The sequence below is a fragment of the Amphritea sp. GJ51-11 genome (assembly GCF_055808735.1).
Genome location: NZ_CM147881.1, coordinates 10,001 through 67,671 on the forward strand (window position 1 = coordinate 10,001; position 57,671 = coordinate 67,671).

General features: G+C 49.7%; 50 protein-coding genes, 2 tRNA genes, 2 rRNA genes and 2 pseudogenes (2 of these 56 running past the window's edge). 34 read left to right on the plus strand and 22 right to left on the minus strand.

The genetic code is table 11. From position 1 onward, the window contains the following. Both AC0L4K_RS00035 and rrf read left to right on the plus strand, forming a co-directional pair. Window positions 1-1,414: ribosomal RNA gene (locus AC0L4K_RS00035) — 23S ribosomal RNA — on the plus strand (it extends 1,479 nt beyond the left edge of the window). Between the two features lie 163 nt (window positions 1,415-1,577). Beyond that, a 5S ribosomal RNA gene (rrf, locus tag AC0L4K_RS00040) occupies window positions 1,578-1,693 on the plus strand. Between the two features lie 133 nt (window positions 1,694-1,826). Here the strand turns inward: rrf and AC0L4K_RS00045 are convergent. Both AC0L4K_RS00045 and AC0L4K_RS00050 read right to left on the minus strand, forming a co-directional pair. Further along, window positions 1,827-3,698, minus strand: coding sequence for an alkaline phosphatase D family protein (locus tag AC0L4K_RS00045; RefSeq protein WP_473267801.1), 1,872 nt, complete (start codon window positions 3,696-3,698; stop codon window positions 1,827-1,829). Window positions 3,699-3,757: 59 nt separating this feature from the next. Further along, complete coding sequence (locus AC0L4K_RS00050; protein ID WP_473267802.1) at window positions 3,758-5,737, minus strand: methyl-accepting chemotaxis protein; 1,980 nt, start codon at window positions 5,735-5,737, stop codon at window positions 3,758-3,760. Between the two features lie 275 nt (window positions 5,738-6,012). Here AC0L4K_RS00050 and carA point away from each other — a divergent pair, with 275 nt between their 5' ends. The 3 genes from carA (at window position 6,013) to greA (ending at window position 10,929) form a co-directional block, all read left to right on the plus strand. Then, window positions 6,013-7,146, plus strand: a complete 1,134-nt coding sequence (gene carA, locus AC0L4K_RS00055; protein WP_473267803.1) for a glutamine-hydrolyzing carbamoyl-phosphate synthase small subunit — start codon at window positions 6,013-6,015, stop codon at window positions 7,144-7,146. An 88-nt stretch (window positions 7,147-7,234) separates the two neighbouring features. Continuing rightward, window positions 7,235-10,441 carry a carbamoyl-phosphate synthase large subunit gene (gene carB, locus AC0L4K_RS00060; RefSeq protein ID WP_417227475.1) on the plus strand — a complete coding sequence of 1,069 codons (3,207 nt, stop codon included), beginning with the start codon at window positions 7,235-7,237 and terminating at the stop codon, window positions 10,439-10,441. Between the two features lie 11 nt (window positions 10,442-10,452). Beyond that, window positions 10,453-10,929, plus strand: a complete 477-nt coding sequence (gene greA, locus AC0L4K_RS00065) for a transcription elongation factor GreA (protein WP_417227473.1) — start codon at window positions 10,453-10,455, stop codon at window positions 10,927-10,929. Window positions 10,930-10,991: 62 nt separating this feature from the next. Here the strand turns inward: greA and AC0L4K_RS00070 are convergent, their stop codons facing one another. After that, window positions 10,992-11,294: a YhbY family RNA-binding protein gene (locus tag AC0L4K_RS00070; protein WP_473267804.1), complete on the minus strand. Its 303-nt coding sequence runs from the start codon at window positions 11,292-11,294 to the stop codon at window positions 10,992-10,994. 109 nt (window positions 11,295-11,403) lie between these two features. Between AC0L4K_RS00070 and rlmE the strand changes: the two genes are divergently transcribed. The 16 genes from rlmE to AC0L4K_RS00150 all read left to right on the plus strand — a co-directional run bounded on the left by rlmE (window position 11,404) and on the right by AC0L4K_RS00150 (window position 27,615). Further along, window positions 11,404-12,036, plus strand: a complete 633-nt coding sequence (gene rlmE / locus AC0L4K_RS00075) for a 23S rRNA (uridine(2552)-2'-O)-methyltransferase RlmE (protein WP_473267805.1) — start codon at window positions 11,404-11,406, stop codon at window positions 12,034-12,036. An 89-nt stretch (window positions 12,037-12,125) separates the two neighbouring features. Then, window positions 12,126-14,087, plus strand: coding sequence for an ATP-dependent zinc metalloprotease FtsH (gene ftsH, locus AC0L4K_RS00080; protein ID WP_473269183.1), 1,962 nt, complete (start codon window positions 12,126-12,128; stop codon window positions 14,085-14,087). 72 nt (window positions 14,088-14,159) lie between these two features. After that, window positions 14,160-15,032 carry a dihydropteroate synthase gene (gene folP, locus AC0L4K_RS00085; protein ID WP_473267806.1) on the plus strand — a complete coding sequence of 291 codons (873 nt, stop codon included), beginning with the start codon at window positions 14,160-14,162 and terminating at the stop codon, window positions 15,030-15,032. Further along, the gene (glmM, locus tag AC0L4K_RS00090) at window positions 15,025-16,359 is read left to right on the plus strand and encodes a phosphoglucosamine mutase (protein WP_473267807.1); all 1,335 of its coding nucleotides are present in this window, start codon (window positions 15,025-15,027) and stop codon (window positions 16,357-16,359) included. The genes folP and glmM overlap by 8 nt, the downstream gene beginning before the upstream one ends. An 87-nt stretch (window positions 16,360-16,446) precedes the next feature. Then, window positions 16,447-17,211, plus strand: a complete 765-nt coding sequence (tpiA, locus tag AC0L4K_RS00095; RefSeq protein ID WP_473267808.1) for a triose-phosphate isomerase — start codon at window positions 16,447-16,449, stop codon at window positions 17,209-17,211. Between the two features lie 12 nt (window positions 17,212-17,223). Continuing rightward, window positions 17,224-17,589, plus strand: a complete 366-nt coding sequence (gene secG, locus AC0L4K_RS00100; protein ID WP_417227461.1) for a preprotein translocase subunit SecG — start codon at window positions 17,224-17,226, stop codon at window positions 17,587-17,589. Window positions 17,590-17,601: 12 nt separating this feature from the next. Continuing rightward, window positions 17,602-17,688, plus strand: a tRNA-Leu gene (locus AC0L4K_RS00105). A gap of 342 nt (window positions 17,689-18,030) precedes the next feature. Then, window positions 18,031-18,107 (plus strand) — tRNA-Met (locus tag AC0L4K_RS00110). 288 nt (window positions 18,108-18,395) lie between these two features. Then, window positions 18,396-18,851, plus strand: coding sequence for a ribosome maturation factor RimP (rimP, locus tag AC0L4K_RS00115; RefSeq protein WP_417227459.1), 456 nt, complete (start codon window positions 18,396-18,398; stop codon window positions 18,849-18,851). A gap of 36 nt (window positions 18,852-18,887) precedes the next feature. Continuing rightward, window positions 18,888-20,378, plus strand: a complete 1,491-nt coding sequence (gene nusA, locus AC0L4K_RS00120; RefSeq protein ID WP_417227458.1) for a transcription termination factor NusA — start codon at window positions 18,888-18,890, stop codon at window positions 20,376-20,378. Window positions 20,379-20,401: 23 nt separating this feature from the next. Beyond that, window positions 20,402-22,975, plus strand: a complete 2,574-nt coding sequence (gene infB, locus AC0L4K_RS00125; RefSeq protein WP_417227456.1) for a translation initiation factor IF-2 — start codon at window positions 20,402-20,404, stop codon at window positions 22,973-22,975. Between the two features lie 20 nt (window positions 22,976-22,995). Further along, window positions 22,996-23,391, plus strand: coding sequence for a 30S ribosome-binding factor RbfA (gene rbfA / locus AC0L4K_RS00130; protein ID WP_417227454.1), 396 nt, complete (start codon window positions 22,996-22,998; stop codon window positions 23,389-23,391). Between the two features lie 3 nt (window positions 23,392-23,394). Further along, a complete protein-coding gene (gene truB, locus AC0L4K_RS00135) occupies window positions 23,395-24,351 on the plus strand; it encodes a tRNA pseudouridine(55) synthase TruB (RefSeq protein WP_473267810.1) in 957 nt (318 codons plus the stop codon). A 131-nt stretch (window positions 24,352-24,482) separates the two neighbouring features. Further along, window positions 24,483-24,752: a 30S ribosomal protein S15 gene (gene rpsO / locus AC0L4K_RS00140; protein WP_126159729.1), complete on the plus strand. Its 270-nt coding sequence runs from the start codon at window positions 24,483-24,485 to the stop codon at window positions 24,750-24,752. A gap of 218 nt (window positions 24,753-24,970) precedes the next feature. Then, window positions 24,971-27,073 (plus strand): polyribonucleotide nucleotidyltransferase, encoded by a 2,103-nt coding sequence (pnp, locus tag AC0L4K_RS00145; RefSeq protein WP_473267811.1) that lies wholly within the window; start codon window positions 24,971-24,973, stop codon window positions 27,071-27,073. A 95-nt stretch (window positions 27,074-27,168) separates the two neighbouring features. After that, window positions 27,169-27,615 carry a CreA family protein gene (locus tag AC0L4K_RS00150; RefSeq protein ID WP_417227447.1) on the plus strand — a complete coding sequence of 149 codons (447 nt, stop codon included), beginning with the start codon at window positions 27,169-27,171 and terminating at the stop codon, window positions 27,613-27,615. A 25-nt stretch (window positions 27,616-27,640) separates the two neighbouring features. Here AC0L4K_RS00150 and AC0L4K_RS00155 read toward each other — a convergent pair whose 3' ends face one another. Beyond that, the gene (locus AC0L4K_RS00155; protein ID WP_417227445.1) at window positions 27,641-27,991 is read right to left on the minus strand and encodes a hypothetical protein; all 351 of its coding nucleotides are present in this window, start codon (window positions 27,989-27,991) and stop codon (window positions 27,641-27,643) included. Window positions 27,992-28,539: 548 nt separating this feature from the next. On the opposite strand from AC0L4K_RS00155, the gene AC0L4K_RS00160 reads away from it, so the two are divergent. Next, window positions 28,540-28,923 carry a nuclear transport factor 2 family protein gene (locus AC0L4K_RS00160; protein WP_473267813.1) on the plus strand — a complete coding sequence of 128 codons (384 nt, stop codon included), beginning with the start codon at window positions 28,540-28,542 and terminating at the stop codon, window positions 28,921-28,923. Between the two features lie 98 nt (window positions 28,924-29,021). Here the strand turns inward: AC0L4K_RS00160 and AC0L4K_RS00165 are convergent, their stop codons facing one another. Genes AC0L4K_RS00165 through rsuA form a run of 3 tightly spaced genes read right to left on the minus strand, consistent with a single transcriptional unit; the run spans window position 29,022 to window position 31,452 of the window. Next, the gene (locus tag AC0L4K_RS00165; protein ID WP_417227441.1) at window positions 29,022-29,699 is read right to left on the minus strand and encodes a hypothetical protein; all 678 of its coding nucleotides are present in this window, start codon (window positions 29,697-29,699) and stop codon (window positions 29,022-29,024) included. Window positions 29,700-29,719: 20 nt separating this feature from the next. After that, a complete protein-coding gene (locus AC0L4K_RS00170; RefSeq protein ID WP_473267814.1) occupies window positions 29,720-30,763 on the minus strand; it encodes a methyltransferase in 1,044 nt (347 codons plus the stop codon). After that, complete coding sequence (rsuA, locus tag AC0L4K_RS00175; protein WP_473267815.1) at window positions 30,763-31,452, minus strand: 16S rRNA pseudouridine(516) synthase RsuA; 690 nt, start codon at window positions 31,450-31,452, stop codon at window positions 30,763-30,765. The genes AC0L4K_RS00170 and rsuA overlap by 1 nt, the downstream gene beginning before the upstream one ends. Before the next feature lie 129 nt (window positions 31,453-31,581). Here rsuA and AC0L4K_RS00180 point away from each other — a divergent pair, with 129 nt between their 5' ends. Further along, window positions 31,582-32,418, plus strand: coding sequence for a 6-carboxytetrahydropterin synthase (locus AC0L4K_RS00180; RefSeq protein ID WP_473267817.1), 837 nt, complete (start codon window positions 31,582-31,584; stop codon window positions 32,416-32,418). 98 nt (window positions 32,419-32,516) lie between these two features. Here AC0L4K_RS00180 and AC0L4K_RS00185 read toward each other — a convergent pair whose 3' ends face one another. The 11 genes from AC0L4K_RS00185 to dksA form a co-directional block, all read right to left on the minus strand. Next, window positions 32,517-33,698, minus strand: coding sequence for an acetyl-CoA C-acetyltransferase (locus AC0L4K_RS00185; RefSeq protein WP_417227433.1), 1,182 nt, complete (start codon window positions 33,696-33,698; stop codon window positions 32,517-32,519). A 324-nt stretch (window positions 33,699-34,022) separates the two neighbouring features. After that, window positions 34,023-34,871: a pantoate--beta-alanine ligase gene (panC, locus tag AC0L4K_RS00190; protein WP_473267818.1), complete on the minus strand. Its 849-nt coding sequence runs from the start codon at window positions 34,869-34,871 to the stop codon at window positions 34,023-34,025. 3 nt (window positions 34,872-34,874) lie between these two features. Further along, window positions 34,875-35,669, minus strand: a complete 795-nt coding sequence (gene panB / locus AC0L4K_RS00195; protein ID WP_473267819.1) for a 3-methyl-2-oxobutanoate hydroxymethyltransferase — start codon at window positions 35,667-35,669, stop codon at window positions 34,875-34,877. Between the two features lie 130 nt (window positions 35,670-35,799). Next, on the minus strand, window positions 35,800-36,303 hold the full coding sequence (gene folK, locus AC0L4K_RS00200; protein ID WP_473267820.1) for a 2-amino-4-hydroxy-6-hydroxymethyldihydropteridine diphosphokinase: 504 nt from the start codon (window positions 36,301-36,303) through the stop codon (window positions 35,800-35,802). Beyond that, window positions 36,296-37,708, minus strand: coding sequence for a polynucleotide adenylyltransferase PcnB (gene pcnB, locus AC0L4K_RS00205; RefSeq protein WP_473267821.1), 1,413 nt, complete (start codon window positions 37,706-37,708; stop codon window positions 36,296-36,298). The genes folK and pcnB overlap by 8 nt, the downstream gene beginning before the upstream one ends. 557 nt (window positions 37,709-38,265) lie before the next feature. Beyond that, the gene (locus AC0L4K_RS00210) at window positions 38,266-39,657 is read right to left on the minus strand and encodes a sigma-54-dependent transcriptional regulator (RefSeq protein ID WP_417227423.1); all 1,392 of its coding nucleotides are present in this window, start codon (window positions 39,655-39,657) and stop codon (window positions 38,266-38,268) included. 66 nt (window positions 39,658-39,723) lie between these two features. After that, window positions 39,724-40,587 (minus strand): sensor histidine kinase, encoded by an 864-nt coding sequence (locus AC0L4K_RS00215; protein ID WP_473267822.1) that lies wholly within the window; start codon window positions 40,585-40,587, stop codon window positions 39,724-39,726. Then, window positions 40,506-42,620, minus strand: coding sequence for a PAS domain-containing protein (locus tag AC0L4K_RS00220; protein WP_473267823.1), 2,115 nt, complete (start codon window positions 42,618-42,620; stop codon window positions 40,506-40,508). The genes AC0L4K_RS00215 and AC0L4K_RS00220 overlap by 82 nt, the downstream gene beginning before the upstream one ends. Beyond that, a complete protein-coding gene (locus tag AC0L4K_RS00225) occupies window positions 42,610-42,786 on the minus strand; it encodes a hypothetical protein (RefSeq protein WP_215953262.1) in 177 nt (58 codons plus the stop codon). Before AC0L4K_RS00225 ends, AC0L4K_RS00220 begins: the two co-directional genes overlap by 11 nt. Beyond that, entirely contained in the window at window positions 42,786-43,658 is an 873-nt protein-coding gene (gene gluQRS / locus AC0L4K_RS00230; RefSeq protein WP_473267824.1) for a tRNA glutamyl-Q(34) synthetase GluQRS, read from the minus strand. The genes AC0L4K_RS00225 and gluQRS overlap by 1 nt, the downstream gene beginning before the upstream one ends. Window positions 43,659-43,694: 36 nt before the next feature. After that, window positions 43,695-44,123: an RNA polymerase-binding protein DksA gene (dksA, locus tag AC0L4K_RS00235; RefSeq protein WP_303580518.1), complete on the minus strand. Its 429-nt coding sequence runs from the start codon at window positions 44,121-44,123 to the stop codon at window positions 43,695-43,697. Between the two features lie 369 nt (window positions 44,124-44,492). On the opposite strand from dksA, the gene AC0L4K_RS00240 reads away from it, so the two are divergent. After that, the gene (locus tag AC0L4K_RS00240) at window positions 44,493-45,650 is read left to right on the plus strand and encodes a pyridoxal phosphate-dependent aminotransferase (RefSeq protein WP_473267825.1); all 1,158 of its coding nucleotides are present in this window, start codon (window positions 44,493-44,495) and stop codon (window positions 45,648-45,650) included. Next, the gene (gene sfsA, locus AC0L4K_RS00245; protein WP_473267827.1) at window positions 45,650-46,354 is read left to right on the plus strand and encodes a DNA/RNA nuclease SfsA; all 705 of its coding nucleotides are present in this window, start codon (window positions 45,650-45,652) and stop codon (window positions 46,352-46,354) included. The genes AC0L4K_RS00240 and sfsA overlap by 1 nt, the downstream gene beginning before the upstream one ends. Here sfsA and AC0L4K_RS00250 read toward each other — a convergent pair whose 3' ends face one another. Further along, window positions 46,355-46,681: a Rieske (2Fe-2S) protein gene (locus AC0L4K_RS00250; RefSeq protein ID WP_417227413.1), complete on the minus strand. Its 327-nt coding sequence runs from the start codon at window positions 46,679-46,681 to the stop codon at window positions 46,355-46,357. It lies immediately after the preceding gene. 129 nt (window positions 46,682-46,810) lie between these two features. On the opposite strand from AC0L4K_RS00250, the gene AC0L4K_RS00255 reads away from it, so the two are divergent. From AC0L4K_RS00255 to AC0L4K_RS00265, 3 genes are read left to right on the plus strand one after another with little or no spacing between them, the layout of a single operon-like run. Beyond that, window positions 46,811-47,749, plus strand: a complete 939-nt coding sequence (locus AC0L4K_RS00255) for an energy transducer TonB (protein WP_473267828.1) — start codon at window positions 46,811-46,813, stop codon at window positions 47,747-47,749. After that, on the plus strand, window positions 47,746-48,735 hold the full coding sequence (locus AC0L4K_RS00260) for a FecCD family ABC transporter permease (protein WP_473267830.1): 990 nt from the start codon (window positions 47,746-47,748) through the stop codon (window positions 48,733-48,735). The genes AC0L4K_RS00255 and AC0L4K_RS00260 overlap by 4 nt, the downstream gene beginning before the upstream one ends. 38 nt (window positions 48,736-48,773) lie before the next feature. Beyond that, window positions 48,774-49,487: a heme ABC transporter ATP-binding protein gene (locus AC0L4K_RS00265; RefSeq protein WP_473269184.1), complete on the plus strand. Its 714-nt coding sequence runs from the start codon at window positions 48,774-48,776 to the stop codon at window positions 49,485-49,487. Window positions 49,488-49,505: 18 nt separating this feature from the next. Here the strand turns inward: AC0L4K_RS00265 and AC0L4K_RS00270 are convergent, their stop codons facing one another. Then, the gene (locus AC0L4K_RS00270; RefSeq protein WP_473267831.1) at window positions 49,506-51,119 is read right to left on the minus strand and encodes a bifunctional aminoglycoside phosphotransferase/ATP-binding protein; all 1,614 of its coding nucleotides are present in this window, start codon (window positions 51,117-51,119) and stop codon (window positions 49,506-49,508) included. Window positions 51,120-51,287: 168 nt separating this feature from the next. Here AC0L4K_RS00270 and AC0L4K_RS00275 point away from each other — a divergent pair. From AC0L4K_RS00275 to AC0L4K_RS00300, 6 genes and pseudogenes are all read left to right on the plus strand, one after another. Then, a pseudogene (locus tag AC0L4K_RS00275) lies at window positions 51,288-51,587 on the plus strand (penicillin-binding protein 1B); the annotation flags it as partial. 66 nt (window positions 51,588-51,653) lie between these two features. Further along, a pseudogene (gene mrcB / locus AC0L4K_RS00280) lies at window positions 51,654-53,511 on the plus strand (penicillin-binding protein 1B). Between the two features lie 4 nt (window positions 53,512-53,515). Then, window positions 53,516-54,073 carry a tetratricopeptide repeat protein gene (locus AC0L4K_RS00285; protein WP_417227403.1) on the plus strand — a complete coding sequence of 186 codons (558 nt, stop codon included), beginning with the start codon at window positions 53,516-53,518 and terminating at the stop codon, window positions 54,071-54,073. Window positions 54,074-54,103: 30 nt separating this feature from the next. Further along, a complete protein-coding gene (locus tag AC0L4K_RS00290) occupies window positions 54,104-55,006 on the plus strand; it encodes a hypothetical protein (protein ID WP_417227401.1) in 903 nt (300 codons plus the stop codon). Beyond that, the gene (locus AC0L4K_RS00295; RefSeq protein ID WP_417227399.1) at window positions 55,007-55,528 is read left to right on the plus strand and encodes a nitric oxide reductase activation protein NorD; all 522 of its coding nucleotides are present in this window, start codon (window positions 55,007-55,009) and stop codon (window positions 55,526-55,528) included. It begins immediately after the preceding gene. Between the two features lie 77 nt (window positions 55,529-55,605). Then, window positions 55,606-56,289, plus strand: coding sequence for a Crp/Fnr family transcriptional regulator (locus AC0L4K_RS00300; RefSeq protein ID WP_473267832.1), 684 nt, complete (start codon window positions 55,606-55,608; stop codon window positions 56,287-56,289). A gap of 77 nt (window positions 56,290-56,366) precedes the next feature. Here AC0L4K_RS00300 and AC0L4K_RS00305 read toward each other — a convergent pair whose 3' ends face one another. Both AC0L4K_RS00305 and AC0L4K_RS00310 read right to left on the minus strand, forming a co-directional pair. Further along, the gene (locus AC0L4K_RS00305; protein ID WP_417227396.1) at window positions 56,367-56,576 is read right to left on the minus strand and encodes a cold-shock protein; all 210 of its coding nucleotides are present in this window, start codon (window positions 56,574-56,576) and stop codon (window positions 56,367-56,369) included. Between the two features lie 263 nt (window positions 56,577-56,839). Then, window positions 56,840-57,671 carry the 3' portion of a hypothetical protein gene (locus AC0L4K_RS00310; protein WP_473267833.1) on the minus strand. It continues 353 nt past the right edge of the window, so only the last 832 of its 1,185 coding nucleotides appear in the window; its start codon lies off the right edge, out of view; the stop codon is at window positions 56,840-56,842.

Genomic DNA, 57,671 nt, shown 5'->3' on the forward strand with positions numbered 1-57,671 from the left:
GGAAAATCCGGGTCCTTTTAAGACTGAGAATTGATGACGAACCCTCTTTTGGGTGAAGTGGTTGATGCCATGCTTCCAGGAAAAACTTCTAAGCTTCAGATAACAAGAAATCGTACCCCAAACCGACACAGGTGGTCAGGTAGAGAATACCAAGGCGCTTGAGAGAACTCGGGTGAAGGAACTAGGCAAAATGGTACCGTAACTTCGGGAGAAGGTACGCCGATGTGGGTGATAGGACTTGCTCCTTAAGCTTACGTCGGTCGAAGATACTAGGTGGCTGCGACTGTTTATTAAAAACACAGCACTCTGCAAACACGAAAGTGGACGTATAGGGTGTGACGCCTGCCCGGTGCTTGAAGGTTAATTGATGGGGTTAGCTTCGGCGAAGCTCTTGATCGAAGCCCAAGTAAACGGCGGCCGTAACTATAACGGTCCTAAGGTAGCGAAATTCCTTGTCGGGTAAGTTCCGACCTGCACGAATGGCGTAACGATGGCCACACTGTCTCCACCCGAGACTCAGTGAAATTGAAATTGCGGTTAAGATGCCGTATATCCGCGGCTAGACGGAAAGACCCCGTGAACCTTTACTATAGCTTCGCAGTGGACTTTGATATTACTTGTGTAGGATAGCTGGGAGGCTTTGAAATCTGGACGCCAGTTCAGATGGAGCCAATCTTGAAATACCAGCCTGGTACTATTGAGGTTCTAACTCAGGTCCCTTATCGGGATCGAGGACATTGTGTGGTGGGTAGTTTGACTGGGGCGGTCTCCTCCTAAAGAGTAACGGAGGAGTACGAAGGTGCGCTCAGCATGGTCGGAAATCATGCATCGAGTATAAAGGCATAAGCGCGCTTGACTGCGAGACAGACACGTCGAGCAGGTACGAAAGTAGGTCTTAGTGATCCGGTGGTTCTGTATGGAAGGGCCATCGCTCAACGGATAAAAGGTACTCCGGGGATAACAGGCTGATACCGCCCAAGAGTTCACATCGACGGCGGTGTTTGGCACCTCGATGTCGGCTCATCACATCCTGGGGCTGAAGCCGGTCCCAAGGGTATGGCTGTTCGCCATTTAAAGTGGTACGCGAGCTGGGTTTAGAACGTCGTGAGACAGTTCGGTCCCTATCTGCCGTGGACGTTTGAGATTTGAGAAGAGTTGCTCCTAGTACGAGAGGACCGGAGTGAACGAACCTCTGGTGTTCGGGTTGTCATGCCAATGGCATTGCCCGGTAGCTACGTTCGGACAGGATAACCGCTGAAAGCATCTAAGCGGGAAGCCCCCTTCAAGATGAGATCTCACTGGGGCCTTGAGCCCCCTGAAGAGCCGTTCAAGACCAGGACGTTGATAGGCTGGGTGTGTAAGCGTTGTGAGGCGTTGAGCTAACCAGTACTAATTGCTCGTGAGGCTTGACCATATAACGCCAAAAGCGTTTGGGAAGCTGATAAAGAAAGATACCGACTGAAAAGTCACACGGATTAGAGCTTGTACAGCTCATCTCAAAGCAGCACCGTTACAGGATTCTAATGACGCTTGAACTAACAAACCGTTTAGTTCAATCGTTAGAGCAACCAGTTTTGCTTGGCGACCATAGCGAGATGGAACCACCCGATCCCTTACCGAACTCGGAAGTGAAACGTCTTAGCGCCAATGGTAGTGTGGGGATTCCCCATGCGAGAGTAGGTCATCGCCAAGCTTCAAATAAGAGACAGCCCCGATCATTAGTTTGATCGGGGCTTTTTCGTTTTGGGTGTTTTGGAGATGTTGTTTGCCAGCATAAGGCTTAACTGTTGGCGCTGGTCTATCCCCTTCTAAGCAATTGATGCGTACTATGGTTTAGTAGCGATGAACTCTATCTCTTCCTCTGCCATCCACACACTAATTTTCTCGGGTTGTCCTGCCGAGTTGAGTGTGAGGTGTCCGATACCATTGCCTAGGTTTAATCTGCAATCTGGACTGGTTGAGACTTTGCGTGCGCGAATGTGCATTCTGCGGCGTTTGGTCAGCCAGTTGAGTGGCGATTGTGAGCCGTAAAAGATGGTATTTAGGCGATCAAATTTGTGTAGTAGCTTGGCAGGGAATTCATTTTTGAGGCCGCTGCAGGTGATTTGCCATATCTTTGGGCTAGAGCGGTGGGACCTGAGCCGAATATCGTAAGCAAATGAGTAATGCACATCTCCAGAGAGGATGATGAAATTCTCCGGGGTTTTCGGATGCTGGAAAATATTGAGGATGACATTAGCTGAGCCTTTATGTGCCATCCAGTTTTCCGCATCGACTAGCAGCGGTTTGCCTAGGTATGTGAATATGCGTTGAATCATTTCGATTAATTTCACGCCGAAAATGGGCGCTGGTGATATCAGCAACACCGATGGCTCATTAATGAGTTGATTCTGCAGTTCGGTAAGGGCTGGCCAGTCCATAAGACCTGAAGGTTTGTTTGCATCGCTTTCTGAGCGCCATCGATGAGTACGAGTATCTAAAACAATCAGTGTTGGCGAGGTTGGTACGCTGTAGTGCCATTGATCAAAGTGTAACACTGCATCGATGAGCTTTGCTTTTTGTTCAGGGTCTGTTGTGGCGATCCCGTTGCAGACAGTCGTTAACCATGAGTGTGAAAAAGCGTCCGGGTTATTACCCCAACCTTGGCAAAGCCAATATCCGATGAGAGCATTGCCGATCATCTCTCTGGCAAATGGATTGCCATAGGCTGTTTCTTCCCAGCTGCGTGTTAGATTCCAGTCATCGGTTACGTCATGATCGTCGAAGATCATATAGCTGGGAATATGCGCCATCAGTCGTTGTACGCGAAACAGCTCATCACTAAAGCATTCAATAATGGCTTTTTCCTTTTTAAAGCGCTCTCTGTTTTGGGCTGGAATTTGCTCACAGGGTTCGAGCTGTACGAACTGCCAGAGCTGGGGTGACCAAACCAGCAGGTACATGGTGAATACCTCAGCAAAGGTGATCAGATGGTTCTGTGCTGAGTCGCTAGTAAAGACCGGTTTTCGAACACCTTTGAATAACCGTTTTAAGGCGTCACTTGCGGGCTTATCATCGGGTAAAAGTTGATCTCGGGCATAGTAGTTGTTGGAGTGTGTATAGAGTTCGCTGGCGCAGTTGATAGCGGATCCTGATAAGGGTTCATTAGGAAATTCGAGTAAGTCAATAATCTGATGTATTGCCTGAAGCATAGGTCCGGCGACATCATCCGCATAGATTTGATCACCTGACATCATCAGTAGAGCTGGTCTTTCAGCTATTGGGGTATGAGTGATGCGTTTATCGGCAATGGCAAGTCCATCGCTACCGGGGTGATGAGGCTTTCGGCAGGAGCCATGTAAAATTGAACTCAGTTGTGGTTGATAGCAAAGGCTGATTTTGTCCTCCTCTGGATAGCAGATATCATTACAAAGGTCGATTAGCGCAAAGCTATCTTGGTCAGTGTTAAAGATTAGGTCATAACTGATGACATCATTAGGACTCAGCGGCTCGTTCAGATTAAGTTGTAAAAGGTAAGTGTGTGCGTGTTTGGCCGCACTTAGTTGATGCGCTGTCTGTTGATGCGTTATCGCTGTGCCAATCTTTTGTAATTGGCTGTCAATACGCACGGGTTGGCTCGTCACTAACCAAATATTTAGCTGTGTTGCGGTTAATCGCCGGACAATAGGGCCGGCAAGCAATAATGGTAGATCTGTCATCAATGCAGCTTCTCTGTAGAGTCTCCGTTATACCTTAGCAAATAAAAGGGTCTGTGCGATTATGGTTTTTGTGAGAACTGCTTGAGCAGCTGCATTAAGCTGTTGCTGGTTAGATCTAATTGATGGGCCTGCTGTTTGTTATTATAGGCTTCCCGTGCAGACTCCTGAGAGTGTATAAGGGTCATATTGATACCCTCAGATATCTGGTTTGTTACGGTCGATTGCTCTTCAGTGGCTGAGGCGATCATACTACTCATGCTATCGATTTCGTTAATAGACAGTTGGATCTGCTCTACACTTTGTCGGGCGTTGTCGGCTAACAATACCGTGTTACTGACATGCTGGGCTTGGCGTTCAATCTTGTTTGCCATTTGATCGATAGCACCATTGAGTTTTTTGATGATCGCATTGATGTTGTCGGCTGCTTTTGCTGTATTTACCGCGAGTGAGCGGACCTCGTTAGCGACGACCGCAAATCCTCGTCCGCTATCGCCAGCTCGAGCGGCTTCTATTGCGGCATTAAGGGCGAGCAAGTTAGTTTGCTCGGCAAAGTTGTGGATAACATGCAGTGCGGCTCCTATCTCTTTGCCATCATCTTTTAGTTGTTCAAGTGTTTGATGGGTCGCATCAGCCTCTGCTTCAAGTTGCTGAATGCTCGCGCTGGTATTATGCATTTCGGTAACTCCCTGAATGGCAATTTCTGTTGCTTGGCGGGTAGCTTGAGATGTCTTTACAGCGCTTTCGGCGACTTCCTGGTATGAGCAGCTTAACTGTTCAATCTGTACAGAGGTGTGTTCCGTTGATGACTGCTGTTGTTTCACTATCTGGGTTAGGGTATCAGAGCTGTTATTTAGGTTTTTACCCAGGCGGTCTAATGCGTTGCTTTCAGTATTGATCTTCTCAATCAGGACGCTGAAATAGTTCCGTAGGCGATTAATTGAGTCGTTGAGGATGGTCATTTCGAGGATGCGACTCGGTTTGCTGGTTTGACTATTTAATTGGCCGTTAGCTAAAGCATCTAGTTGTTTGCAGGTGCGGCTGATAATGTTGCTGAGCCGGGTGCTAAGAAGACACATGATCAAACCGATAAACGTAATCAGCGACAGACTGATGAGCAATAAAAGGTTAACGAGTTGGCCAGTTGCATCGTAGTTTTTCTGTAGGCGATCTTGGTTGCCTTGTAGATGTCCGTTGAGTTGGTCAATCAGCTCCGTGGTGTTTGCGATTGAGTCAGCCCGGCGAGCGTAGATTTTCTCAATATTTAGCAACTCTTTCGCGTAGCGCTTAATTAGGCTGTTCAGTTCGTGGGTGTACAGATCGCCCTGCTCATCCGGAGTCACGGTGGCTTCAGTGATGGCGTTGCCTAGCAATGCACTAAGCGCGTCATTGTTTTCACGTTCTTCGAAGAGGTTAAAACGTGGTAGCGCTTCAAGTTGTTGGCCTAGAGTTGCTAGGTTGGTTAAACGCTGATCGATGTCGCTACGATTCGGTTGAGCCGCCGAGAAATAGTGTTGCCGGCTGTGGGCGAGTTCAGGGATAGCGAGATTAATCTGGGTTAACAGGGACGAATATTGTTGTTGCAATGCCGGCCGCTGTGAGCCGCCGGTTAGGACGTAGTCTGTTAGTAAACTAACGCTGGCAAGTATTTCGCGCTCATTGTTTATTAGCAGTTCTTGGGGCTGACGAAGTTTGCCCGCCGCTCGCAGTTTGAGTAGCGCTACGGTTTGCAGTTCTATCAGTGTTTTTTCTACGCTTGGGCTCTCATCGATAATAGCCTTTTTTGCCTGGGACTCTTCATTGATTAGCCGCGATAATGCGCTGTCAATTTCGCTTAGCAGGGATGCGTTGCCTGAACTGAGATAGGTCAGAATTGGCAGGCTTACTTCAGTGTTGATCTGAACTTGGAGTTGTTGATAACTTCGGGTTCTATCAAAACTGGTATTCAGGCGATCTAAGGACCAAAGCATCAAGCCCGCCATTGCAGAGACAACCAGTAGCAAAGTGCTACCTGCGAGGATATTAATCTGAGATATTTTCATCGTTTACAGCATCGAATGTTTAAAGCAACTAGTTATATGTCTTTCTTGTTACCGGCATGTTTCAGTCTTTTTGGTAGATACTCATAATGGGAGGTCGGGTTACATAGACAAGCTAGACGAGATGGATTAAAATATCGCCGATTTGCATCCTAGAAATGCACAATAAGAATTCTCTATAAAAAAGCGAGGCGGGCATTTTGTTCTACCTCGCTTTTTTGCAACTTACAGTTTATTAATTCTGTTTAGATTTTCGCACAGAAGCGGGGAGGTTAATTTTGACAAGACCAGCCATTCTGGCCCTTGAGGACGGCAGTATCTTCCGGGGAGTAGCGATTGGCGCGGATGGCCAGTCCAGCGGAGAAGTCGTATTTAATACTTCCATGACTGGTTATCAGGAGATTCTGACGGATCCATCGTACTGTCGTCAGATTGTGACCCTGACCTATCCACACATCGGTAACGTGGGAACCAACAAGGAGGATGAAGAATCCTCTCAATCATGGGTTGCAGGTCTTGTGATCCGCGATCTGCCACTGGTAGCCAGCAACTGGCGTAGTGAGCAGAACCTGGATGAGTACCTGAAAGCGAATAATATTGTCGGTATTGCGGATATTGATACCCGTCGTCTGACGCGGATTTTACGCGAAAAAGGCTCGTTGAGCGGCTGTGTGATGGCCGGCGATATCGATGAAGATAAAGCACTTGCCGCGGCGAAAGCCTTCCCAGGTTTGAAGGGAATGGATTTAGCAAAAGAGGTGACGACTGCCGACGCCTATCAGTGGACATCAACGACTTGGCACCCTGTTAACGGGCATCAAGAACGTGCTGAAGCCGACCTCCCGCACCATGTTGTCGCCTATGACTTTGGTGTTAAGCGTAATATTCTGCGGATGCTGGTTGAACGTGGTTGTCGTTTGACGGTTGTTCCGGCTAAAACCACCGCGGCTGACGTCTTAGCGTTGAATCCTGATGGCGTTTTCTTGTCGAACGGCCCAGGGGATCCAGAGCCTTGCGACTATGCTATTGATGCCATTCAAGCGATCTGTAAAACCGATGTACCGGTGTTTGGGATTTGCTTGGGTCATCAGTTGCTTGCGTTGGCGTCTGGTGCGAAGACAATGAAGATGAAGTTTGGTCATCATGGAGCAAACCATCCGGTACAGGACCTAAGTAATAAGCAGGTTATGATTACCAGCCAGAACCATGGTTTTGCGGTTGATGAAGATACTTTACCGTCGACTTTACGGGCGACCCATAAATCGTTGTTTGATGGATCCTTGCAGGGTATTGAGCGTACAGATCGCGCGGCCTTTAGTTTTCAGGGGCACCCTGAAGCAAGCCCCGGCCCTCGCGATGTTGCGCCGCTGTTTGATCGCTTTATTCGCGACATTGAAGCACGTAAGGCTTAACGGGCCTGATTTAAGATCAATACGTACTGCCCGTGAGAGATCTCCGGGTAGTTTTTAAAGAATTAAAATTTCGATCGGTTGTTTACACATGCCAAAACGTACGGACATACAAAGTATTCTGATCCTCGGTGCGGGTCCTATCGTTATCGGTCAGGCCTGTGAGTTTGATTACTCCGGTGCCCAGGCCTGTAAAGCTCTGCGAGAAGAGGGCTATCGCGTCATTCTGGTTAACTCAAACCCAGCGACCATCATGACGGATCCATCGATGGCTGATGCCACCTATATCGAGCCAATTCAGTGGAAAACGGTTGCTAAAATCATTGAGCAGGAACGCCCCGATGCGCTACTGCCAACGATGGGCGGCCAGACTGCATTGAACTGCGCCCTTGATCTCGAACGCGAAGGCGTGCTTGAGCAGTTTGGCGTTGAGATGATTGGTGCTAACGCCGATACCATTGATAAAGCAGAAGACCGTGATCGGTTTGATAAAGCGATGAAGTCTATTGGCTTGGAATGCCCTCGTGCTGCGATTGCTCACAGCATGGAAGAGGCGTTGCAAGTTCAGTCACAGCTCGGTTTTCCTTGTATTATTCGGCCCTCTTTTACCATGGGCGGAACCGGCGGTGGTATCGCTTATAACAAAGAAGAGTTTATCGAAATCTGTGAGCGAGGCTTGGACCTGTCACCGACCAGTGAGTTGTTGATTGATGAATCCTTGATCGGCTGGAAAGAGTATGAGATGGAGGTAGTGCGCGATAAAAGTGATAACTGCATTATCGTCTGCTCAATCGAAAACTTCGATGCGATGGGCGTGCACACCGGTGACTCTATTACGGTTGCTCCGGCACAGACCCTGACGGATAAAGAATATCAGTGGATGCGGGATGCTTCATTGGCGGTGTTGCGTGAAATCGGCGTTGAAACTGGCGGTTCAAACGTACAGTTTGGTCAGTGCCCCGAAACCGGCCGTTTTGTGATCATCGAAATGAATCCACGGGTATCTCGTTCATCTGCTTTGGCTTCTAAGGCGACCGGCTTCCCGATTGCTAAAGTCGCGGCAAAACTGGCGATTGGTTACACCCTTGATGAGCTGCAAAACGATATTACTGGCGGCGCGACGCCTGCTTCGTTTGAGCCGGCAATCGACTATGTTGTGACGAAGATTCCACGCTTCACTTTCGAAAAATTTCCGCAAGCGAATGATCGCCTGACTACGCAGATGAAGTCTGTGGGTGAAGTGATGGCGATTGGTCGCACACAACAGGAATCTCTGCAGAAAGCGTTGCGTGGCCTTGAGGTCGGTGCGTCCGGATTAGACCCTATCGTTGATCTGAAAAGTGAAGATGCCCGTGCTGAAATCGTCCGGGAGATGAAACAGCCGGGTGGCGAGCGTATCTGGTATCTGGGGGATGCATTCCGTCTAGGTATGAGCGTTGAAGAGCTATATGAACTGTCTGGTATTGATCCATGGTTCTTGGTTCAGGTCGAAGATCTGATCAAAGATGAGCTGCGGGTGTCTGAGATGACCCTGTCTGAGTTGGATAAAACTGAGTTATATCGCCTTAAACGTAAAGGTTTCTCTGATACTCGTTTGGCCGCCTTGCTTGGCGTATCGGAAAAACAGGTGCGTAAGCAGCGTCACAAGTTGAATATCCGTCCGGTGTTTAAGCGTGTTGATACCTGTGCGGCTGAATTTTCTACCGATACGGCATATATGTACTCAACCTACGAGGAAGAGTGCGAGGCGAATCCGTCTGAGCGTGACAAGATCATGGTCATCGGTGGTGGTCCTAACCGTATTGGTCAGGGTATCGAGTTTGATTATTGCTGTGTTCATGCGGCTCTCGCAGCGCGGGAAGATGGTTATGAAACTATCATGGTCAACTGTAACCCCGAAACTGTTTCAACCGATTATGATACCTCTGACCGCCTCTATTTTGAGCCGATCACTTTGGAAGATGTGCTGGAAATCGTACATGTCGAGAAGCCTAAGGGCGTTATCGTACAGTATGGTGGTCAAACACCGTTGAAGCTGGCATTGGCACTTGAGCACGCCGGTGTGCCGATTATCGGTACGTCTCCGGAAGCGATTGACCGCGCGGAAGACCGTGAACAGTTCCAGCAGATGCTTAAGCGTCTGGGTTTGAAACAGCCTGAAAATGCCACAGTACGCTCACTTGAAGAAGCGATTATCGAAGCCGAGAAACTGGGCTATCCGCTGGTTGTACGTCCATCCTATGTATTGGGTGGTCGGGCTATGGAGATCGTTTATAAAGAGTCTGAGCTACGTCAGTACATGACCTCTGCGGTTAAGGTTTCCCATGATGCCCCGGTATTGTTGGATCACTTCCTTAATGCGGCAGTAGAAGTGGATATCGATGCGGTATGTGATGGCGAAACCGTGGTTATCGGTGCCATTATGCAGCATATCGAACAAGCGGGTGTTCACTCCGGTGACTCTGCATGCTCATTGCCGCCTTATAGCCTGCCAGAAGAGCTGCAGAACAAAATGCGCGATATGGTGCGTAAGATGGCGTTAGAGCTTGGTGTCGTCGGTCTGATGAATACTCAGCTGGCCTATCAGGACGGTGAAGTGTATGTCATTGAAGTGAACCCGCGTGCTTCTCGTACGGTTCCTTTTGTGTCTAAGTGTATCGGTGTTTCTCTGGCTAAGATTGGCGCTCAGGTGATGACCGGTAAAACACTCAAGGAGATTGGTTTTACCGAAGAGATCGTGCCGACGCTGTTTAACGTTAAGGAAGCGGTATTCCCGTTCAATAAGTTCCAAGGCGTTGATCCTATTTTGTCACCGGAAATGAAATCGACCGGTGAAGTGATGGGGGTCGGTGAAACCTTTGGTGAAGCCTTCATGAAAGCGCAACTGGGTGCTGGCGAGAAGATGCCTGCAACGGGTAAGGCGTTCATCTCTGTGCGTGATGTGGATAAGCACAATGTACTGCCGGTTGCTCGTGATCTGGTTGGTCTCGGCTTTACACTGGTTGCTACTCGAGGTACCGCTGACTTGTTGAAACAGGATGGTCTTGATGTTCAGGTCGTCAACAAGGTGATGGAAGGTCGTCCTAACATTGTTGATATGCTGAAAAACGATGAAATCGTTTACGTTATCAACACCACGGAAGGCCGTAAGGCGATTGCAGACTCGGCTGAGATTCGTCGTTCCGCGCTCCAGCATAAAGTGCCGTATAGCACGACGCTGGCAGGTGCTGAAGCGATGACAAAAGCGATGCAGTATGGTGAAGAAAAAACCGTACGTCGTTTGCAAGATCTTCATTAAGGAATAGTGTTATGAAAAAGTTTCCAATGACCGTAGGCGGTGAAAAAGCATTGCGGGAAGAGCTGGACGATCTTAAAACCGTTCAGCGTCCGACTGTCATTGCTTCTATTGCTGAAGCGCGTGAACATGGTGACCTGAAAGAAAATGCGGAATACCATGCAGCACGTGAGCAGCAAGGTTTTATCGAAGGGCGCATTCAAGAGCTAGAGGGTAAGCTGGGATCGGCTCAAGTGATTGATGTCACGCAGATACCGCATACCGGGAAAGTGATTTTCGGAACCACCGTCGACCTGCTTAATCTAGATACTGATGAGACGGTCACGTATCAAATTGTTGGAGATGACGAAGCTAATATTAGAAATGGTAAAATTTCAATCAGCTCACCAATTGCTCGCGCTTTGATTGGCAAAGAAGAGGGTGATGTGGCGGTTGTGCAGACGCCGGGTGGCGGCGTTGAGTATGAAATTGATCAAGTTCGCCATATCTGATGCTGTAGGATAAAAAAAACCGCCTTTTGGCGGTTTTTTGTTGTTGATCTAGCCTCGCTACATTAACGTAACAGGTTAGACAGTTTCGGGTCTGGGCTCTTCGCGGCGCGATACAGTAGCGCAATATTGCCGATCTCTTGGACAACAGTGGCTTCTACAATTTTAGCCATTTCGCTGATCAGCTGTTTTTTTGCTTCGCGGTCGCCCACAGCAAATTTGATTTTGATGAGCTCGTGGTCTTCCAGAGCGCGATCAGCTTCCAGTAGAATGTTCTCACTCAGGCCGTTACCGGCGACGGTGAGGATTGGATTGAGGCCGTGACCGATGGTTCGGAACTGCTTCTTTTGCGTAGGGGTTAAGCTCATACTAAAATACTTGACCTTTAATGTTGGAGCGGACGACCCGCTCAGAATCATAATTAACCGATTTTACCTGAGTTAGTGGGCAGAAAGTAGACATTGACTCAAATTCCGAATGGGGTTGTTGGTGGCAAGATCAAAAAGCAGCGGTCGTTGGCTGCAAGAACACTTCGACGATCAGTATGTAAAAAAATCCAGAGAGCTTGGATATCGTTCTAGAGCGAGTTTTAAGCTGCTGGAATTGAATGAAAAAGATAAACTGATTCGTCCGGGTATGACCTTGATGGACCTAGGAGCGGCCCCTGGTGGCTGGTCTCAGGTGGCGGCAGAGCTGGTTGGCGACGATGGTCGGGTGGTCTCGTCGGATATCTTAGCTATGGACCCATTACCCGGTGTGCAGTTTGTGCAGGGGGATTTTACCGAGGAAGCGGTACTGAATCAGATCCTAGAAACCTTAGGAGATGAACTGGCAGACCTTGTAATTTCCGATATGGCCCCCAATATGAGTGGTATGAATGCTGTTGATCAGCCGGCGGCGATGTATCTGGTTGAATTGGCGTTGGATATGGCTCGTCAGGTTTTGAAGCCCGGAGGTGACTTTGTTGCTAAAGTCTTTCAGGGTGAAGGATTTGATGAATATATGAACGATATGCGCAGCAGCTTTACTAAGGTATATACCCGTAAGCCGGACTCATCAAGGGCCCGTTCGCGTGAAGTCTATCTGATTGGACGAAATTTCCGTCCCTGATATGGTCAACACAGTATAACTACTGTAGTTTTGTTTGTTTTCGGACGGACACTAATTTTGAGAAAACAGAGGGTTTTCCTTTGAACGATATGGCAAAGAATTTAGTACTGTGGCTGGTTATCGCGGCAGTGCTGTTAACGGTTTTCAATAACTTTAACAGCGAAGGTACATCGCAGAACCTCAATTACTCTGAATTTATCAGTGCGGTGAAGAGTGATCAGATTCGTCGCGTGGTGATTGATGGTTATACCATCGAGGGTGAGCGGATCAATGGTGAGCATTTTGCGACTGTGCGGCCAGCCTTGCAGGACCCTAAGCTGGTTGATGACTTGTATAACCATAAAGTGGTGATTGAAGGTAAACAGCCTGAGAAGCAGAGTGTTTGGACTCAACTGCTGGTTGCCAGCTTCCCAATACTGATTATTCTGGCCATCTTTATGTTCTTCATGCGGCAGATGCAAGGTGGTGGGGGCGGTAAAGGCGGCCCGATGTCATTTGGTAAGTCTAAAGCCCGAATGATGAGCGAAGATCAGATTAAAACGACCTTTGACGATGTGGCGGGTGTTGAAGAAGCCAAGGAAGAGGTTAAAGAACTGGTGGATTATCTGCGTGACCCTGGTAAGTTTCAGCGACTCGGTGGGCATATTCCCCGTGGTGTGCTGATGTCAGGTAGTCCAGGTACGGGTAAGACGTTGCTGGCGAAAGCGATTGCCGGTGAAGCTAAGGTGCCGTTCTTTACGATCTCTGGTTCTGATTTTGTTGAGATGTTTGTGGGTGTTGGTGCCTCACGTGTTCGAGATATGTTTGAACAGGCGAAGAAAAATGCGCCTTGTATCATCTTTATTGATGAGATCGATGCGGTCGGTCGTCACCGTGGTGTTGGTATGGGTGGCGGTAACGATGAGCGTGAGCAGACACTGAACCAATTGTTGGTTGAGATGGATGGTTTTGAAGGTACTGAAGGCGTCATCGTGATTGCCGCGACTAACCGTCCCGACGTGCTTGACCCTGCGTTATTGCGTCCGGGCCGATTTGACCGTCAAGTACATGTTGGCTTGCCGGATATCCGTGGCCGCGAACAGATTTTGAAAGTGCACATGCGTAAAGTACCATTAGGCGATGACGTTAAGCCTGATCTGATCTCCCGAGGTACTCCCGGTTTCTCCGGTGCAGACCTTGCTAACCTCGTGAACGAGGCGGCGTTATTTGCTGCCCGTTCCGGTAAGCGGACGGTAGGTATGGAGCAGTTTGAGCGCGCCAAAGATAAAATCATGATGGGTGCCGAGCGTAAGTCCATGGTGATGTCGTATGAAGAACGTCGGAATACGGCTTATCATGAGTCCGGTCATGCGATCGTTGGTCGTCTGATGCCTGAGCATGACCCAGTTTATAAAGTATCGATTATTCCTCGTGGCCGGGCGTTGGGTGTCACCATGTTCCTGCCGGAAGAAGATCGTTACAGCCATAGTCGTAAGTTGTTGATCTCCAACATTTGTAGCCTATATGGTGGCCGTATTGCTGAAGAGATGACTCTCGGTAAAGATGGCGTGACCACCGGTGCTTCTAATGATATTCAACGGGCGACTAGCTTGGCGCGGAACATGGTGTCTCGCTGGGGTTTGACCGATGAACTTGGTCCTATTCTGTATGATGATGAAGAACAGGACCCGTTTAACAGGGGTTATGGGCAGCCAAGTAAAGCGATGTCTGAAGAGGTGCAGCGTAAAATCGATGCCGAAACCCGTAAAATTATCGATGAGTGTTACGCTAAAGCTTATAAGATGCTGGAGGATAACCGCGATATTCTTGATGCAATGACTGAAGCGCTATTGAAGTATGAAACCATCGATAGCAAACAGTTGGATGAGTTGATGGCGCGTAAGCCTGTTAGTCCGCCAGAAGGCTGGCAGGAATCTGACTCTAAAGCTGCTGAAGAAGAAGCGGCTGCCGCGAAAGAGGAAGAGTTTGATCTTGATGAAGAGCATCAAGCTAAAGGTGACGAGCCGTCATCTGATGCGGATACTGATACGCCGGATGAAACGCCGCGCTGATCTATTGATGTAACGCTATAAGGCCGGTCTCTGACCGGCTTTTTTAATAATCTTTCTGCGATGGAAACAGCAGTGATTGATTTTTCGACCTATCGTTTTGGTTCCCGCTCTCTCGATTTGAGCCGCCCTCAAGTCATGGGCATTGTTAATGTGACCCCTGATTCGTTCTCCGATGGTGGTTCTCTATATGAGTCCCGTCAGCTCTGTGTTGATCAGGCCGTTAAGCGTGCTCGGCAGATGGTAGAGAATGGGGCGGCCATTATTGATATTGGCGGTGAATCCACCCGTCCAGGCGCTGCCGCGGTCTCATTGCAAGAAGAGTTGGACCGAGTCCTGCCGGTGGTCGAAAGAATTAATGCTGAGCTGGATGTTATTATCTCGGTAGATACTAGCGCACCTGAGGTGATGACAGCATCGGCAAGGTTAGGCGCAGGTCTCATTAATGATGTCCGTGCTTTAGGTCGTGAAGGAGCGTTAGAGGCGGCTGCAGCGACTCATCTGCCGGTCTGTGTCATGCATATGCAGGGTAGTCCAGCAACGATGCAGAATGCACCGGAATATGACGATGTACTAGACGATGTTAGTTGTTTTCTACAGCAGCGAATTGAAGCCTGTCATAGCGTAGGCATTACCCGCGATCAGATTATTCTTGATCCCGGTTTTGGTTTCGGGAAGACAGTCGAACATAATTTACGTTTGCTTAATAATTTACGTCAGTTGCTTCAATTTGATCTGCCGCTGCTGGTGGGTACGTCACGTAAGAGTATGCTCAATCACGTGTTAAACCGTCCGGTTGATCAGCGTTTGGCGGGTGGTCTAGCAACTGTGGCCATCGGCGTACAGCAGGGCGGGCATATTTTCAGGGTTCATGATGTTAAAGAAACGGTTGATGTCGTACGCATGACCGAAGCGATCTTGCATGAAAGGAAAGTTGATAATGACTAAGCGATATTTTGGCACGGATGGTATTCGCGGTAAGGTCGGCACTGCGCCGATCACCCCGGACTTTATGTTGAAGCTCGGTTGGGCCGCCGGTAAGGTGTTTGCTCGGGAAGGGCGCAGTAAGATTATTATTGGCAAAGATACTCGAATTTCAGGCTATATGTTTGAATCAGCCCTTGAGGCAGGTTTGTCAGCGGCCGGTGTGGATGTGTTGTTGTTAGGGCCGATGCCGACCCCCGCTATTGCCTATCTAACGCGTACTTTTCGCTGTAACGCGGGTATTGTTATCAGTGCTTCGCACAACCCATATTATGATAATGGTATTAAGTTCTTTTCAGAACAGGGCACCAAGCTTCCTGATGAGATTGAGCACGCGATAGAAGCGCAGATGGATATGGCGATGACGACGGTGGATGCCGCTGAATTGGGTAAAGCGCGTCGTATAGAAGATGCTGCAGGTCGCTACATTGAATTCTGTAAAGGTACGGTTTCCGGGGATTTGAGCTTAAAAGACCTGAAAATCGTAGTCGATTGTGCCAATGGTGCAACCTATCACATTGCGCCAAAAGTATTCCGTGAGTTAGGTGCTTCAGTGATAGAGATAGGCTCATCTCCAGATGGTATTAATATCAATGAAGCCTGTGGTGCGACTTCGACGGCCTTATTACAACAAACGGTCATTGATCAGCAGGCCGATTTGGGTGTTGCTTTGGACGGCGATGGTGATCGGCTGATTATGGTTGATCACAAAGGAGAACAAGTTGATGGCGATGAATTGCTGTTCATTATCGCGATGGCTTTGCATCAAAAGGGCCAGCTTAACGGAGGAGTTGTCGGTACTCTGATGAGCAACTTCGGTCTTGAGCAAGGGCTTAAGCATGCTGCAATTCCGTTTGTTCGGGCGCAGGTTGGTGACCGTTATGTGCTAGAGCAATTATTAGCGAAGGACTGGTTTCTTGGTGGCGAATCGTCAGGGCATCTGATTTGCCGCCAGTTGACCTCGACCGGGGATGGCATTGTGGCGGCTTTACAGGTGTTGAAGGCCATGACTGATGCGAATAGTTCGTTGCATACACTTAAATCGGCGATGGGCAAAATGCCGCAAACCATGATTAATGTGCGGTTAAATGAAAAGGTTGATGTGCTTTCGCTGACGGAGGTGCAGTCTGCGGTTGCGGATGTTGAATCGCGCTTAGGTGAGCGAGGTCGTGTATTATTGCGTCCTTCTGGCACTGAGCCGCTCGTAAGAGTAATGGTTGAGGGCGATGATGAGGCTTGGGTTGAAGGGCTGTGTCAGGAGTTGGCCGAAGTCGTACGCCAAGCGCTCTGAATTTTTTATTATTTTGTACGCGCTAGTCGCTTGTAACTTATCAGGAAACTCGTTACTATGTGCGCCGCTTTGCACAGAGGGGAACTCATGCGTAAGACGATAGTCGCCGGAAATTGGAAAATGAACGGAACCAGTAAGTCGATTAAGACGTTGCTGGAAAGCCTTACTGCAGGTGTACCTGTTGTTGAGGGGTTGGTGACATTAGTCTGTCCGCCCGCTGTCTATTTGTCACAGGTTAAGCAGCAATTAGGCAGTGCGCCGATTGCTTTAGGCGCGCAAAATGTTTCTGCGCTGTCTGCCGGGGCATTGACCGGTGAGTGGTCGCTGGAAATGCTTGAGGATATTGGATGTGAGTATGTCATCCTAGGTCACTCAGAGCGCCGTAGCATATTTGCTGAATCAAATGCAGATGTGGCTGATAAAGTGGCTGCGACATTGGCCGCAGGCTTGATCCCGATTCTGTGCGTTGGTGAGACGCTGGAACAGCGCAATGCAGGTGAAACACTCGCGTTAGTTGCTGCGCAGATTGATGCGGTTTTACAACGTGTTGGTGTTAAAGATTTTGCCTCTGTGGTGATTGCATACGAACCTGTCTGGGCTATAGGTACAGGTTTGACAGCAACCCCAGAGCAGGCGCAGGAAGTACATGCTGCTATCCGTGCGCAACTTGCTGAATGCGATGCTGATATCGCTGATCAGCTGTCAATTCTGTATGGCGGTAGTATGAACGCCGGTAATGCGGCTGAGTTATTAGCTCAGCAGGATATTGATGGTGGTTTGATTGGTGGCGCATCGCTGAAAGCTGACGAATTCCTGACGATCTGCGCTGCGGCGACAGAGAGTCGTAAGTAAGTGGAAAAATAGATGGAAACTCTGGTTCTTGCTGTACATGTTTTACTGGCTGTTGCCATTATTGCTCTGGTATTATTGCAGCAGGGTAAGGGCGCTGAAGCGGGAGCATCCTTCGGTGCAGGCGCCTCTCAGACTGTCTTTGGTAGTCAAGGGTCTGGTTCATTTCTCAGTCGTATGACGGCCGTGATTGCAACCGGTTTGTTTATCACCAGTTTTGTGCTGGCGGTTTACGCAAAAGATAAGGCGGTATCAGTGGGTGATGCAGGTATTCCTGCAGCAGCATTGATTCAAAACGCCGCAGAACAGGCTGATCAAGTGCCGGTTCTGGAAGAGCAAAAATTACCAACAGGTGATGCGGACGTACCGCCTGGAGAGTAAACCTTGTTTTATGCCGAAGTGGTGGAATTGGTAGACACGCCATCTTGAGGGGGTGGTGACCTAATGGTCGTGCGGGTTCAAGTCCCGCCTTCGGCACCATATTTAAAGAAGCGCTCCGTGAGCGCTTTTTTTTCGTCTATGCCTTGGCGGGGCTATCGTCCCACGTTGGTTCATCTGCGATGAAGTCCTTCGGACCGCCGTCGCAGGCGCCCAATGCAGAGTGCATTGTCGGCACCCTGTTTAAAGAAAGGCCGTGAGTGTTTTTTGTTTATGCCCTGGCAGAGCCGTACTTGTTGTTTCTAGCCCTTTGGGCTGGTGTTCGAGTTGGCTGTTGTTCTTTTTTGAGTCGAGATAATGGCTTTTCACTGATTGTTGAGTAATCAGTACAAGCTGTCCTTGAACTAGAATGGTTGCGGGAGTATAATCCTCGCCGATTTCTGATGCGGGGTGGAGCAGCCTGGTAGCTCGTCGGGCTCATAACCCGAAGGTCGTCAGTTCAAATCTGGCCCCCGCTACCATTTTTTAATGGTGATTCAGAAATAAGAGTTTCGTTACGAACTCTGGAAGCTTATCGCTAATCCTGTCAGGCATTATTGACGGATAGTTGGTTTTCTTCGAGAAGGGTTCCCGCTACCAATTTCAGAATACTGATTATTCAGTGAACGGTCTGAAATTGTCGATCAAGTAGTACGTTGATTGGCCCCTTTTTAGGGGCTTTTTCGTACTTGCGGCCCAGAGGTCGTATGTTGAATGGGTCTTTGACCCATTTTTTGTTTGCCTTAAAAAGTAGGTTTAGAGGTTTTTGCGTGTCAGCAAAGTTGAGTGTGTTACAGGAACTGATTGAGCCATCCGTGGTGGCTCTCGGTTATCAGTTATGGGGTATCGAAATGGTATCTCAGGGGCGTCACAGCATGCTGCGGATCTATATTGATGCCGAAAACGGTGTCGGTGTGGATGATTGCGCCAATGTGAGCCGTCAGGTGAGCGGCATACTGGATGTGGAAGATCCGATCAGCGGAGAATATACATTAGAAGTGTCGTCGCCGGGGATGGATCGCCCGCTGTTTACGCTGGAACAGTACAAGGCGTTTGTCGGGCATGTGGTACAGGTAAAGCTGCGGATGCCATTTGATGGTCGCCGACGATTTAAAGGCATCCTCAATGGTATTGAAGATGAAGATATTGTGCTGGTTGTCGATCAGGAAGAATACCTGTTGCCGATTGACCATATTGAAAAAGCAAACATAGTTCCTCAGTTCTGAGTGTGAAGAATTGAATTTTGAGGTTGGGGCAGTTGTATGAATAAAGAAATTCTACTGGTTGCAGAAGCAGTATCTAACGAGAAAGACGTTTCCAAAGAGGTCATCTTCGAAGCGATTGAGTTGGCGTTGGCAACAGCGACAAAGAAGCGCTATGACGAAGAGGCGGATATCCGCGTTGTAATCGACCGTGCTACCGGTGATTACCAAACATTCCGCCGTTGGGCGGTTGTGAGCAATGAAGGCGTACCTTTGTTGGGCACTGAATTGACCATGCAAGAGGCCGAAGAGATCGATACAAGCCTTCAGCCTGGTGATATTCACGAAGAAGAAGTTGAGTCCGTTAAGTTTGGTCGTATTGCTGCACAGACCGCTAAGCAAGTGATTGTGCAGAAAGTACGGGAAGCCGAACGCGCTAAAGTTGTCGCTCAGTACAGCAGTCGTGTTGGTGAACTTATCTCCGGTACGGTAAAGAAAGTGACACGGGACAACATTATTGTTGATCTGGGTAATAACGCTGAAGCCGTTCTTCCTCGTGATCAGTTGTTGCCACGGGAAACTTATCGCATGGGCGATCGGGTACGTGCGGTATTAAATGAGATTCGCACCGAAGGGCGTGGTCCTCAGTTGGCCATGAGCCGTAGTTGTCCTGCGATGCTAATCGAACTGTTCCGCATCGAAGTGCCTGAAATTTCAGAAGAAGTTATTGAAATTCGTGCGGCATCTCGTGATCCCGGTTCACGGGCGAAGATCGCTGTAAAAACCAATGATGGTCGTATCGACCCTGTTGGTGCTTGTGTCGGTATGCGTGGCGCTCGTGTTCAGGCGGTATCAAACGAGTTAAGCGGCGAACGTGTTGATATCATTCTTTGGGATGATAACCCGGCGCAGTTGGTGATTAATGCAATGTCTCCAGCTGAAGTTGCATCTATTGTGGTGGATGAAGATTCTCGCTCAATGGATGTGGCCGTAGCAGAAGAGAACTTGCCAATGGCGATTGGCCGCAGCGGTCAAAACGTACGTTTGGCGTCTGAGCTAACTGGCTGGAAACTGAATGTGATGACCGAAGCCGATGCCGCTGAAAAGCAGCAATCGGAAACCGGCTCCATTCTTGAGCTATTCGTTAAACACCTCGATGTTGATGACGATATTGCCGAAATACTGGTTGATGAAGGCTTCACTTCTTTAGAAGAGGTGGCTTATGTACCAGCAGACGAAATGCTCGAAATCGATGGTTTCGATGAAGAGATTGTTGATGAACTGCGCACCCGCGCGAAAGATGCTCTGCTCAATCTGGAACTGGCCAACGAGGAGGCACTCGATAACGTTGAGCCTGCTCAGGACCTGCTAGAAATGGACGGTATGGAGCGTCATCTGGCCTATGTTCTGGCCAGTAAAGGTATCGTGACCATGGAAGATCTAGCTGAACAGGCGGTCGAAGACCTGCTTGATATTAAAGAGCTGGATAAAGACAAGGCTGCAGCGCTAATTATGACTGCGCGCGCCCCATGGTTTGCGGACGAAGAATAAGTCAACGGAGGAGATAAACCCAGATGGCAGAAGTCACAGTAAAACAGCTAGCCGAAGTAGTTGGCGTTCCCGTTGATCGTTTGCTTACGCAGATGAAAGAAGCAGGTATTGCAGGAAAAAATGAAGTCGCTTCAGTAACAGAAGATGAGCGTCAGAAGCTGCTAAACCATCTTAAGCGTAGCCACGGTGAAAAATCCGATGGTGAACCTAAAAAGATTACGCTGAAGCGTAAAACCACCAGTCAGATTAAAGTCTCTGGTGCTGCAGGTAAGAAAACTATCAACGTAGAAGTACGTAAAAAACGTACCTATGTTAAACGTGCCGATGTTGAAGAAACTCCGGCTGCTGGTGTTAAAGGTAATAACCTTCAGGCCGAACTTGATGCTCAGGCTCGTCGTGATGCTGAACTTCAAGCTGCGCAAGAGAAGCAGCGCGAAGAAGCACGCCAGAAAGCTGCAGCGGAAGCGAAGGCAAAAGCAGCTCGCGCAGCCGGTGGTGAAGCGGGTAAACCGTCTGAACCAAAAGCCGCAGTATCTAAGCCGTCAATGGCTAAGCCTGCAGCGAAAAAAGCAACGGCACCACGTTCTGGTGCTGCACCCGCAAATGCAAACGCGGCTGCACCGGCTAATGCTAATGCGCCGAAGCAGGATCGTAAGCCTGCTCGTGAGAAAAACTTCCGTAGCCAAGATAAGCCTGCTGCGGGTCGTAAAGGCGGCGATAAGCGTCTGTCCCGTAAACCTGGTGGTCGTGACGGTAATCGTCGTGGTAAGCCGGTTCAGCGTGGCATGACCAGTTCGAACGTGCAAGCGTTCGAACGGCCAACAGCGCCGGTTATTCATGAGGTTGCTATTCCTGAGTCCATTACGGTCGCAGAATTGGCGAAGAAGATGTCCGTTAAAGCGGCTGATGTGATTAAGGTCATGTTCAAAATGGGGGCGATGGCGACCATCAACTCTGTGATTGATCAGGATACTGCCACCTTGGTTGTTGAAGAGATGGGTCACACCGCTGTAGCGATGCAGGCTAACACCGTTGAAGATCAGTTGATCGAAAGCGCTGGGGCTGCAGAAGAGATTGCTGGTGAGCAGGTTGAGCGTGCCCCCGTCGTTACCGTTATGGGTCACGTTGACCACGGTAAGACATCGTTGCTGGATTATATTCGTAAAACCCGGGTTGCCGCAGGTGAATCCGGTGGTATTACCCAGCATATCGGTGCTTATCACGTTGAAACTGACCACGGTATGGTGAGCTTCTTGGATACACCGGGACACGCGGCCTTTACGGCGATGCGTGCCCGTGGTGCACAGCTGACCGATATCGTTATTCTGGTTGTCGCGGCGGATGATGGTGTTATGCCTCAGACTGAAGAAGCGGTTAACCATGCTAAATCAGCTGGCGTGCCATTGGTTATCGCGGTTAACAAAGTCGATAAAGAAGATGCTGATCCAGAACGTGTTAAAAACGAACTGGCACAGCGGGATGTCTTGCCGGAAGAGTGGGGCGGTGATGTTCAGTTCGTCAACGTTTCAGCTAAAACCGGTGAAGGTATCGATGCGCTGCTTGATGCCGTCTTGATGCAAGCAGAATTACTCGAACTTAAAGCGATCCCTGAAGCACCGGGTCGTGGTGTAGTGGTTGAATCCCGTCTGGATAAAGGGCGTGGTCCAGTGGCAACACTGTTGGTTCAGAATGGTACCCTGAAACAGGGTGATATCGTTCTGGCCGGACTGCAGTATGGTCGTGTGCGAGCGATGCTGGATGAAAATGGTAAGCCGGTTAAAACCGCTGGACCTTCTATCCCCGTCGAGATTCTCGGCCTAGATGGTACACCGGGTGCGGGCGATGAATTCACTGTTGTCTCTAACGAGAAGAAAGCCCGTGAAGTGGCGTTGTTCCGTCAGGGTAAATACCGTGAAATTAAACTTCAGCGTCAGCAGCAGGCGAAACTTGAGAATCTGTTCGAGAACATGCAAGCGGGCGATGTTAAAACACTTAACATTATCCTTAAAGCGGACGTACGTGGTTCTCTTGAAGCACTGACGAGTTCGTTAATGGACCTGAGCACCGATGAAGTTAAGGTTAATGTCGTCTCTGGCGGTGTCGGTGGTATTGCTGAAACTGATGCTAACCTGGCGGTTGCCTCTAGCTCAATCATGATCGGCTTTAACGTCCGTGCTGATGCACAGGCGCGCGCCATCGTTGAACGTGAAGATATCGAACTACGTTATTACAGCGTGATCTACGACATCATCGATGATGTTAAGTTGGCGATGACGGGTCTGCTGTCTCCTGAGTTTAAGGAACAGATCGTTGGTATTGCTGAAGTACGTGATGTCTTCCGTGCACCTAAGATCGGTGCGGTTGCCGGTTGTATGGTCACTGAAGGTTCTGTATTCCGTAACAAACGTATCCGCGTACTGCGTGAAAACGTTGTTATCTATGAAGGTGAGCTGGAATCTCTGCGTCGCTTCAAAGATAACGTGGCTGAAGTTCGTCAGGGCATGGAATGCGGTATCGGTGTTAAGAACTACAATGATGTGAAGGTCGGCGATCAGATCGAAGTCTTCGATACCATTGAAGTTCAGCGTACCCTTTAAGAGTGTTTTGACAGGCTACTATGGCAAGAGAATTTAGTCGTACACAGCGGATATCTGACCAGGTCCAGAAGGACCTGGCTCAGTTGATTCAGCGAGAAATTAAAGACCCACGTCTAGGCATGGTGACAATCAGCTACGTCAAGATCGCCAAAGATCTTGGCTATGCCGATATTTATATCACTGTGATGGCAATGGGTGGTAAAGATGAAGCCACTGCCGTAACGGAATCTCTTAAGGTTCTTAACAGCGCATCAGGCTTCCTGCGTGGACAGCTGTCCAGCAAGATCAAACTGCGGGTGATGCCGCAATTACGTTTTCATTTTGATGAAAGTGTTGATCGTGGTAGACGCCTAAACGACCTGATTATTCAGGCGAAGCGGGCTGACACCAAACACGATCAGGACGACGGAGAGTAACCCTTGGCAAGGCGGGCAAAAGGCCGGTCGGTCAACGGTATTTTTCTGCTCGATAAACCGGGTGGAATGTCGTCAAACCGGGCGTTGCAAATTGTAAAACGGATCTATGGCGCAGCTAAGGCTGGCCATACGGGTGCATTGGATCCCCTGGCAACAGGGATGCTACCGCTTTGCTTCGGTGAAGCGACCAAGTTTTCCCAGTTCCTGCTGAATGCCGATAAACGCTACATTACCACGGCAAAACTGGGTCAAAGAACTGATACCAGCGATGCCGATGGTGAGGTGGTTGAAGAGAGGCCTCTACCGGAAAACCTCAGTGCAGCGCAGATTGATGAGCTGTTACAGCGGGAGTTTACTGGCTTAATTACCCAAGTGCCGTCGATGTTTTCGGCGCTTAAGCATAATGGGCAACCGCTCTATAAGCTGGCACGTCAAGGTATTCAGGTTGAAGTTAAAAGCCGTCAGGTGACGGTTTTCAGCATTGAGTTACTGGATTTCCGTGGTGATGAAGTCGATCTCGATATCCGTTGTAGTAAGGGCACCTATATCCGTTCGATTGTTCAGGATATGGGCGAGATGTTAGGTTGTGGAGCCCATGTTCAAATGCTCCGTCGGCTTGATTCTGGTCCTTATAAGGCTGAGGCGATGATGCCATTGGCTGAGCTAGAACAACGGGTCGCTGATATGGGTAGTGATGCGGCTTTGGAAGACATACAAATGTCTTTGGATGCGCTATTATTACCCTCTTGGAGTCCGGTTGCGGATACACCTGAAGTGTTGTTGTCTGATAGTCAAACCCGTGCCCTATGTAATGGTCAACGGGTGATGCTTGAAACCTTTGATGTACAGCCTTTGGTGCGCATTCGCGACAGCGCCAGTGATAAATTTCTGGGTATTGGCGAGATCGATGTTTATGGGCAGTTACTGCCTCGTCGCTTGATGAATACTCAGGATATATAATTGATATGTCTGTGCGGCTTCGGCGGCACGGGCGATATGACGTTGAACTGATAATATGCTCGGTACAACGCGACTATTAATCCACCACACTTTTATTCGTGGTGTGCATATTAATTTTGGAGTTATTTAAAATGGCATTATCTGTTGAAAAGAAAGCTGAGATCGTTGCTGAATACGCACGCGTTGAAGGCGATACTGGTTCTCCTGAAGTTCAGGTTGCACTGCTGACCCACAACATTGTTGGTCTGCAATCTCACTTTAAAGGTCACATCCATGACCACCATTCTCGTCGCGGTCTGATCCGCATGGTAAACCAGCGTCGTAAGCTGCTGGATTACTTGAAGAAGAAAGATGTAACTCGTTACGCTGATCTGATCAAGCGTCTCGGCCTGCGTCGTTAAGATAATGTTCCGGGGTCATCTTTGATGGCCCCGGTGCTTTTTAAGGTCTGCTAAAATAGAGATCTCTATATGCGTCTGTACTACGTTTTACACCAACCAGCCTGTACTCTGGTGTGTTCTGGTTTTGATCAGAGCCCAGCAGAGTACTGGCTATAAAGAGGCCGGTGTGACGTTGCACAGATATTTTTTTGTTTTGCATAAAGATAAGGAATTGTATCGTGCCACAAGCAATTACTAAGACATTCCAATACGGCAAGCATGAAGTCACTCTTGAAACGGGCCGCGTTGCTCGTCAAGCGAGCGGTGCTGTGTTGGTTACCATGGGTGGTGTACAGGTGTTATGTACCGTTGTGGGTGCTAAATCAGCCCGCGAAGGTCAAGATTTCTTCCCATTGTCAGTTCATTATCAAGAAAAATACTACGCTGTCGGCCGTATCCCTGGTGGTTTCTTTAAGCGTGAAGCGCGTCCGTCTGAAAAAGAAACGCTGACCTCTCGCCTGATTGACCGTCCTATCCGCCCACTGTTCCCTAAGGGGTACATGAATGAAGTACAGGTTATCTGTACGGTTATGTCTGCGGATAAGATCAACGATCCTGATATCGCTGCAATGATCGGTACTTCTGCTGCATTGGCTATCTCTGGTATCCCATTCCAGGGTCCAATCGGTGGTGCACGTGTCGGTTACACTGAAGCTGAAGGTTACTCCCTAAACCCAACTTACGAAGAACTGCAAACCTCTATGCTCGACATGGTCGTAGCCGGCACGTCTGATGCGGTTCTGATGGTTGAATCTGAAGCTCAGGAACTGTCTGAAGACGAAATGCTCGGTGCGGTTGTTTTCGCTCATCAGCAGATGCAAGTTGCTATCTCTGCGATCAACGAACTGGTTGCTGAAGCCGGTAAGCCTCGTTGGGAATATGCTCCAGAAGCGAAGAATGAAGCATTGATCGAACAGGTTCGTGCTGTCGTTGGTGATGATATCAATGCGGCTTACCAAACGGCTGACAAAATGGAGCGTCAGAACGCTCTGGGTCAAGCTCGTAGCAAAGCGGTTGAAACGCTGTGCGGTGAAGAGGGTCAACATTCTGCTGCTGAAGTATCCGGTATTTTCAAATCACTGGAAAAAGAGATTGTTCGGGGTCGTATCCTTGATGGTCAGCCACGTATCGATGGCCGTGACAGCAAAACTGTCCGTGGTATCGATGTTGAAGTTGACGTACTGAGTGGTACACACGGTTCTGCACTGTTTACCCGTGGGGAAACTCAGGCGATCGCTACCTGTACACTGGGTACTGCCCGTGATTCACAAATCATCGATGCGATCGAAGGCGAACGCCGCGATCCATTCATGTTGCACTACAACTTCCCTCCTTACTCTGTAGGTGAAGCGGGTCGTATGGGTTCTACTGGTCGTCGTGAGATTGGTCACGGTCGTCTGGCTCGTCGCAGTGTTGCTGCGGTTCTGCCGACACAGGAAGAGTTCCCGTACACTATCCGTATCGTGTCTGAGATCACTGAATCTAACGGTTCAAGCTCTATGGCCTCTGTTTGTGGTGCGTCTCTGTCTATGATGGATGCAGGTGTTCCATTGAAGGCACCAGTTGCGGGTATCGCAATGGGTCTGGTTAAGGAAGGCGAGCGTTTCACTGTATTGACCGATATCTTAGGTGATGAAGATCATCTGGGAGACATGGACTTTAAAGTGGCCGGTACTGAAGCGGGTGTTACCGCGCTGCAGATGGATATCAAGATCACCGGTATTACCGAAGAGATCATGGATATCGCGTTGGAGCAGGCTTATGAAGCCCGTGCTCACATCCTGAAAGAGATGGCTAAAGTCATTGGTTATGCGCGTCCAGAACTGCCGGACAATGCACCAGCCATGACACTGTTAGAAATCAACCCAGAGAAGATCCGTGATGTTATCGGTAAAGGTGGTGCAACCATCCGTGCCCTGACTGAACAGACTGGCGCGACGATCGATATCGAAGATAACGGTACTGTCCGTATCTACGCGGCTGATAAAGCAGCAGCGAAAGCGGCTGTGGATAAAGTACGTGAAATCACTGCTGAAGCTGAAGTGGGTAAAATCTACGAAGGTAAGGTTGTGCGTCTGGAAGAGTTCGGTGCATTTGTAAACATCCTGCCGGGTAAAGATGGTCTGGTTCACATCTCTCAAATTGCTAACAAGCGTATTGAGAAAGTGACCGATTACATCAAGATGGACGACACGGTTAAAGTTAAAGTAATGGAAGTCGATCCACGTGGCCGTATCAAACTGACCATGCGTGATCTAGAGCAAGATGAGTCTGTAGAATAAAGACTCATTAAGTGATTGAAAAAGCCCTGCCGATGCAGGGCTTTTTTGTGTCTGCTTGGTTTACACTAGTTAGAGCGTTATTACCGGGAGATAAGATGAAAAGACTACTAACGATGGTTTCTGTTTTATGGCTAGCCGGTTGTGGCGGTGATGAAGTGGGTGATGTATCGCTGGGGATACTGACAACCAAAGATATTAAGCTGAATGTGCTGGTGGATCCGGTTGTCACCGGGGTTACCTGTCATATTGCCAGTATCGAAGCGGATCTGGATTTTGCGGACCCGAGCGATTCGTCGATTGCTTGTCGTCAAACGGGGCCGATTACTGCGCAGATGATTGCTGCCATTGATCGCTCCAAGGATGGCGAGGTGGTGTTTCGTAAATCCAAGAGCGTGCTGTTCAAAACCATGAAAGTACGGCGTATTTTTGATCCACAATCACAAACCCTGATGTATCTTTCATACTCAACTAAAGAGATTAATGGCAGTTATAAACATAGCCTGTCTACCGTACCTTTATGGGGAACTTCAGCTTATCAATAGCCACTAATCCCCGTGCAGTTAGTCGTTATACGGCTGATCTGTATTGTTCCAGTCCGGCAATGGATGGTTGATATGCATGCTGGTCACTTCTGGCTAGTGCACGCAGTAGGCGTCCGGTAATACAGTTAAAACATTGTGGTCCATTTTTCTGGCAGAGAGAGTTAGCACAGGCATTGAGTAACAGTTCGTGCGCTGCCTGTTGTTGCACGCTGCGGATGGTTGAGAACAACTCTTGGCAGGTAACAATACCATGTTCAAGCAACTCCTCTACGGCGCTACCGCGCCATTCAGCAATAAGGTGGTTAGATAACCCGCTGTGTAGTTTTATCACTGGTTCTTTGCGTTCAAGCCAGGCATCAATTCTAAGTGCGTCCATGTTTAGCTTCCTGTTTATTTAATGATAATGATTCTCATTATGATTATTTGGGATGTTAATGCAACTGTTTTTTTAACCGCCATTATTCTGGGTCAGTGTCTGAGTAGATCAGAATATCAGCGTGACGAGAGTGTGTTGCCCAGTGGTTTGTGGCCTAGTCGTGGCGTTGTCGATCGTGTTAAACCGTTGTCGTATCAGGTCTTTGTATTGACTAGTTATGAGCTGCATATTTATTGCCCGCTAGCCTGCAGGCTATGAATAGCGGCCTTTACGGTAGTTGCCCCAATGTTATGCACAGGCTTGTGCGGTCGGTTCTGGGGATAACTTATTACCAAGATGGGCTGCTGTTAAGATGTTAGGTATAGGTGTTATGGGGGAGCCTTTAGGATCAAACTAAATACGCGTAGGTCGCGGGACAGGAGTAGATAATCGGTTGGTATAACGCTGTGCCCTTGTATTAACCTTAGGTAGAGGTCTAGTGTTCAGCAGTCTTAAAACAACCTTGCAAGCTAGGCTACCGCTATTTCAACTGATTGATGGAGCCTAATATGAGTGATGATACCGCCGCCAATAAAGCTAATGCCGTTGCATTTTATCGCACCGCTTATCTTGGTGATCCCAGCCGTGCGATAGCGCAATATGTGGGCGATCGTTACATTCAACATAACCCAGCGGTGGGGGATGGAAAGCAAGCGTTTATCGACTATTTTGATGAGATGGCTAGAGATTATCCCGGTAAGTCTATCGAATTCGTGCGTGCTATTGCTGAAGGGGATCTGGTGGCGTTACATACCCATCAGATTTGGCCAGGGAATGATCAATATGTAACGATGGATTTTTTCCGCTTTGATGAACAGGGCAAGATCGTTGAGCATTGGGATTCTATACAGGGTGTTCCCGCGGAGACTAAAAATGGTAATCCGATGTATTGATGTGAGGGGGCACTATGCCGAATGTTTAAGCAAGGGAAGCGAAAGCTTCCCCTTCAAGTGACTTGTCTTTAAGCGACTAGCCAGTGACACAGTAGGCTCTAGCTACTTTGCTTCTCGCGCATCACGCAATAGAGGCGAAAGCCATAGATCGTATATAAGCAGTTTAGAAAGCCAAACACGATATCAAACAGGCTGCGCAGTATCAGGGATTCGATACCCATGACTTGGAGCAGGGTTTCGATCAGTAGGTTACTACCGAGCAGAATAACAAACAGAACGGCCAGGCCATTGAGTAGTGGCCAGAAGTATTCAGAGGTATCTTGCCAGCTGTTTTTTAACGCGTCAGTGGGACTGGCTTTTTCGATCACACTGAAGTATTCGGCAAAGCCCCAACGGGTCATCACATAGACACCGGGAATAAAAAACAGCAGCAGACCTAGGGCGATACCAAAGGCGCCGAGGAGCTTGGTCAGAAAGAGCGGCCCCCAACGTTGTAGGCCGATCTTTAGGGCCTCTATGGTGCTGATGGGCTCCTTATTGACCACCGACTCGAGGTAGGCGATTGTTGCGCCGGCATAGAGTGGGAGAAAGATCAGACTGGCGAGGTAGAACATCAAGATTGAATCGTTCATCTCTGGGTTTTCTGGGTCGACTGATTGCATAGCAGTCATGCTAATCAGCGTGATCAGAATAATAAAGGGCAGCTGTATCCGCATGATTGGCTGCATATGGGCGCGGAAGAAGAACCAGGTTTGCTTTAGATAAGTGGCGATCATGCTGTATTTGTCACTCGTGTTTAGTGCGGTTGGGCCAGTAGTATCAACTTAAAGCTACCGTTGTCGGCGATAACCTCTATGGTTGAGAACAGTTTTTTAGCTTTTCGTTCAAGCGGTATATGTAGGTTTACCACAAAGCAGGCGATGCCGTCAGATTGTAGATGCCGGCGCGCTGCATTAAGGAAACGATCAGTCATATCACCTTCAACACTGAAGCCTTGATGAAAAGGAGGATTACAGAGTATCAGTGGATAGCGCTGGTCGATCTGTTCAGCGCAATCGGCCACAATCACGTCGCCATTAATGCGGTGCTGGCGAAAGTTTTCTTCGCAGGCCCGTAGGGCACCGGCATTATTGTCGGTCGCGGTGATTTTACAGCCAAGGGGTGCGCAATTCATCGCTAGATAACCATAGCCACAGCCGAGGTCGAGGGCGGTTTCCGGTGGTGTCGCGAGTCGTTCAGTGAATTGAGCGAGTTCTGAAATCAGAAAAGCACTGCCCTTATCGATCTTATTCCAACCATAAACACCGGGCTTACTGCTGTAATTGAAGTGCTCATCGCTGGCTACTTCACGTAGCTGAGTGTAATCCTGATCGTCCAGTAATTCGCTATCGGCAGCTCCCGGTGATTGCAGAATTCCCATCCAGGTATTTTTGTCTAACTTGGATTGCTCCATTTGCCCAGCGAATAGTTTTTTCGCTTTATCCAAATAGGTTTTAATACCTTCGTTTTTTAGTCCCGCGATGCTCAGTGTTCCGCCCGGTTTAAGGACGCGGATTGCCTGATTGATGACATGATGAACCACGGGTTTCTCTTTCGACACCCGGTAGATAATGCTATCTACACTGTGATCCGCATAAGGGTTGAAATCAAAATCGGAAAATTGGCTATGCCAACCGGCGCCGTCTAGTTGCTGACATAGATCGAAGCGGTTGCTAATGACCGTGACCGCCTGATTTACCTTGCTGGTTTGATTGAGCAGGTTTTCATCGGCAACCCAAAGGGCGGTGCCGCTGGCATTATCCAGTTGCGGTTTTAAGAGGGCAAAGGCTGTGTCAGTCATCAGAATGATTTCGCTTCGGCTTCAGTGAGAAAACGGTATTCACCCGGTTCTAGGTCTTCATCTAAGCGGATATGACCAATCTGCTCCCGGTGCAAGGCGGTGACCTTGTTACCCATGGCGGCGAACATGCGTTTAACTTGATGATAACGCCCTTCATGCAGGGTGACTCTCGCCTGAGTAGCAGACAAAATTTCAAGCTCGGCCGGCAGGGTCGGCTTATCTTCGTTACGCAGGGTAATGCCTGCCGCAAACTGCGTGACATAATCAGGGGTGATTGGCTCTGCTGTGCTAACGAGATAAACTTTATCGCATTGGTGTTTAGGCGAAGTAACGCGGTGCGACCATTGGCCATCGTTGGTGATCAATACGAGTCCAGTGGTGTCGATATCTAAGCGTCCAGCCGGATGCAGATCGCGGATGGTGACTTGTTCCAAGAGGTCGATAACGGTAGGGTGCTCGCTGTCTTCAGTCACGCAGACGGTGCCCTGAGGCTTATTCAGCATTAAATATTTCGGGCCAGGGGCCGCAACCTCATGACCTTCGAGTGTCACTTGATCATCGCTGAGAACTTTGTAGCCGTGATCCTGACAAGGCTGACCGTTCACCTCGACATTCTTACATTTGATCTGCCGTTTAACTAGGCTGCGGGGTAAACCGGTTGCCTGACTTAGATATTTATCCAGTCGCATTGAATTTCATCTGCCTGTTATCGAAAAAGAGCTAGTATACCGGTACTCGTCAGAATGCAATAGGGCTGGTAATCAGCTAATATACGCCGTTCCAATATCGATTCATTACCATTAACTGTGTGACTGCCTGTGAAGCTCTTTGTAGATAACCTTACCAATGTTGATTTTTCTTACTTGCATCCGCAGCGAGGCTTGCTGGGTGAGTCCTGGCTAGTACAGCTGGTGCTCGATGGTGAGCTGAATGAGGAGGGGATGATTTGCGATTTTGGTATCGTTAAAAAAGCGGTTAAGCATTGGTTTGATAACAGTATCGACCATGCGTTAGTGGTGCCGACTGGGATGGCGAACCTACATTCAGAGCTACTGAATGGCGAAACAACGGTCAACTGGCGTTATCCCGCGGGTGGTGAGTTCTACTGTCGTTCGCCAGAACAGGCGATCGTGCTGGTGGGTATCGATGAAATTAACGAGCTTAGCTTGGCGGCTTGGTGTAATGCCCAGCTCTTGGCGCTATTCCCCGATGAGGTGAAAGGGCTAGAGATTAGTTTTGTACCGGAAGCAATCAACGGCGCATTTTATCATTACAGTCATGGTTTGCAGCAGCACGATGGCAATTGCCAGCGGATTGCCCACGGTCATCGTTCACGTATTGAGGTCTTTTTAGATGGGCAGCGGGATACCGCAGCAGAACAGCAGTGGGCGAAAACCTTTAACGATATCTATATCGGTACTCGCGGCCACCTTGTGAGTGCGAACGATGAAGTGCATCACTATTGCTATGATGCCCCACAGGGTGAGTTTGAGATTCGCTTGCCTGCGCGTCACTGTTATTTGATTGATACTGAAACCACTGTGGAGCAGATCGCTTGTCATCTTGCGGCGCAGGTTAAGTTATCCCACCCTTCTCGAGAGGTCATGGTGAGAGCGTTTGAAGGTGTGGGCAAAGGTGCGATTGCGACAGCCTGATATAGGCTTAGCTTGAGGTGAATGTCTGACGCATGAAAGGGTGAATGACAGACATAAAAAAACGCGGCTATTGGGCCGCGTTTTTTTGTTACAACGGTTTAGCTACGTTCAATCGCAACTGCTGTACCCATGCCACCACCGATACACAGTGTTGCCAGACCTTTCTTAGCATCGCGGCGTGCCATTTCGTGCAGCAGAGAAACGAAGATACGGCAGCCTGAAGCACCAATTGGGTGACCCAGTGCAATCGCACCACCGTTAACGTTAACCAGCGTGGTGTCCCAGCCAAGTTCTTTGTTAACTGACATGGCTTGAGCTGCGAAAGCTTCGTTCGCTTCAACCAGTTCTAGATCATCAACAGTCCAGCCGGCTTTCTCAAGGGCTTTCTGAGTAGCACAGATTGGGCCTGTACCCATGATAGATGGATCAACACCAGCAGACGCATAAGCTTTGATGGTTGCCAGTACAGGCAGACCCAGCTCAGCCGCTTTCTCAGCAGAGCATAGGATAACGGCCGCAGCACCATCGTTGATAGTTGATGAGTTACCAGCGGTTACTGTGCCATCTTTTTTGAAGGCTGGACGCAGTTTACCCAGTGCTTCTGCCGTGACGCCAAAACGTGGCTGCTCATCGGTATCAAATACAATAGGATCGCCTTTGCGCTGAGGAATCACAACCGGAATGATCTCATCTTTGAACTTGCCAGAGGTGACGGCTGCTTCAGCTTTGTTTTGAGAGGCTGCGGCAAAAGCATCCTGCTCTTCACGGGTGAAACCGTATTTATCGACAATGTTCTCCGTGGTGATACCCATGTGATAGTCGTTGAACGCATCCCACAGGCCATCTTTGATCATGGTATCAACCATTTTCCAGTCACCCATGCGAGTGCCTTGGCGAGAGTTTGGCAATATATGACCAGAGATGCTCATATTCTCTTGGCCGCCGGCAATGATGAATTCAGCATCGCCACAACGAATAGCTTGAGTAGCTAGTTGAATCGCTTTCAGACCAGAACCGCACACTTTGTTAATGGTCATTGCAGAGACTTCAATCGGCAGACCCGCGTTAACAGCGGACTGACGTGCAGGGTTTTGACCACAACCGGCAGTCAGTACCTGACCGAGAATGACTTCATCAATCTGGTCGGCGGCAACACCGGATTTTTCCAGCAGACCTTTAATAACAATCGAGCCAAGCTCGCTGGCAGGAACGGATGACAGGGAACCATTAAAACTACCTACAGCCGTACGGCCGGCAGCTACAATAACAACATCACGCATGATTATTCCTCTTGCTTATAAGATTGCTGCAGAAGTGTAGTCACACACCGTGACGAATTGATGGCAGGTCAGTCTGAAACCTGACATTGAGTACTCTACAGCTGTTTTTGTAATCATTTTTATTTGTGCAGTGCAGTACATCATAGACAAAAGGCAACTGCAATGGGGTTAGCCCTGAGGGCGACACTAACCAATAAATAAATGTCACCGGTCACAGAATCTAACAGGTGTTTGACGAATAGCCAAGCAGACTTAAGGTGGAGATGGGGCGGGAATGGGTAATACTAGGATCAGGTGCCGCCCGAAGGGGCACCTGATAACGGTTCAGAGGTCGAGCATCATATTGTCGATAAGACGGGCTTTGCCTAGGTAGGCGGCAGCAACTAAAACGAGTTCGGTATCGTTACTGTCGGCTGGCTGCAAGTCATGACGTTTAGATATGCAGTAGTAATCCCGCTTAAAACCGGCTTCTTCTAATCGGGTTTGCGCTTCTTCTTGCAGATTTAGATAATCCCGTCGACCTTCGGATATTTGCGCGATAGTGGCGCGAATAGTTTGGTTGAGGACTGGTGCAATGGCGAGTTCTTCAGGTGTCAGATACGCGTTCCGGGAACTCAGCGCTAGATTACTTTGCGCTCGGGCGATAGGGGAGCCCTGAATCTCGACCGGTAGGAATAAGTCTTCTGCCATCCGGCGAATCACCAGTAACTGTTGAAAGTCTTTTTCACCAAAGATGGCGACATCGGGTTGAACAATACCGAACAGCTTACAGACAACGGTTGCGACGCCGCGGAAATGTCCAGGACGGGTGGCACCGCAATGAATGTCTGAAATCCCCGGTACTTCAATCAGCGTTTGTATCACCTGACCATTGGGGTACATCTCTTTAATGGTCGGAGCGAATAGATAATCGCAGCTCGCCAACTCAAGTTTCTCTTGGTCGGCTTCGAGTGTGCGCGGGTATGCATCGAGATCTTCGTTCTCACCAAACTGCAGCGGATTAACGAAGATGCTGGCAACGGTGATGTCAGCATGATTATTCGATTGTTGGATCAGTTGGATATGACCCGTATGGAGGTTGCCCATCGTTGGCACAAAACCGATACGTTTGCCCGCACGACGCTCCGCGCCGAGTGCTTCACGCAGCTCGGCGATAGAATGGATAGTTTTCATGGTTTATTCGAATCCGTGTTCCGGGCCGGGGAAAGTGCCTGCCTTAACTTCTTCGGCATAGGCTTTAAAGGCACCGGCGATATCGTTGCTTTGCGACATAAAGTTTTTTACAAACTTAGGGCTGCGTCCCGGCGTGATGCCTAGCATATCGTGCATCACCAGCACTTGGGCGTCTGTTGCGGCGCCGGCGCCGATACCGATAACGGGAATATCAACGGCTTGCGTGATTTCACCGGCTAGCAGTGACGGAACGCATTCCAGTAACAGCATTGCTGCACCGGCTTGCTCTAGACGCACAGCATCTTCGATCATCTGTTTGGCGGCATCATTGTCGCGTCCTTGAACTTTGTACCCGCCCAGCACGTTGACCGCCTGTGGGGTAAGTCCTAGGTGAGCGCAAACGGGAATGCCGCGCTGCGCCAATAGGGCGATGGTTTCGTCCAGCCAAGCGGCACCTTCTAGTTTGACAATATGGGCACCCGCTTGCATCAATGCAGCGGCGCTGTCCATAGCCTGTTCCGGCGTGCCATAACTCATGAAGGGCAGATCAGCCATGATCATGGAACCCTGATTGCCCGCTTTTACAGCCGCCGTGTGGTATGCCATCTCTTCGACGGTAACCGGAAGTGTACTATCGTTGCCCTGCAGTACCATGCCCAGGGAATCGCCCACTAACATCACCTCAACACCCGCGGTGCTGATAAGGTGAGAGAAACAGGCATCATATGCAGTCAGAACTGCAAATTTTTCACCGGCCTGTTTCCGCGCCATTAGGGTATGAAGGGTAATGCTGCTCATAAGAGAACCTGCTTATTTATTACTCACACGGGTGGGGATTATACCTAGGCCTTTTAGGATTAACTATTATCTATTAAGCATAGGCAGCAAAAACGTTATAACCTTATGTTTTATAACATGTTTTGTTTGACTAGATTGGCTCCAACGTACCGTTTTCACAGTGTTCAAGGCAGTTAGCGAGGCTTATCTGGTTGGGAATATGCACTTCAGGTGCGATTTCAGCCAGAGGGTAAAGCACAAAATTACGTGCTTGAATAAAAGGGTGTGGCACGGTTAATCGCTCGCTGCTGATCTGTTGATCACCATAAAGTAGTAGATCTAGGTCGAGGGTACGTGGTCCCCAATGTTGAATTCTCACCCGCTGATGTTGCTGTTCAATCGCCTGTAAGGCATCAAGGAGTTCAATGGGTGAAAGGGTCGTTTCGACGCTGGCGACGGCGTTGATATAGTCTGGTTGGCCGGGCGGGCCAACCGGGTCGCTGCGATAAAGGCTGGAATGTACCAGCGCGCGACAGTGGTCTAAACGTTCAAGTTCAAGCAGGGCGGTGGCAACCTGAGTTACGGGGTGCTGTAGGTTGCTACCGAGGCCGATATAACAGCGGGTCCATGTTTCGGTGGATGAAGACTCAGCCATTGTTCTGCTCGGGCTTTTTAGCCGGGCTGCGGCGACGTCGGCGCCTCTTGGGTGCCTCGTCTTTAGGTACTTCGCGGGACATATGACTGCGGATTTGTGGATTTTGAGTCTGGTAGTCCGTCCACCACTTACCCAAACCTTCGAGATCTTCGCCGCTGTTTTCGCGCAGCATTAATAGATCATAGGCCGCTCGGAAGCGCGGGTGTTCCATGAGTCGGTCGGCGCGTTTACCTTGACGGCGTGGCAGGCGGAACTGTAATTCCCAAATCTCGCGGATCGGGGTAGAAAAGCGCCGAGGAATAGCGGTTTGTCGAATCTGTTCAGAAATGATCTGATTGGCAGCTTCATGCATCGCCGGAACGGTGTGCATGCCATCATTCTTTTGTAACTGGGCCATCCTTCGCTGCATTGGATACCACAGTAACGCAGCAAACAGAAAGGCAGGGGTAACGCTCTTATTCTGCTGTAAGCGTCGATCGGTGTTCTGTAAAGCATTCAGTATTAGCGGCTCGACCGGTTGGCCTTGTGGGTCATCGAGACACTCAGCCGTTTGCCGGAAGACATGTTCCAGTAGGCCGTATTTACGGAACTGGCGAAAGGACTCAACGCCATGGCCAGATTGAAAGATTTTCAAGGTTTCATCGAACAGCCGTGCTGGAGCGATATCCTTCAGCAGATACCCTAACTCATATAGGGGGGCTTCGGTTGCCGGTTCAATGGTGAAGCCAAGCTTGGCGGCAAAGCGCGCCGCCCTGAGCATGCGTACCGGGTCTTCACGGTAGCGTGAGTCCGGATCGCCAATCATTCTTAGCGTGCGGTTCTGCAGATCATTAAAGCCGTTAGTGAAATCATAAACGCAGTGATCTTTAGGGCAGTAATAGAGGGCGTTAACGGTGAAGTCGCGTCGTAAGGCGTCCTCTTCGATAGTGCCATAAACATTATCCCGAACGATCATGCCGCTATCATTCTGGCGGCCATGTTCACCATCGCTATTCTTGGGCTGGCTATCATGGCTGGCGCGGAATGTGGCGACTTCGATCATGTCTCGGCCAAAGCGTACATGCAGCAATTTAAAGCGTCGACCGATCAGTCGTGAGCGGCGAAAAATGGCATGCGCCTGTTCGGGAGTGGCATTGGTGGCGACATCGAAGTCTTTCGGTTCCTTATCCATGAGTAGATCACGGATGCAGCCGCCCACTAGATAGCCTTCATAGCCCTCATCCTGCAAGTGGTATGCTGTTTTCATCGCCGCATCGTTTAGCTGTCGGCGGGGAATCCGATGGATCTCTTCAGAGATAAGCACGGGGCCACTTTGGGGTTGGCTGGCTTTGCCGGCGGATTGCTTTCGATTACTGCCGAATAGTTTACGGATAAACGAGCCTATAGGTGATGAGTTCTTGTCCATAGCTTACTGAGATGCTTACACAGAAATAAGAGCGCAGAATAATAGCACAAAATACAATCAAAAAACGTAGTAAAAGCCGTAGTTTATCGGATCTTTGATGCAGTATGGATTGGGAGATTTGGCTGGGTAAAAGGAGATGGGTAAGCTGATCGCTTTTAGACAACAACTCAGTATTAGCTTGTTGTTTTTATTTCTAATAGCACTGATTCGGGACCGTTGTATTGGGTGTCAATTCAGCGATCAGCTTGTAGAGCCTCATTTTTATTTTTATTCGAGGCAAGATACTTATCAACTAATAATCTGGGTTTTATTTTTATTATGATTATTAGCAGTAAGTGTTTTTTTCTTCTTGATCTAAATATAGCACTTGCTGTGCCAGCTTTATTAACTATATGTTTTTATTGTTATTTTTTGTTTTTGGCGTTTATTTGTTACCCGGTGTTACCTGTGGGGGTAACAAAAAACGTTACCTTTATACACATGCTGCATCTGCTTGGTGGGGGAAAAGTAACACTTTTGAGTAACCTTTGTACGACCAAATGATGCCCGCCGCTGTTTTACTCTTTTGGTTTGCGGGGAATCCCCAGTTTTTGTCGTCGCTCCCATAAGCACTTTCGGCTGACGCCTAACTTTTTGGCCAGTTTGGTTTCGCTCATGCTGTCTTGGTTTTCCAGTACAAAGCGCTGAAAGTAATCATCCAGAGAAAGATTTTGCTCGGGACGTCGTTCCCTCGATTCGCTTTCCGCGACCAAGGAGTTGCCGCTGGCAAAGCTTGATTCTAGTTTAGCCAGTGAGTCAGGTTCGATGTCGAGACCCAATAGATCGGTGGTGATCATATGATCCTCAGCCAGAATAACTGCCCGCTCGATGGCGTTCTGTAACTCTCGCACATTACCGGGCCATTGATAGCGAATCATGGTGGTACAGGCATCATCACTGAATTTGAGCAAAGGTGAGCCGAGCTTTTCGCAGCTTCGCTGAAGGAATTGCTGGGCAATTTCGATGATATCTTCGCCTCGTTCACGCAGCGGTGGCATCTGTAACTCCATGACATAGAGTCGATAATACAGATCCTCTCGAAACTCGCCGGTTTTTGCGAGTGCTTTTAGGTTGCGGTGGGTAGCGGCAATAAGCCGGACGTCTACATTGATCGATTTGACTGAACCTACACGACGGATCTCACTTTCCTGCAAGAAGCGGAGCAGTCGGGCTTGAGCTTCCAGCGGTAGCTCACCAATCTCATCGAGAAACAGCGTACCGCCATCGGCTGCTTCAATTAGACCATTGCGGGTCGCATCAGCGCCGGTAAATGCGCCTTTCTCATGACCAAAGAGTTCTGATTCGATCAGGCTTTCTGGAATAGAAGCACAGTTGACTGAGACCATTGGCGAACTGGCGCGGGCGCTCTGCTGGTGAATCGCTCGAGCGGCGAGTTCTTTACCGGTGCCTGATTCGCCTTGAATCAACACCGTGGCATCGGTACCGGCGACTTTCTGGATGCGGCTGAACAGGTTTTGCATTGCCGGGCAGTTGCCGACCATTTCGTTGCTGCTGTTCGGGCGTGCATTTCCTTTAGGACTGGCGGTATTGTCATCATCACCGCGAAGCTTGATGATGTTGGCGATGGTTTCTAGGATCTCATCGTGATCAAAGGGCTTGGCGATATAATCCACGGCCCCCATCTTCATCGCATCGACTGCTGAGCGCATGCTGGCGTAACTGGTCATAATAACCACGGGCACGGCTTTGGCGAGATTGATCAGATCGGTCCCGGGCGCGCCGGGCAGACGTAGATCACTAATGATCAGATTATAATCATTGAGATTAAACTGGCTGGTTGCTTCGTCAACGGATCCAGCATCGTCAACGGTGTAACGGTTGCGCTCCAACAGTCGTCGGAGGGCGGAACGTATAATAGATTCATCTTCTACGATCAGAATGCGGCTCATTCGGTTTACCTTTGCTTCTAGTCCTCGGGTCTGCAGATGTTTGTTTATGCTACAAACTTAATTCTGCTAAGTGACCGGGAGGGTGATAACCACCTGAGTGCCATTATTCTGATTTTTATTGGCGGGACTCACTACGTTAATACTACCATAATGCTCTTCGATGATGTTATAGACCAATGACAGCCCTAATCCAGTGCCTTTGCCCGGGTCTTTGGTGGTGAAAAAGGGTTCAAATAGTTTGTTAATGTGCTCCGGTGAGATGCCGCTGCCTTCATCATTGATGGTGATGACCACGGAGTTATTGCCGGGTGTCGCTTCAAGCCATACGGCCCCTTGATCCGGAGAGGCATCGCAGGCATTGTTGATGAGGTTGATAAACACCTGCATTAATCGCTGTGGGTCACCACTGATATGAACCGTACTATCAATGTTGTTGCTCAGTTTGAGCGCTCGCCCGCGACTGTCCATCGATACGAGGTGTAACGCCTCATCAGTTAATTCTTTTAGATTGATGCTTTCTAGATGTTGTTGACTATCGCTCTGACCTGAGTGGGCGAAACGGACTAATGATTGCACGATGCGAGTGATGCGCTGTGTTTGGGTGACGATCTGTTCGGCGCTTTCCAGAATATAGGGGTCTTCCGTCTCATATTTTAGATTTTGCGCGAGGCAGGCGATACCGGTCACGGGATTGCCGATTTCATGGGCAACACCGGCGGCAAATCGGCCAATGGATGCGAGCCGCTCGTTATGGGTTAGTCGATTGACCAGCAACTGGTTCTCGGTTTCGTTCTCCAGCAGGATGACCATTGACTCAGAGTCATCGGCAAGATTGGCCTTGTGCAGACTTAACCAGCAGTTTTCGCCATCAATGAGCAGATGTTGTGACAGTAGGTGGTTGGTTTCTTCGCGAGAGAAGCTATCCAGCAACTCCCCCAAGGCGCGGGTAGGCTGATCAGTTTGCGGGTTAGCACGCTGGAGTTCTTTTGTCCGGTAAAGTGTTCCATCTCTTCATTCCAGAACATAATCTGTCCTTTCTCATCTAGCGAGCAGGCCCCGACAGGTAAACGCTGCAATGTCATGCGGTGATGGCGGCGTAGGTTATCTAACTCTGCGGCCAAACCGCTGAGGCGGGTTTGATAGGTTTCTAATTGCGCTTCTAACAGATGAATATCCCGGGTACGATATTCATCGACAGGGCCGGTTTGCAGCTGCTGGTTTAGCAACGTGCTGGCTTCTACTGGGCCAAACAGTGCGCTCAAGCGGCTTTCGATATGGGTTCGCAGTCTAACGAGATCGATGGCGTTGAGTTCGCCGCTGAGCAGGTTGAGCTCTTTGAGGGCGTGGTCTATTTCGCGTTGAGCAGTAGTACTGCCTAATCGTGGACTAAGCAGGTCGACTAATTCATCGCTGTGGTTGATGTTGAGCTGAGGGCCGACTGGGCGCTGCAAACTGTTGTGTAGGCAGGCACTCGCACTGGCGATCTCTTCCTGAGAACTGCGCGTGAGAATAGACGCGAGTAGAAATACTATGATATTGGCCGATAGCGCGTAGATGGCAATCTGGTGCCAGTTTTTATCGTCCAGAATGACCGCCTCCGCATTGAAGGCGTCCCCCCCGAGTAATCCGGTTAACATGGAAATAATCCAGATCGCCATACCCGCGGTTAGTCCTAGGCAGAAGCCGTTACGGTTGGCTCCGGGCCAGAACAGTGTCGCGAGAATACCCGGTAGAAACTGCATAAAGGTAATAAAGGCCAGTGTGCCTAGCCAATGCAAATTGTAGTTCAGGCCTACTTCACTGTAGAACAGATAACTGCTGAGCATCATCACCACGATCAGGATGCGTCTTAGCCAGAGTAAGCGGGAATATAAGCGGTCGGTCGCCAGGGGCGGTGTGAATGGTAAAATTAGATGATTTTGCAGCATCGAGGCGATCGAAATAGTGGCAACAATAATGATCCCGCTGGCTGCCGTTAAACCGCCGATAAACGCAAGGGTGGTGAGAAAGTTGGAGTCGAGCTGAATACCGAGGTTGAGAATAAGAAAGGCTGGTTGATCGGCGATGCCCAGTTTGATACCGGCCCACAGAATAGGTGGCACCGCCAGCGCCATAATTAGTAGGTAGAGCGGTATGCCCCAGCTGGCTTTGTGCAGGCTGTTGGATGATGTGTTTTCGGTAAACATCATATGGAAGGTGTGCGGCATCACAATAATGGCGGAGAAAAAGCCCAGTAACATCGTGCGCCACATATCGCTGTCGAGTGGCGTGTCGAAAATTGCCAACTCTTGTGGGTTTTGTTGCAACCAGAGTTCTAGGCCGCCGGGGCCATCCATCACATTAAATAACGCATAGAGGGCGATGGTCACCATGGCAAATAGTTTAATCAGTGAGCCGGTGGCCATAGCGACAATCAGTCCGGTGCGGTTATAGCGCAGCGACGGATTGCGGGCACCGACGAGAATGGCGAACAGTGCAATCAAGGTGCAGAAGCCGATGGCGATCTGGTCGGAAGAAAAATCTTGGTTAAGAATATGTAGTGAGTCGGATACCGCCTGAATCTGAATCGAGATTAGAGGCAGAATTGCAATCAGAGAAAAGAGCGCCGTTAGGGTGCCTGCGGTTGCTGAACGGAAGCGGAAAGCGAATAGGTCGGCTAGTGAGCTGAGTTGGTAAGTCCGGGTGATGCGTAAAATTGGAATCAGTATTACCGGGGCGAGAAAGAAGGCGCCCGAAGCGCCTAAATAGGAGGCAAGGAAGCTATAACCGGACTCTTTTGCTAGCGCGAAGGTGCCGTAAAAAGTCCAGACGCTGGTAAATACGCCGAGCGATAGCACGTAGGTGATCGGGTGGTAGATGATGCGTTTTGAAATCCAGCCACGCTCGGTAATATAAGCGGTGCCAAAGAGCGCGGTCAGGTACGCAATGGCGATGAATATCAGTTCCGTTAAATTAAAATTCATCGCTGCGCCGTCTCCTTTCGAGAATAGCAATAATCAGGATTAGGGCTGCCCAGATAATAAAGGGACGATACCAAGGGGTAGCGGAGTCGGGCCACCATTGATCGAGCAGGGGTGACAAAAGATAACCGCCAATCACTAGCACGATGAGAACGCGGTAAAAATGCATCAGTTATCCTCCAAAATAATGCCCATGCGCTTGGGAATGGCGTTGATATCCCAGTGCTCGATAGCCCATGCAAGGCACTCATCGAGACGACAATCGTTCAATTCGGCCACCGGTTGTTGACCCAGAAAAACCAAGGCGCGAATAATCTGTTGGCGTGCCTGATGGGCATCGAGTGCCGGAGCCAGTGTTTGTTTACTGAATTTTTGGCCTTGGGTGTTGGTAGCGACTGGAATATGAGCATAGATGGGCTGAGGATAGCCCAGTTGTTGCTGTAGGTGTATCTGTTTCGGTGTTGAGTCGAGCAGATCTGAGCCACGAACAATATGATTAATCTGTTGCGCGGCATCGTCAACAGTGACGGCCAGTTGGTAGGCGAAGAAACCATCACGGCGAAAGATAACGAAGTCTTCGTTCTGTCCGATGGCGGGTTGCGGCCCTTGAATCAGATCATCAAATGAATAATGTTGGCTGCAGATGCTGCGAATAGCACAGTGCGACGATTGCGGCGGATGGCTGTGACAATAACCATCATAATGGCTGCCGCCGGTGCGTTGGCGAATTTGTTGTCGCGAGCAATTGCAGGGATAGGCAAGCTGGTGAGAGAGAAGCTCTGTTAAAACGTCATTATAGATCGCCAGACGGTCGCTTTGACGAATAACCGGGCCATGCCATTCAAAACCAAACTGTTCTAGGGTGTAGAGGATGCTATCAGTTGCACCTTTAACTACGCGGGGAGTGTCTAGGTCTTCGATGCGAACAAGCCAGTGGCCATTGTGTGCGCGAGCGTCAAGGTAGCTGGCAAGTGCAGCCAAAAGAGAGCCAAAATGGAGCGGGCCGGTGGGTGAGGGGGCGAAACGACCTGTATAGACCATTGCAAAAGCGGCTGACCATGAGCCAGCCGCGGAGGGTCAAATACCGAGCTGCTTCTCTTTGATCTCAGCCAGTGTTTTGCAATCAATACAAAGCGTTGCAGTTGGACGTGCTTCCAGTCGACGCACACCGATTTCTACGCCACAGGCTGAACAGTAACCATAATCATCATCGTCGATGGTTTCCATCGCTTTTGAAATCTTATTGATTAACTTACGTTCCCGGTCACGAGTACGCAGTTCGAGGCTAAATTCCTCTTCCTGACTGGCTCGATCGCTAGGGTCGGCAAAGTTGGTTGCTTCTTCCTGCAGGTGGTTTACGGTACGGTCAACCTCTTCCATTAGTTCCTGTTTCCAGGCGTTCAGGATTTGGCGGAAATGATCTTTTTGAGCATCATTCATGTACTCTTCGCCTTCCTTAATCGGATAGGGCTCAAAGTGGGTGAACTGTGTTTCTTGATTCGGCATAGTTCTGCCTCGCTTCTCTCTCAACAGGTCGGGCAACCGTGCCCGAACGCTTCTACCAACGGCTTTGATGCTGAAGGTGTTTTAAACCATTCATCAGAAGGGAGCTGAAGTTACCAGAACCTTTGGGTTAGCACCAGCCCCCCAGATCAAAAAACTATTTTTGTTGTGATGCCAGCCTATTTGTTGATTTAGTCACGCTGTTGTGAACGTTGACTTCTTGGAAGCTGCACAACTATTCACTATAGCAGTGATTCGCGGCTTTATAGCATTGCTTCGGTGTTCTGTTGACCTAGGAGTTCTGCGTTACAGATATGACTAATGTATAATCACGGCCATTCAAAAAAATCGTCTACAGGAGAGCCGCCTGTCATGAATAATTGGTCGGATCGGGTCGCTGATATTGAGTCCTTTAAAGTAATGGATTTGTTGAAGCGTGCGAAAGAGTTGGAAGCTCAAGGGCATGATGTGGTGCATATGTGTGCCGGAGAGCCGGATTTTGCCACGCCGGCACCGATTGCCGAAGCGGGCATCGCTGCGATAAAGGATGGGCATACACACTATACGCCGGCAGCGGGGATTCCATCGTTACGGGAAGCGATTGCTGGCTTTTATCAGCAGCGTTACGGCCTGAATATTCCGGCTGAACGGATTATCGTCACGGCAGGTGCTTCGGGTGCGTTATTGATGGTGTTTGCGACTCTCGCAAACCCAGGTCAGACCTTTATGATGGCGGATCCGGGTTATCCCTGTAACCCTCGCTTCCTTCGCCTGCTTGAAGCCCGTGGTCAGTTAGTGCCGGTTGAAGCCGCCGATAATTATCAATTGACGCCAGCGTTGATCGAACAACATTGGCAAGCCAATACTGCTGGTGTATTGCTGGCATCGCCCTCGAACCCTACTGGCAGCGTGGTACCTCGGGAACAGCTCGAACTTATTGCTCAAACGGTTAAAAGCAAGGGTGGGCAGCTGGTGGTCGATGAACTCTACCATGGCCTTACCTATGGTTTTGATGCGACCTCAGTGCTGTCGGTAGATCAGGATGCATTTGTCCTCAATAGTTTTTCTAAGTATTTCGGCATGACCGGTTGGCGGTTGGGCTGGACTGTTGTGCCGGAGTCCGCCGCGGCGGATATCGAACGGCTGGCGCAAAACCTATTTATCTCTCCATCGACTATTGCCCAGCATGCCGCATTGGCTGCGTTTCGTCCGGAGACTCTTGAGATCTTGGAACAACGGCGGGAAATCTTTAGAGAGCGTCGAGATCTGTTGGTGAACGGCTTACGCGCGCTAGGCTTTGGCGTGCCACTGATGCCCGAGGGCGGCTTTTATGTTTATGCCGATGCCTCTCGCTTTACCGATAATACCTTCGATTTTTGCTGGCAACTGTTAGAGCAAGATAAGGTTGCGGTGACACCGGGTATCGATTTCGGTGATTATCTGGCGAATCGTTATATTCGCTTCTCCTATACCACCGGGGTGGCTCAGATCGAAAAAGCTTTGGCGCGTTTGCAGCAGAGGCTTAGCTGATGCAGCTTGAGAAGATGCAGTCCGGGCGGCTGATTAAACGCTATAAACGTTTTTTGGCAGATATCGTGCTGGATAGTGGTGAGCAATTGACGGTGCACTGCCCTAATACCGGCTCGATGAAAAACTGTGCCGACCCTGACAGTTTGGTGTGGATTCAGGATTCGGGTAACCTAAAACGGAAATACCTGTTTGGTTGGGAGTTGGTGCAAGTGGAGGGGCGTTTTTGGGCCTGTATCAACACGGGCCGGGCAAATGCCTTGATTCGGGAAGCGATTGAGTCCGGTGTTATTACGGAACTGCAAGATTATCAGCAGATTCGTCAGGAAGTGAAATACGGCGATGAAAATAGCCGTATCGACCTATTATTAGAGAGCGCCCAGCGGCCACTGTGTTATGTTGAAATTAAAAATGTCACCCTGTTGGAAGAGAATGGCATTGGCTCATTTCCCGATGCGGTCACGACCCGAGGCGCTAAGCATCTTCGCGAATTAATGCTAATGGTGTCACAGGGGCATCGGGCGGTGTTGATGTTTTGTGTTCCTCATACCGGCATTACACAGGTGCGCCCGGCGGATCATATCGATCCTGTCTATGGTCGCTTACTCCGTGAGGCCGCGGCTGCGGGGGTTGAAATTTATGCTTATGGTGCCAGTATCACACCGCAGCAGGTGACCATCAGCCACTCGTTACCGGTGTGTCTGTGATTATAGTTGTATACAGATCTGCCCCTCAATTACCTCAAAGCTGACCGGCACCAGCTTGGCGCCCGTGCAGGGGCCTGCAATACACAGGCCCTGATCAATGGTGAATAGCGCGCCGTGAGTTGAGCATTGAATAAACTGTTTTTCCACATCAAGAAAAGTATCGGGCATCCACTCCAGCGGAATTCCCTTATGTGGGCAGCGGTTCTCGTATAGATAAATGCATCCTTTGCGGTTAACCGCGAAGAGTTTGCGTTCATTTAGCTCAATTCCCTTCGTGCTGTTTTCAGGCAATTCACTGATGGGTAATAACGGTGTAACTGTAGTCATGGTGAATCCGTTTAATGATCCTATGAGAAAATATCAGACAGTTGTGTTGATACTGCTATTATAATCGCCAACTTTTGTTACCAATCCTAGCTTATAACCACTAGCTTATAAAAAATGTGACCTAAATCTGTGAACAGCCTGCTGGCCGCTCTATTAAAGTGGCGTATTTTTATTTTGACCATTGGGGTGTCGGGTGTTGTTCATCTGGCCTTGATCGGTGGCTGGTTGGCAGCATGGGAAGCACCTCATTTGAGTGGGCAGGAAGGACTGACGATCAGCGTGACGGCTCCGGCCGCAGACGCTTCGGTTGAAGCGGTCGTACCGACTGGTGTCGAAAAATCATCATTAGCTGCGGCAAAACCGGCTTCGATTACCGCTGATAATGATGTTAGCGCGTCGTTCACAGTGGCACCTGTGCCTAATCGGGCGCCTAAACCGGTGAGTCCCCAAGGGGCTGATAGCACGCTAGCCGATGATGTGCCGTCAAAACCGAAACAGAGTAAAGCCTTAGAGGATCGGGTATTAGCTGCAGGGTTGGCAACCAAGGCGTTAGAAACAGAGGCGATAGAGCATACGGACGCGACAAGCCCACGGCGAGAGAAACCGCTGACGCAAAAAAAAGTGACGCAGGTTTCACCGCAGAGTGCGTCATTAACAGAAAAAACTATAACTGAGCCGCCGATCTCTGAGCCGTCCGTATCGGAGCGGCGGAGCCCTGCGGTAGCTTCGACAGCCGTCACTGGCGCGCCGCCGCAATCGTTAACCTCGTCAGGTATGCCGCTGCTGCAGTCTCAACCGGCATTTCGAACCCCGCCGCAGCCCCCAATATATCCCCGTTTGGCCCGTAAGCGTGGCATTGAAGGACGGGTGATGTTGCAGGTGATGATTGATCGTAACGGGCGGGTTACAGGGCAGCAGGTGGAACGCAGCTCGGGATCTGAGTTACTTGATCGGGCGGCCCAGAAAGCGGTGCAGTATTGGCAGTTTGTGCCAGCACAGCAGCACGGTATGGCGGTGGCCTCCTATGTGCGGGTGCCAATTGATTTTGTTTTGGAGAAGCATAAATGAGTCATCGCAGCGTGGTATGGGGGTTAGGCTTATTGTTGCCATTGGTGATGCTGTTGTCGCTACTGACCGGCCCGGTGTCACTGGATTTAACGACCGTGTTTGAGCCCTCAATTGCGGCGCAAGTGTTCTGGCAGTTACGGGTGCCCCGCCTATTGCTCACCCTATTAGCCGGCGGTTTATTAGCGATTACGGGGGCGGCGGCTCAATCGCTGTTTCGTAATCCACTGGCTGATCCCGGCCTTATTGGTATTTCGGCGGGGGCTGCCCTGAGTGCCGGAGTGATGATGGTGTTACTGGGCAGTTCAGTCTATCTACTGGGGGGGCTGATGTTGCCGCTGGCTGCGTTCGTCGGCGGTGTTTTAACCACGCTGCTGGTGGCGCGGTTATCGGTGACGCTGCAAGGGGTTTCTGTGACCAATATGCTGCTCTGTGGTATCGCCATCAATGCGATCGCCTTGGCCGGTCTCGGTGGTTTGAAATATTTAGCGGAAGATCAGCAGTTGCGTCAATTGAGCTTCTGGTTATTAGGTAGCTTGAATCATAGCCGCTGGCAAGATCTGTTGGTGCTCTCGGTGGCCGCTGTGCCGGTGTTATGGTTGCTGCCTCGTTATGGGCAGAAGCTTAATTTGCTCTTACTAGGCGAGGAGCAAGCGAGTCTGCTGGGGTTGGATGTGGTGCGCTGTAAGCGCGCCATGATTCTGCTTATTGCTCTTGGTGTTGGTTCAGTGGTGGCGATGACCGGCATTATTGGTTTTGTCGGCTTGGTGGTGCCGCATTTAGTGCGATTACTGACAGGGCCCGACAATCGTCGCTTACTGCCGTTAGCCGCGTTGTTAGGGGCGATTCTCTTGACGGTCGCCGATATTGTTTCGCGCTTATTGGTGTCGCCGGCAGAATTGCCGGTGGGTATTGTCACCGCGCTGGTGGGTGGGCCATTCTTCCTGCTGTTGCTAACCCGGGGTAAGCGGGAGTTGCGCGTATGTTAACGGCATCGGGTATCGGCTTGACGCGTAGCGGCAAAACCTTGCTGGAGGATATTAGTCTTGAGCTGAAGGCCGGTGAGGTGACGGTATTGCTGGGGCCTAATGGTGCGGGGAAATCGACCCTATTGGGTTTGTTGTCGGGGCTGCAATCACCGGATAGCGGCAGCGTTCGCCTTAATCAGCAGTTAATCAGCGAGATTGATCCACAGCAACGAGCGCGTTTTCTGGCAATGTATACCCAGCAACAGCCGCTTAACTTCCCCTTCTTGGTGGAAGAAGTGGTTGCCTTGGGCTGTTATCCGCTGATGTTGGATGCGGCACAGACCGCTGCTCGAGTCGCCAGTTGTCTCGCTCAGTTTGAGCTTGAGGCGCTGGCCCAGCGAGACTATACCTCACTCTCCGGCGGTGAACAGCAGCGGGTACAAGTTGCCCGAGTATTGGCGCAGACCGGAGCTGATTGTCAGGTGCTATTGTTGGATGAGCCGGTGAGCGAGATGGATTTGAAATATCAACAACTGTTGTTGCAGCGTATTCGGGCTGGGGCGGATCGTGGTGTGGCGGTGTGTTGTGTCTTGCATGATTTGAACCTTGCGGCGCAGCTGGCCGATAGGGTGGTACTGTTACAGCAAGGGCGGATGTTTGGCGCTGGGCCGGTTGCAACGGTGATGAACGCCCCTGATCTCAGTCAACTGTATGCTGTTTCGGTAAGTCAGGTAACCACCGACCCCCGGCCGGTGTTTGTCAGTACCCCGTAGGTAAGGGTATTCGCCGGGCTAGGGAATTAATGGCACGCTGATCAATGGGTCTTGGCTGATGTGATCGCACAGATGATGGATCGCTTGGTCGCCAAGGGTGTCAATCCGGTAGCTGTAAGGGAGCTCACCTTCGAGCAACGGCTGTTTGCTTTGTTGTTGCTGACGCATGATGGTGACATCCGCATCGGAAGGGTCCGCGCCTTCTTCCTGGCGAATGACTAGGCGTTTCTCCATCGCGCTCTGGTCGCAATAGCAGGCGATAATTCGCATCTCAACCCCAAGTTTTTTAGCCATTTTACGGTAGTTTTCGCGTGTTCTTTCGCGAATGAAAGTGGCGTCTACGATGACGGTTTCACCGGCGGTCAGCAGTTTGCGAGTTAAGGCTTTCAGGTGGTTGTAGGTATGCACATTCATCTCATTGCCATACATCTCAAGGTTTTCGCCTTTAAGACTAAACTCTCGATGCAGGCGTTTTCGTTCGACATCCGAACGTATGCGGATGGCGCCGCTGCGTTCGAGTAGCTGTTGACTCAAATAGCTTTTGCCACTGCCTGATACTCCATGCATGAGAAATAGCACAGGGGAGGGTTTGTTGGCGTAGCTTAAGGCGAGTTTGATATAGCGGCGATACTCGGTCAGATCTCGCTCAGCGCCGATCATGGCGACTTTAGCACGCACCATCGCCCGATAGCCTTTGTAGAAGTTCAGTAGTTGTGTGCCGTCGTAATCACCGGTGATTTCCAGATAACGATTAAGGCAGCGGTGAGATAGCGCATGTTGCTCATTGGCCTCGAGATCCATCAGCAGAAAGGCTAGATCACTGATGGTATCTAGCCAGCGGAACTCGAGATTAAACTCGATACAATCAAATAATCTAACCTGTCCCTCGAGTAGGGTGGTATTTGCTAGATGTAGGTCGCCATGGCATTCGCGTATATTACCTTCGCGTTTGCGTTGCTCTATTTTTGATGAGAGGCTGCGAAACTGCTGGCTAACTTGATAGGCCAGTTGTTGCAGTTCCATCCAGTCATCGAGGGTGTCGAGGTGTTCACTGGTGTGGGTAAAATTATCGCTGACCAGTTGCCAGATGGTATCTGGCTCGCCCCAAGGGCCATCGGTGGTGGCGTGGGGCACCCGCAGATGAAAATCAGCAATCTGTTGGCTGAGTTCATCAATGTGGGCTGGCAATAGGGTGTGGTTCAGTAATAATCGATCTAATCGCAGAGAATCATCAAACTGCCGCATTTTTACGGCATACTCGAACGGCACCTCTGGACTGTCCGGTTGTACGTTGTTTGAGTCATCATTAATGGCGTCTGTGTCTGGTTCAGCCGTGGTTAATTGCGCATCCATTAGTTTGGGCGTGGCGGGGCTGCCGCAAATCGCCACGACCTGTTGATAAATGTCCGGCGCTAAACGCTGATTCAGTCTTAGTTCTTCATAACAATAGTGTTTGCGACTCTCCAGACTGGTAAAATCGAGGAAACCAAAGTTAACTGGTTTTTTGATTTTATAGGCGATCTCTCCCGTCAGGATTACCCAGGAGATATGCGTCTCAATCACCCGAATCCCGGAGGTCGGATGAGGATAATTGTTAGGGTCTGACAGGGCTGTGATCAGTTCTTGAGTCATATATTCAGTATGTAGTTGCCGGATTTCACAGAGGATTATACGTAGCCAATGGCAAAAAAGAGAGGGGCAGCCGCGCCCCGTGCCCAAAAGAGTCGCAAAACAGTACCCAAAAAGTCGTCGTGGAAGCGTCGCTTGTTCATGCTGATGCTCAAATTAACGCTGGTGGTCATGGTTTTGGCCGCTGCTGGGCTGGTTTACCTTGATGCACAGGTGCGGGCTAAGTTTGAGGGTAAGCGCTGGGCGTTACCGGCGAAAGTATACGCTCGCCCATTAGAGTTGTTTCCCGGCCAGCCATTGAGCCGTGATGATCTCAAGATCGAGTTGAAAGGATTAGGCTATCAGTTTACCTCCCAGGCTACTCAGCCGGGCAGCGCCGAGTGGGCGAGCTCGCGGGTGCGGGTCTATACCCGTGGTTTTAACTTCCCCGATGGCGAAGAGCGTGCGCAACGGTTATTGATCGATTTTGACGGTGCTAGCGTCCGCCGTATCCGCGACGATTCTGGCAATCAGTTGCCGTTGGCCCGTTTGGAGCCGGTGCTGATTGGTGGCATTTATCCCAAAGATAATGAAGACCGAGACCTGATTCAGCTATCAGAAGCGCCACCGCACCTAGCGGATGCGCTGATTGCCATCGAAGACCGTAATTATTACCACCACCATGGGATCTCGGTGCGTGGTATTGCTCGGGCGATGGTGGCCAATATTAAAGCGGGTCGTTTTGTTCAGGGGGAGCACCCTAACGCAGCAGCTGATTAAAAACTTTTACCTGAGTTCTGAGCGATCCTTGAGCCGTAAATTAGCTGAGATTCCAATGGCGATGTTGTTGGATCTGCATTACAGCAAAGATGAAATTCTGCAGGCGTATCTAAACGAAGTGTATCTGGGGCAAGAAGGGTCGAGAGCCATTCATGGCTTTGGTCTGGCCAGTCAGTACCTGTTTGCGCAACCGATTCGTGAATTGAAGCTGCATCAGGTGGCATTGATGGCGGCGATGGTGAAGGGGCCCTCTTTTTATGATCCTCGTCGACATCCGCAGCGGGCGAAGGAGCGCCGCAATCTGGTGCTGAAGGTGTTACAAGAGCAGGGTAGTATTACGCCGCAAGAACGAGCGGCAGCTGAGCAGCAGCCACTGGGGGTGGTTAAGCAGCAGAGTTTGCAGAAAGGAGCCTATCCGGCGTATCTGGATCTGGTGAAGCGGCAGTTACGGGAGGAATATCCTGAAGAGGCCCTTAATAGTGAAGGCTTACGGGTCTTTACCGCACTCGATCCGATCGCACAAATACGTGCGGAAAACAGTCTGATTGAGGTTACCGCTAAGCTGCAAAAACGCTACGGTGCATCGATTAATGCACTGGAGGGCGGGATGGTGGTCAGCAATCCACTCAGTGGTGAGGTGCTGGCGATTATTGGCGGACGTAACACCCGCTATCAAGGCTTTAACCGTGCGTTGGATGCAAGACGGCCGATCGGCTCGCTAATTAAACCGGCGGTTTATCTGGCGGCGTTGGAGCAGGGTTATACCCTTGCGTCCATCATTGAAGATAAACCGATCGAGGTGAAGCTGCCGAATGGTGATGTCTGGCGGCCGCAAAACTATGGTCGGAGCAGTCATGGGCCGGTGCCATTACACCGGGCACTGTCACACTCCTATAACCAGTCAACGGCCCGGTTGGGGCTTGAGATTGGTACCGGTAAAGTGGTCGATATGCTCAAGCGACTTGGATTGCAGCGGGAGATCAAAGAGTACCCCTCGATGTTGTTAGGTTCTACGGCGCTATCGCCGCTGGAAGTTGCGCAGCTGTATCAGACCCTTGCCGGAAATGGTTTTCAGGTGCCGATGCGTGCCATTCGTATGGTGACAGATAGTCATAATGAAGAGCTGTCACGCTATTCGTTTAATATCCAGCAGACCGTTAAGGCGGGCTCCGTGCATCTGATTCAATATGCCTTGCAGGAAGTTGTGCGCGAGGGTACCGCCCGTTCGGTGTATAGTCGTTTACCGCAAAGCCTGACGGTAGCGGGTAAAACCGGTACTACGAATGATCAGCGCGATAGTTGGTTTGCTGGTTTTGCTGGTGATCGTTTGGCAGTGGTTTGGCTAGGTTTAGATAATAATAAGCCATTACCGTTGACCGGAAGTAGTGGGGCGTTGCGTGTCTGGACCGAATTTATGGCACAGGCTCATCCGCAACCCTTTGTGGCGGAAAGACCGGAGAGTATCCAGTATCATTGGGTCGAAGATGCAACCGGTCTGATGTCGGGTGAAGGCTGTGAAGGTGCACGACAGTTACCTTTTATTGAAGGCACTGAACCTAAGGAATCCTCCGGGTGTGGTGATAATGTTATCAATAATCCGCTTGATGTATTTAAGCGTTGGTTTAGATCGGAATAAATAGATGAAAAATATGAGATTTACAGGTCTTGGACTGCTTTTAACGGTGTTGTTGACCGGCTGTGTTGGTGGCGGTAATGCGAATATTAACCCGATCGTTGAAGATCGATCAGACGCAGGAAAAGATGTGTTGGTGGATCAGAGTACTGGTGCTCAGACCGCCGTGGCGACGCCGGTGGATACGAGCCAAGGGTTTACCGTGGTAACTCGCCCGGTTGTTGCGCCTACGCCGGTATCGAATAGTAATCCCGCCGTGCTGGCCTTACTCGACGGTGCTCAGCAGCAGCAAAAGCAAGGTGAATATCGGACGGCTCAAAGCAGTCTTGAGCGTGCTCAACGTATCGCGCCGCGTGATCCACAGGTCTACTTTCAGTTAGCAGATCTGCGCCGCCAACAGGGGCAGTATCTGCAAGCGGAACAGTTGGCGCTAAAAGGGCTGACATTGGCTCGAGGCCAGGCATCACAGGAACGAAAATTTTGGGTTCTGATCGCAGATATCCGCAGTGAGGGTGGTGATCATAAGGGCGCGGCTGATGCGCGGGCGAAAGCGAATACGTACTGATCGTGTTTAAATCTTGATCCTTTTTCTCTCTTGAACAAGCCCATAAATGGCATCATTGCTGTTTATGGGGTTGTGGTTAATCGATTATCCCTGCCGCTGTACAGCGTTGTGTCGCTGGATGAAACTTGCCTCTATCTGCCCGCACAACTGAGTGTGTTTGCTGAACCACCTTTAAACCGCACGCTGTATTTTTGGTTGGCAGCCTTTGCGTGCACTGCTGTACCAATCGAGACGCATCGCAACCTCAATTGGCTGGTGGATAACCAGCAACGCACTTTGCATACGTTGCGACAGTTTCGCGGTTTGCAGCAATCCTATCAGCGGTTGGTAGAGGCTTTTATCGCATTGCGACCGGTGCCAACGAGCCTTAAAGCGGATGCGGCGGCGCAGGAACGGGCGATTCAGCAGGCGTTACAGCTACCGGGCTCTGTTAGTCGATTGCCCGAGGCAAAATATGATCCAACCCCTGTGCCGCTCTGGTTGCATCCCAATCCGCCTCATAGTCAGGGTTTAGCCATCGTTGGGGAGGGGCAGGCGCGTCAGTCATCCGATGGACAAACTCGTCAATTACAGCAGCGGCGATTTCAGGCTGAACGGGTGGAAACGCCCGAAGAGGTGGGCACTACGTTGGGGGTGCGTCACGAAGCGGATCTTTTCTCGTTTGCTGAATTTTGCAAAATGGATCGCAGCACCGAGGAGGGCGACCTCGACGCAGCAGAAAGCATTGCCAACGATATCGACAACATGTTGGTGTCTCAAGATAATAGTACGGTGGCTAATCGGATTAAATTTGATTTAGACCTGCCCTCCGCTCAAGAGGATGATATTCCCTTGAGTGATGGTGTGCTTTATCCGGAATGGGATTATAAGAGAAACTGGATGTTGGCGGACTTGTCGCTGTCGACCGATGCTTGGGCGAATGATGATAATTAGGTGATCGATGTGATTCGGGATGCGGTGCATCTGTTTGCCGAATGCTTAGCAGCCAGCGGTGATTCGTTTGCTATTCATGGCTTTTCTTCTCGCCGGCGTGAGCATGTGCGTTTTAACTGTATTAAGGGTTTTAACGAAACCTATAGTGCTCGCGTGCGGGGCCGAATCGACGATATTAGTCCCGGCTTTTATACCCGGATGGGGGCGGCGATTCGCCACGCGACTGAACTGCTCAGTGAGCAGCCGTCAGAGAAGAAGCTGCTGCTCTTATTAACTGACGGTAAGCCAAATGATCTGGACTGCTATGAAGGACGTCATGGCGTAGAAGACACCCGTAAAGCGATCATGGAGGCGCGAAACCGGGGGTTGATACCTTTCTTTATTACTATCGATGAAAAGGCCAGTCAGTATTTGCCATACTTGTTTGGCCGCCATGGGTATGCTTTTATCCGCCTGGTTGAGCAGTTGCCAAGGCGATTGCCACAACTGTACTTGACCCTGAGGGGGAAATTACTCGGCTGAATCGGGGTGATCAGATTGGCGCTTTGATGAGTGCGGGTTATGATGTGCTACTAATTGATCTAACGGATGGCAGGATAATGTCAGAGTCGAAATTACAGGTGACGTTGCGAGAGCATTTTCTTTTTTCCGCATTGCCGGAAGGCGAGCGTGAAGTGCTTCACCAACGGTGTCGTGTGGTTGAGCTTAAAAATGATGAAACGTTATTTCATCAAGGTGATTTGGCAGCTAGTTTTTATGTTGTCTTGAAGGGCAGTATCAATCTGTTTCGCGTATCACCCGATGGGCAAACCAAAGTGATCGAGGTGATTAAAACCGGTGGTGCTTTTGCCGAAGCGCTGATGTTTATGGATCAGGTGCGCTACCCGCTGAATGCTATCGCGATGGGGGTCTGTGAGATCATGGTGATCCCCAATAAGCTGTATAAAGACATTTTGCTGGCCGCGCCAGAGAGTGCGTTAAAGGTGATGGGCAGTATGGCGGTGAAGCTGCATCGACGTATCACCGAGATTGAAACCCTAACTTTACAGAATACCCGTCACCGGTTGGGTAATTACATGTTTGGCTTAGCACCAGACCCTTCTGAATTGCAGTGTACATTACAGCTGCCGATGGCTAAGCAGTTGATCGCATCGCAACTGGGTATGCAGCCGGAAACGTTTTCCCGCTTGATGAAAGAGATGAAGACGCAAGGTTTGATTGATGTAAAGGGAGCGGATGTGGTGGTGCATGACCTGCAGGGGTTGCGTGAATTTGGTCATTGAGTTTGCAGTGGTCAGCGTTAGAATACAAAAAAGGGCAAACCCGTTAAGGTTTGCCCTTTTTTACTAGCTGCTATTGATTAGATAGCAACGATGTTTTCTGCTTGTGGGCCTTTCTGGCCGTTGGTTACAACGAATTCAACACGCTGACCTTCAGTCAGCGTTTTGAAGCCATCGCTAACGATTGCGCTGAAGTGAGCGAAAACATCTGGACCAGATTCTTGTTCAATAAAACCGAAACCTTTAGTTTCGTTGAACCATTTAACTGTACCGGTAGTTGTATTAGACATAATAGTATTATCCTGAGATTTATATAAGAGTAGTGCCTTTAATAGGCTTTATGGCATCAAAATATAGACTGAGACTTAGAAACTGCAGGACGTGGTGTTACGAATAAAACAACGAAATGTAGGATGTAAATATGAGAATTCTTTCTAGCTGCCGATTACTATATAGAGGCGACTGGCGGTTGTCTATAGATATATGTTTTTATTTTTAACGCGCGGAGATGTGTCTGTTTATTGTGCCGCACGTTAAACCTTTGCGGGGTTCGCTAAATGCGTTGTTTTAACTTGATTGCGATAGCGCCAATGCCGAGGAATGCAATCCCAATCAGTACCAGGGTGGCTGGCCAACCGATGGCATTGGCAAAATGCTGTTCTGAGAAATAGACAATAAAGCCGAGCATTGCAACCACCGTGGTTAATAACAGTATCCGGCTTTGCAGCGCTACGCAGACATAAAGTCCCATCGCTGCTATGGCTAGATAGACAAGTTCGATAGCGGTGTTCTGCAATAAATCGAACAGACCGCTATACGCCATTATCGAACCAAACAAATACCCCAGCACGATTAAGCGCTGATAGCGTCCTGACCGCTGCATACCGTAGGCGGTGAATATAATACATAGGCCAATAACGAGGCTGGCCCAGTTAATGGAGGTTAACATCATGACGCGCTCAAATAGGCCACCGTTGAGCCAGCATGTACCGATTAGTAGTGCGGGTTCTGCTAGCACTCGATGGGATGTCTTTTCCAACGCGCTGCCGATGAGGAAAATGGAAGTCCCTAAAACGATGGCAATATAGTCGCTAGGCACCTCGAGTAGATCCAGGCTGAGACTTAAAAAGCCATAGCTGAAAAAGAGTCCAGTGAATAACATAGAGGTAGGGCGATATTTAAAAAATACCCCCCACTGGTGTAGTGCCATCAGGGCGAACACGGATAGTGCTGCGACCTGCTCGTTATCGCCTAAAGGGTAGAGTTCATGAATCAGCACAAACCAGCCACCGGTCATCATGGTCGCCGCAGCAAGCGTCAGTGGTAGAACAAACCGGGGAAGCGTTGCTTTATGCAGTGCCAAGAGCAACATCATTAATAGGCTA

Bases quoted from the DNA above. Each gene is read 5' to 3' on its own strand.
- AC0L4K_RS00045 (WP_473267801.1), bottom strand. From the start codon at position 3,698: ATGACAGATCTACCATTATTGCTTGCCGGCCCTATTGTCCGGCGATTA.
- AC0L4K_RS00050 (WP_473267802.1), bottom strand. From the start codon at position 5,737: ATGAAAATATCTCAGATTAATATCCTCGCAGGTAGCACTTTGCTACTG.
- carB (WP_417227475.1), top strand. From the start codon at position 7,235: ATGCCAAAACGTACGGACATACAAAGTATTCTGATCCTCGGTGCGGGT.
- greA (WP_417227473.1), top strand. From the start codon at position 10,453: ATGAAAAAGTTTCCAATGACCGTAGGCGGTGAAAAAGCATTGCGGGAA.
- AC0L4K_RS00070 (WP_473267804.1), bottom strand. From the start codon at position 11,294: ATGAGCTTAACCCCTACGCAAAAGAAGCAGTTCCGAACCATCGGTCAC.
- rlmE (WP_473267805.1), top strand. From the start codon at position 11,404: ATGGGGTTGTTGGTGGCAAGATCAAAAAGCAGCGGTCGTTGGCTGCAA.
- ftsH (WP_473269183.1), top strand. From the start codon at position 12,126: ATGGCAAAGAATTTAGTACTGTGGCTGGTTATCGCGGCAGTGCTGTTA.
- glmM (WP_473267807.1), top strand. From the start codon at position 15,025: ATGACTAAGCGATATTTTGGCACGGATGGTATTCGCGGTAAGGTCGGC.
- tpiA (WP_473267808.1), top strand. From the start codon at position 16,447: ATGCGTAAGACGATAGTCGCCGGAAATTGGAAAATGAACGGAACCAGT.
- secG (WP_417227461.1), top strand. From the start codon at position 17,224: ATGGAAACTCTGGTTCTTGCTGTACATGTTTTACTGGCTGTTGCCATT.
- nusA (WP_417227458.1), top strand. From the start codon at position 18,888: ATGAATAAAGAAATTCTACTGGTTGCAGAAGCAGTATCTAACGAGAAA.
- infB (WP_417227456.1), top strand. From the start codon at position 20,402: ATGGCAGAAGTCACAGTAAAACAGCTAGCCGAAGTAGTTGGCGTTCCC.
- rbfA (WP_417227454.1), top strand. From the start codon at position 22,996: ATGGCAAGAGAATTTAGTCGTACACAGCGGATATCTGACCAGGTCCAG.
- rpsO (WP_126159729.1), top strand. From the start codon at position 24,483: ATGGCATTATCTGTTGAAAAGAAAGCTGAGATCGTTGCTGAATACGCA.
- AC0L4K_RS00150 (WP_417227447.1), top strand. From the start codon at position 27,169: ATGAAAAGACTACTAACGATGGTTTCTGTTTTATGGCTAGCCGGTTGT.
- AC0L4K_RS00155 (WP_417227445.1), bottom strand. From the start codon at position 27,991: ATGGACGCACTTAGAATTGATGCCTGGCTTGAACGCAAAGAACCAGTG.
- AC0L4K_RS00160 (WP_473267813.1), top strand. From the start codon at position 28,540: ATGAGTGATGATACCGCCGCCAATAAAGCTAATGCCGTTGCATTTTAT.
- AC0L4K_RS00165 (WP_417227441.1), bottom strand. From the start codon at position 29,699: ATGATCGCCACTTATCTAAAGCAAACCTGGTTCTTCTTCCGCGCCCAT.
- AC0L4K_RS00170 (WP_473267814.1), bottom strand. From the start codon at position 30,763: ATGACTGACACAGCCTTTGCCCTCTTAAAACCGCAACTGGATAATGCC.
- rsuA (WP_473267815.1), bottom strand. From the start codon at position 31,452: ATGCGACTGGATAAATATCTAAGTCAGGCAACCGGTTTACCCCGCAGC.
- AC0L4K_RS00185 (WP_417227433.1), bottom strand. From the start codon at position 33,698: ATGCGTGATGTTGTTATTGTAGCTGCCGGCCGTACGGCTGTAGGTAGT.
- panC (WP_473267818.1), bottom strand. From the start codon at position 34,871: ATGAAAACTATCCATTCTATCGCCGAGCTGCGTGAAGCACTCGGCGCG.
- panB (WP_473267819.1), bottom strand. From the start codon at position 35,669: ATGAGCAGCATTACCCTTCATACCCTAATGGCGCGGAAACAGGCCGGT.
- folK (WP_473267820.1), bottom strand. From the start codon at position 36,303: ATGGCTGAGTCTTCATCCACCGAAACATGGACCCGCTGTTATATCGGC.
- pcnB (WP_473267821.1), bottom strand. From the start codon at position 37,708: ATGGACAAGAACTCATCACCTATAGGCTCGTTTATCCGTAAACTATTC.
- AC0L4K_RS00210 (WP_417227423.1), bottom strand. From the start codon at position 39,657: ATGAGCCGCATTCTGATCGTAGAAGATGAATCTATTATACGTTCCGCC.
- AC0L4K_RS00220 (WP_473267823.1), bottom strand. From the start codon at position 42,620: ATGAATTTTAATTTAACGGAACTGATATTCATCGCCATTGCGTACCTG.
- AC0L4K_RS00225 (WP_215953262.1), bottom strand. From the start codon at position 42,786: ATGCATTTTTACCGCGTTCTCATCGTGCTAGTGATTGGCGGTTATCTT.
- gluQRS (WP_473267824.1), bottom strand. From the start codon at position 43,658: ATGGTCTATACAGGTCGTTTCGCCCCCTCACCCACCGGCCCGCTCCAT.
- dksA (WP_303580518.1), bottom strand. From the start codon at position 44,123: ATGCCGAATCAAGAAACACAGTTCACCCACTTTGAGCCCTATCCGATT.
- AC0L4K_RS00240 (WP_473267825.1), top strand. From the start codon at position 44,493: ATGAATAATTGGTCGGATCGGGTCGCTGATATTGAGTCCTTTAAAGTA.
- sfsA (WP_473267827.1), top strand. From the start codon at position 45,650: ATGCAGCTTGAGAAGATGCAGTCCGGGCGGCTGATTAAACGCTATAAA.
- AC0L4K_RS00250 (WP_417227413.1), bottom strand. From the start codon at position 46,681: ATGACTACAGTTACACCGTTATTACCCATCAGTGAATTGCCTGAAAAC.
- AC0L4K_RS00260 (WP_473267830.1), top strand. From the start codon at position 47,746: ATGAGTCATCGCAGCGTGGTATGGGGGTTAGGCTTATTGTTGCCATTG.
- AC0L4K_RS00270 (WP_473267831.1), bottom strand. From the start codon at position 51,119: ATGACTCAAGAACTGATCACAGCCCTGTCAGACCCTAACAATTATCCT.
- AC0L4K_RS00285 (WP_417227403.1), top strand. From the start codon at position 53,516: ATGAAAAATATGAGATTTACAGGTCTTGGACTGCTTTTAACGGTGTTG.
- AC0L4K_RS00300 (WP_473267832.1), top strand. From the start codon at position 55,606: ATGTCAGAGTCGAAATTACAGGTGACGTTGCGAGAGCATTTTCTTTTT.
- AC0L4K_RS00305 (WP_417227396.1), bottom strand. From the start codon at position 56,576: ATGTCTAATACAACTACCGGTACAGTTAAATGGTTCAACGAAACTAAA.